This is a genomic window from Commensalibacter sp. M0268 (assembly GCF_016101925.1).
Classification (GTDB): Bacteria; Pseudomonadota; Alphaproteobacteria; order Acetobacterales; family Acetobacteraceae; genus Commensalibacter; species Commensalibacter melissae.
The window spans coordinates 115,344-173,014 of sequence record NZ_JACFPQ010000002.1 but is presented as its reverse complement, the minus strand read 5'-3'; the positions used below and the strand labels follow the sequence as shown (position 1 = coordinate 173,014).

General features: G+C 35.5%; 50 protein-coding genes, 1 tRNA gene, 2 other RNA genes and 2 pseudogenes (2 of these 55 cut by a window edge). 19 read left to right on the top strand and 36 right to left on the bottom strand.

Annotated features, from left to right (window positions below; translation table 11 throughout):
* The 4 genes from H3R28_RS04195 to aroA form a co-directional block, all read right to left on the bottom strand.
* Positions 1 to 1,227, bottom strand: the 5' portion of a protein-coding gene (locus H3R28_RS04195; RefSeq protein ID WP_198209712.1) for a glycosyltransferase. The gene continues 2,127 nt to the left of window position 1, outside the view; 1,227 of the gene's 3,354 nt are visible here — the first part of the coding sequence; the start codon lies at positions 1,225 to 1,227; its stop codon lies off the left edge, out of view.
* A 239-nt stretch (positions 1,228 to 1,466) separates the two neighbouring features.
* Entirely contained in the window at positions 1,467 to 3,194 is a 1,728-nt protein-coding gene (rpsA, locus tag H3R28_RS04190; RefSeq protein WP_110438746.1) for a 30S ribosomal protein S1, read from the bottom strand.
* Positions 3,195 to 3,438: 244 nt separating this feature from the next.
* Complete coding sequence (gene cmk / locus H3R28_RS04185) at positions 3,439 to 4,083, bottom strand: (d)CMP kinase (protein ID WP_198209710.1); 645 nt, start codon at positions 4,081 to 4,083, stop codon at positions 3,439 to 3,441.
* A gap of 42 nt (positions 4,084 to 4,125) precedes the next feature.
* A complete protein-coding gene (gene aroA / locus H3R28_RS04180; protein WP_198209708.1) occupies positions 4,126 to 5,469 on the bottom strand; it encodes a 3-phosphoshikimate 1-carboxyvinyltransferase in 1,344 nt (447 codons plus the stop codon).
* A 155-nt stretch (positions 5,470 to 5,624) separates the two neighbouring features.
* Between aroA and H3R28_RS04175 the strand changes: the two genes are divergently transcribed.
* On the top strand, positions 5,625 to 5,948 hold the full coding sequence (locus tag H3R28_RS04175; RefSeq protein WP_110438744.1) for a TIGR02300 family protein: 324 nt from the start codon (positions 5,625 to 5,627) through the stop codon (positions 5,946 to 5,948).
* 174 nt (positions 5,949 to 6,122) lie between these two features.
* Here H3R28_RS04175 and folB read toward each other — a convergent pair whose 3' ends face one another.
* The 7 genes from folB to ggt form a co-directional block, all read right to left on the bottom strand.
* Positions 6,123 to 6,518 (bottom strand): dihydroneopterin aldolase, encoded by a 396-nt coding sequence (gene folB, locus H3R28_RS04170; protein ID WP_198209706.1) that lies wholly within the window; start codon positions 6,516 to 6,518, stop codon positions 6,123 to 6,125.
* Positions 6,519 to 6,532: 14 nt separating this feature from the next.
* The gene (locus H3R28_RS04165; RefSeq protein ID WP_198209705.1) at positions 6,533 to 7,339 is read right to left on the bottom strand and encodes an SDR family oxidoreductase; all 807 of its coding nucleotides are present in this window, start codon (positions 7,337 to 7,339) and stop codon (positions 6,533 to 6,535) included.
* 84 nt (positions 7,340 to 7,423) lie between these two features.
* The gene (gene recR / locus H3R28_RS04160; protein ID WP_198209704.1) at positions 7,424 to 8,017 is read right to left on the bottom strand and encodes a recombination mediator RecR; all 594 of its coding nucleotides are present in this window, start codon (positions 8,015 to 8,017) and stop codon (positions 7,424 to 7,426) included.
* A gap of 80 nt (positions 8,018 to 8,097) precedes the next feature.
* Positions 8,098 to 8,421: a YbaB/EbfC family nucleoid-associated protein gene (locus H3R28_RS04155; protein ID WP_110438740.1), complete on the bottom strand. Its 324-nt coding sequence runs from the start codon at positions 8,419 to 8,421 to the stop codon at positions 8,098 to 8,100.
* Positions 8,422 to 8,451: 30 nt separating this feature from the next.
* Positions 8,452 to 10,443, bottom strand: a complete 1,992-nt coding sequence (locus tag H3R28_RS04150; RefSeq protein ID WP_198209703.1) for a DNA polymerase III subunit gamma/tau — start codon at positions 10,441 to 10,443, stop codon at positions 8,452 to 8,454.
* Between the two features lie 95 nt (positions 10,444 to 10,538).
* Positions 10,539 to 10,633, bottom strand: an RNA gene (gene ffs, locus H3R28_RS04145) — signal recognition particle sRNA small type.
* A gap of 88 nt (positions 10,634 to 10,721) precedes the next feature.
* Positions 10,722 to 12,557, bottom strand: coding sequence for a gamma-glutamyltransferase (gene ggt / locus H3R28_RS04140; protein WP_198209701.1), 1,836 nt, complete (start codon positions 12,555 to 12,557; stop codon positions 10,722 to 10,724).
* 179 nt (positions 12,558 to 12,736) lie between these two features.
* Between ggt and H3R28_RS04135 the strand changes: the two genes are divergently transcribed.
* On the top strand, positions 12,737 to 14,086 hold the full coding sequence (locus H3R28_RS04135) for a discoidin domain-containing protein (protein ID WP_155567880.1): 1,350 nt from the start codon (positions 12,737 to 12,739) through the stop codon (positions 14,084 to 14,086).
* A 79-nt stretch (positions 14,087 to 14,165) separates the two neighbouring features.
* On the opposite strand, the gene H3R28_RS04130 is transcribed toward H3R28_RS04135, so the two are convergent.
* The 3 genes from H3R28_RS04130 to H3R28_RS04120 form a co-directional block, all read right to left on the bottom strand.
* Positions 14,166 to 15,827: a dihydroxyacetone kinase subunit DhaK gene (locus H3R28_RS04130; RefSeq protein ID WP_198209699.1), complete on the bottom strand. Its 1,662-nt coding sequence runs from the start codon at positions 15,825 to 15,827 to the stop codon at positions 14,166 to 14,168.
* Positions 15,828 to 16,346: 519 nt separating this feature from the next.
* Entirely contained in the window at positions 16,347 to 17,135 is a 789-nt protein-coding gene (map, locus tag H3R28_RS04125) for a type I methionyl aminopeptidase (protein ID WP_162988552.1), read from the bottom strand.
* Between the two features lie 107 nt (positions 17,136 to 17,242).
* Positions 17,243 to 18,199, bottom strand: a complete 957-nt coding sequence (locus H3R28_RS04120; protein WP_231504074.1) for a D-alanyl-D-alanine carboxypeptidase family protein — start codon at positions 18,197 to 18,199, stop codon at positions 17,243 to 17,245.
* Positions 18,200 to 18,731: 532 nt separating this feature from the next.
* Here H3R28_RS04120 and clpS point away from each other — a divergent pair.
* Together clpS and clpA are read left to right on the top strand one after the other, a co-directional pair.
* Entirely contained in the window at positions 18,732 to 19,052 is a 321-nt protein-coding gene (gene clpS / locus H3R28_RS04115) for an ATP-dependent Clp protease adapter ClpS (protein WP_196424101.1), read from the top strand.
* Between the two features lie 123 nt (positions 19,053 to 19,175).
* A complete protein-coding gene (gene clpA / locus H3R28_RS04110; protein ID WP_198210043.1) occupies positions 19,176 to 21,503 on the top strand; it encodes an ATP-dependent Clp protease ATP-binding subunit ClpA in 2,328 nt (775 codons plus the stop codon).
* A 78-nt stretch (positions 21,504 to 21,581) separates the two neighbouring features.
* Here clpA and H3R28_RS04105 read toward each other — a convergent pair whose 3' ends face one another.
* The 3 genes from H3R28_RS04105 to H3R28_RS04095 are packed head-to-tail and all read right to left on the bottom strand — an operon-like array spanning position 21,582 to position 23,839.
* On the bottom strand, positions 21,582 to 22,052 hold the full coding sequence (locus H3R28_RS04105; protein ID WP_198209697.1) for a DUF3465 domain-containing protein: 471 nt from the start codon (positions 22,050 to 22,052) through the stop codon (positions 21,582 to 21,584).
* Positions 22,053 to 22,058: 6 nt separating this feature from the next.
* Positions 22,059 to 23,042 (bottom strand): PPK2 family polyphosphate kinase, encoded by a 984-nt coding sequence (locus H3R28_RS04100; RefSeq protein WP_155567875.1) that lies wholly within the window; start codon positions 23,040 to 23,042, stop codon positions 22,059 to 22,061.
* A gap of 41 nt (positions 23,043 to 23,083) precedes the next feature.
* Positions 23,084 to 23,839, bottom strand: a complete 756-nt coding sequence (locus H3R28_RS04095; RefSeq protein WP_122124253.1) for an SDR family NAD(P)-dependent oxidoreductase — start codon at positions 23,837 to 23,839, stop codon at positions 23,084 to 23,086.
* Between the two features lie 187 nt (positions 23,840 to 24,026).
* Here H3R28_RS04095 and H3R28_RS04090 point away from each other — a divergent pair, with 187 nt between their 5' ends.
* Positions 24,027 to 24,608 (top strand): YqgE/AlgH family protein, encoded by a 582-nt coding sequence (locus H3R28_RS04090; RefSeq protein WP_198209695.1) that lies wholly within the window; start codon positions 24,027 to 24,029, stop codon positions 24,606 to 24,608.
* Between the two features lie 336 nt (positions 24,609 to 24,944).
* Here H3R28_RS04090 and H3R28_RS04085 read toward each other — a convergent pair whose 3' ends face one another.
* The gene (locus H3R28_RS04085) at positions 24,945 to 26,519 is read right to left on the bottom strand and encodes an inorganic phosphate transporter (protein ID WP_370552824.1); all 1,575 of its coding nucleotides are present in this window, start codon (positions 26,517 to 26,519) and stop codon (positions 24,945 to 24,947) included.
* Positions 26,520 to 26,963: 444 nt separating this feature from the next.
* Between H3R28_RS04085 and cysG the strand changes: the two genes are divergently transcribed.
* Positions 26,964 to 28,355, top strand: a complete 1,392-nt coding sequence (gene cysG / locus H3R28_RS04080; protein WP_232351217.1) for a siroheme synthase CysG — start codon at positions 26,964 to 26,966, stop codon at positions 28,353 to 28,355.
* A gap of 7 nt (positions 28,356 to 28,362) precedes the next feature.
* Here the strand turns inward: cysG and grxB are convergent, their stop codons facing one another.
* Complete coding sequence (grxB, locus tag H3R28_RS04075) at positions 28,363 to 29,013, bottom strand: glutaredoxin 2 (RefSeq protein ID WP_122123307.1); 651 nt, start codon at positions 29,011 to 29,013, stop codon at positions 28,363 to 28,365.
* A gap of 184 nt (positions 29,014 to 29,197) precedes the next feature.
* On the opposite strand from grxB, the gene H3R28_RS04070 reads away from it, so the two are divergent.
* Positions 29,198 to 29,683, top strand: a complete 486-nt coding sequence (locus tag H3R28_RS04070; protein ID WP_198209691.1) for an ecotin — start codon at positions 29,198 to 29,200, stop codon at positions 29,681 to 29,683.
* A 244-nt stretch (positions 29,684 to 29,927) separates the two neighbouring features.
* Here the strand turns inward: H3R28_RS04070 and H3R28_RS04065 are convergent, their stop codons facing one another.
* Entirely contained in the window at positions 29,928 to 31,640 is a 1,713-nt protein-coding gene (locus H3R28_RS04065) for a hypothetical protein (protein WP_198209689.1), read from the bottom strand.
* Positions 31,641 to 31,782: 142 nt separating this feature from the next.
* Between H3R28_RS04065 and H3R28_RS04060 the strand changes: the two genes are divergently transcribed.
* The 3 genes from H3R28_RS04060 to H3R28_RS04050 all read left to right on the top strand — a co-directional run bounded on the left by H3R28_RS04060 (position 31,783) and on the right by H3R28_RS04050 (position 34,045).
* Positions 31,783 to 32,904, top strand: coding sequence for an asparaginase (locus H3R28_RS04060; protein ID WP_230873404.1), 1,122 nt, complete (start codon positions 31,783 to 31,785; stop codon positions 32,902 to 32,904).
* Positions 32,905 to 33,068: 164 nt separating this feature from the next.
* Positions 33,069 to 33,587 carry a hypothetical protein gene (locus H3R28_RS04055; RefSeq protein WP_155565163.1) on the top strand — a complete coding sequence of 173 codons (519 nt, stop codon included), beginning with the start codon at positions 33,069 to 33,071 and terminating at the stop codon, positions 33,585 to 33,587.
* On the top strand, positions 33,584 to 34,045 hold the full coding sequence (locus H3R28_RS04050) for a hypothetical protein (RefSeq protein WP_198209687.1): 462 nt from the start codon (positions 33,584 to 33,586) through the stop codon (positions 34,043 to 34,045). Before H3R28_RS04055 ends, H3R28_RS04050 begins: the two co-directional genes overlap by 4 nt.
* Before the next feature lie 51 nt (positions 34,046 to 34,096).
* Here the strand turns inward: H3R28_RS04050 and H3R28_RS04045 are convergent, their stop codons facing one another.
* The 4 genes and pseudogenes from H3R28_RS04045 to H3R28_RS04030 all read right to left on the bottom strand — a co-directional run bounded on the left by H3R28_RS04045 (position 34,097) and on the right by H3R28_RS04030 (position 37,391).
* A complete protein-coding gene (locus H3R28_RS04045; protein ID WP_198209686.1) occupies positions 34,097 to 35,215 on the bottom strand; it encodes a glycerol dehydrogenase in 1,119 nt (372 codons plus the stop codon).
* 187 nt (positions 35,216 to 35,402) lie between these two features.
* A pseudogene (locus tag H3R28_RS04040) lies at positions 35,403 to 35,711 on the bottom strand (LysE family transporter); the annotation flags it as partial.
* Positions 35,712 to 36,004: 293 nt separating this feature from the next.
* Positions 36,005 to 36,742 carry a DNA/RNA non-specific endonuclease gene (locus H3R28_RS04035; protein WP_198209685.1) on the bottom strand — a complete coding sequence of 246 codons (738 nt, stop codon included), beginning with the start codon at positions 36,740 to 36,742 and terminating at the stop codon, positions 36,005 to 36,007.
* 574 nt (positions 36,743 to 37,316) lie between these two features.
* A tRNA-Gly gene (locus H3R28_RS04030) sits at positions 37,317 to 37,391 on the bottom strand.
* 189 nt (positions 37,392 to 37,580) lie between these two features.
* Here H3R28_RS04030 and H3R28_RS04025 point away from each other — a divergent pair.
* Positions 37,581 to 38,558, top strand: a complete 978-nt coding sequence (locus tag H3R28_RS04025) for a co-chaperone YbbN (protein WP_198209684.1) — start codon at positions 37,581 to 37,583, stop codon at positions 38,556 to 38,558.
* 46 nt (positions 38,559 to 38,604) lie between these two features.
* Complete coding sequence (locus tag H3R28_RS04020) at positions 38,605 to 38,823, top strand: Trm112 family protein (protein WP_155565157.1); 219 nt, start codon at positions 38,605 to 38,607, stop codon at positions 38,821 to 38,823.
* A 16-nt stretch (positions 38,824 to 38,839) separates the two neighbouring features.
* Here H3R28_RS04020 and H3R28_RS04015 read toward each other — a convergent pair whose 3' ends face one another.
* From H3R28_RS04015 to H3R28_RS04005, 3 genes are all read right to left on the bottom strand, one after another.
* Positions 38,840 to 39,859 (bottom strand): aromatic acid exporter family protein, encoded by a 1,020-nt coding sequence (locus H3R28_RS04015; RefSeq protein ID WP_155569001.1) that lies wholly within the window; start codon positions 39,857 to 39,859, stop codon positions 38,840 to 38,842.
* A gap of 47 nt (positions 39,860 to 39,906) precedes the next feature.
* Positions 39,907 to 41,475 carry a Do family serine endopeptidase gene (locus H3R28_RS04010; protein ID WP_230873403.1) on the bottom strand — a complete coding sequence of 523 codons (1,569 nt, stop codon included), beginning with the start codon at positions 41,473 to 41,475 and terminating at the stop codon, positions 39,907 to 39,909.
* Between the two features lie 263 nt (positions 41,476 to 41,738).
* Complete coding sequence (locus H3R28_RS04005; RefSeq protein WP_198210039.1) at positions 41,739 to 42,818, bottom strand: OpgC domain-containing protein; 1,080 nt, start codon at positions 42,816 to 42,818, stop codon at positions 41,739 to 41,741.
* A gap of 205 nt (positions 42,819 to 43,023) precedes the next feature.
* On the opposite strand from H3R28_RS04005, the gene H3R28_RS04000 reads away from it, so the two are divergent.
* Complete coding sequence (locus H3R28_RS04000) at positions 43,024 to 44,193, top strand: Mrp/NBP35 family ATP-binding protein (protein ID WP_198209683.1); 1,170 nt, start codon at positions 43,024 to 43,026, stop codon at positions 44,191 to 44,193.
* Positions 44,194 to 44,212: 19 nt separating this feature from the next.
* Here the strand turns inward: H3R28_RS04000 and H3R28_RS03995 are convergent, their stop codons facing one another.
* From H3R28_RS03995 to H3R28_RS03975, 5 genes are all read right to left on the bottom strand, one after another.
* Positions 44,213 to 44,575, bottom strand: a complete 363-nt coding sequence (locus tag H3R28_RS03995; protein ID WP_198210977.1) for a hypothetical protein — start codon at positions 44,573 to 44,575, stop codon at positions 44,213 to 44,215.
* 26 nt (positions 44,576 to 44,601) lie between these two features.
* The gene (locus H3R28_RS03990) at positions 44,602 to 44,742 is read right to left on the bottom strand and encodes a hypothetical protein (protein ID WP_155565153.1); all 141 of its coding nucleotides are present in this window, start codon (positions 44,740 to 44,742) and stop codon (positions 44,602 to 44,604) included.
* Between the two features lie 38 nt (positions 44,743 to 44,780).
* Positions 44,781 to 45,704 carry an FAD-dependent thymidylate synthase gene (gene thyX, locus H3R28_RS03985; RefSeq protein ID WP_198184773.1) on the bottom strand — a complete coding sequence of 308 codons (924 nt, stop codon included), beginning with the start codon at positions 45,702 to 45,704 and terminating at the stop codon, positions 44,781 to 44,783.
* Positions 45,705 to 46,192: 488 nt separating this feature from the next.
* On the bottom strand, positions 46,193 to 46,501 hold the full coding sequence (locus H3R28_RS03980) for a hypothetical protein (RefSeq protein WP_198209681.1): 309 nt from the start codon (positions 46,499 to 46,501) through the stop codon (positions 46,193 to 46,195).
* A 405-nt stretch (positions 46,502 to 46,906) separates the two neighbouring features.
* Positions 46,907 to 48,310, bottom strand: a complete 1,404-nt coding sequence (locus tag H3R28_RS03975; protein ID WP_198209680.1) for a hypothetical protein — start codon at positions 48,308 to 48,310, stop codon at positions 46,907 to 46,909.
* 115 nt (positions 48,311 to 48,425) lie between these two features.
* On the opposite strand from H3R28_RS03975, the gene ssrA reads away from it, so the two are divergent.
* The 6 genes from ssrA to tgt all read left to right on the top strand — a co-directional run bounded on the left by ssrA (position 48,426) and on the right by tgt (position 55,401).
* Positions 48,426 to 48,736: a transfer-messenger RNA gene (gene ssrA, locus H3R28_RS03970) on the top strand.
* Between the two features lie 34 nt (positions 48,737 to 48,770).
* Positions 48,771 to 49,337 (top strand): SspB family protein, encoded by a 567-nt coding sequence (locus H3R28_RS03965; RefSeq protein ID WP_198209679.1) that lies wholly within the window; start codon positions 48,771 to 48,773, stop codon positions 49,335 to 49,337.
* Between the two features lie 455 nt (positions 49,338 to 49,792).
* Positions 49,793 to 51,154, top strand: coding sequence for a glycosyltransferase family 39 protein (locus tag H3R28_RS03960; protein ID WP_198209678.1), 1,362 nt, complete (start codon positions 49,793 to 49,795; stop codon positions 51,152 to 51,154).
* Between the two features lie 95 nt (positions 51,155 to 51,249).
* A complete protein-coding gene (locus tag H3R28_RS03955) occupies positions 51,250 to 52,665 on the top strand; it encodes a glycosyltransferase family 39 protein (protein WP_198209677.1) in 1,416 nt (471 codons plus the stop codon).
* A gap of 87 nt (positions 52,666 to 52,752) precedes the next feature.
* The gene (queA, locus tag H3R28_RS03950) at positions 52,753 to 53,805 is read left to right on the top strand and encodes a tRNA preQ1(34) S-adenosylmethionine ribosyltransferase-isomerase QueA (RefSeq protein ID WP_198209675.1); all 1,053 of its coding nucleotides are present in this window, start codon (positions 52,753 to 52,755) and stop codon (positions 53,803 to 53,805) included.
* Positions 53,806 to 54,258: 453 nt separating this feature from the next.
* Positions 54,259 to 55,401 (top strand): tRNA guanosine(34) transglycosylase Tgt, encoded by a 1,143-nt coding sequence (gene tgt, locus H3R28_RS03945; protein WP_198209673.1) that lies wholly within the window; start codon positions 54,259 to 54,261, stop codon positions 55,399 to 55,401.
* Between the two features lie 69 nt (positions 55,402 to 55,470).
* On the opposite strand, the gene H3R28_RS03940 is transcribed toward tgt, so the two are convergent.
* The 4 genes and pseudogenes from H3R28_RS03940 to H3R28_RS03925 form a co-directional block, all read right to left on the bottom strand.
* Positions 55,471 to 56,418, bottom strand: coding sequence for an AAA family ATPase (locus tag H3R28_RS03940; RefSeq protein ID WP_198209671.1), 948 nt, complete (start codon positions 56,416 to 56,418; stop codon positions 55,471 to 55,473).
* 124 nt (positions 56,419 to 56,542) lie between these two features.
* Positions 56,543 to 56,935, bottom strand: a complete 393-nt coding sequence (locus tag H3R28_RS03935; RefSeq protein ID WP_198209669.1) for a hypothetical protein — start codon at positions 56,933 to 56,935, stop codon at positions 56,543 to 56,545.
* Positions 56,935 to 57,102, bottom strand: a pseudogene (locus tag H3R28_RS09045) (AAA family ATPase); the annotation flags it as partial. The pseudogene H3R28_RS09045 and the gene H3R28_RS03935, both read right to left, overlap by 1 nt.
* Before the next feature lie 306 nt (positions 57,103 to 57,408).
* Positions 57,409 to 57,671 carry the final stretch of an acyltransferase gene (locus H3R28_RS03925; protein WP_198209667.1) on the bottom strand. Its footprint extends 772 nt past the window's final position, so the window shows 263 of its 1,035 coding nt (coding positions 773-1,035); the start codon falls outside the window, past its right edge; its stop codon occupies positions 57,409 to 57,411.

Below are 57,671 nucleotides of genomic sequence, written 5' to 3'. Positions count from 1 at the left end.
TTCCCCGGCATCATTCATGGAATCCAACCAGCCCACATCTGGCATGTCAAACCGTTCCAATTCTTGACCATTGGAATCTGTTAGCGTACATGCACCTCTTCGACGAAGCCAATAATAAAATTCCACATCTTTTACTAGTCCAAAAGAAATAATCTGCTGATATACTTCAATGCCACCCCATACTTGTTCACGAATAGTGGAATGCGTGACAAATAAGACCTTCAATTTTTTTTTAAACTGAGATTCAACAATAATTTTTTTCTCTTTTTTCTTTAGAGAAAAATCCGCCTGAGTCACATCTTCAATAACTTTCAGACGATTTTGATACAAATGTGATTTCATTACAGATTGCTGAGAGGAAATCGCCATTTTCTTTCTGATATTCTTTTTTTCAATCACCTCTGCGATCTGTTTAATAATTTCTTCAGTATTATGAGCAATAGCAACTCCATTAATTTCTTTTAAATATTTCTCATCCATACCTGCTGGCAATTCCACAATCTGTGCTGTACCAGCCAAACCCAATTCATATAGACGTGGGCCAGGTGCAGTTGCCTGCCCTATATCTCCATGACTGGCATAATTGCGAAACATTGTTAAGGTAACTTTACTTGCATTGGCAAAATCAGTAAACGCTTCAATACTTACAGGTCTATGTATAACCCTTTCACTCAAATCAGCTGGCAAAGGTGACAAATATTCATTTCCAGGACAAATCAATTTATACCGTGCCTGGGGAAAGGCAATTATAACACGACGCAAAATATCAACACGGTTTGGCCACATTGTCCCCGCAAAACATATATCATAATCCAGCGCATCAGTTTCTTTCACTTTACGATAATGAATTTGATCACTTGCAGCCAAAGGTAAATAAAATGCTTCTGTTTGATAGGCCTTCACGCAAATAGGGTCGTTTGTAAACACATAATCAAAAATAGTCGTTACCTGAACATTGAAATCCAACATGAAGGGATCTTCAAAAGCCCAGAAAATCATGGTTTTAAAACACGGTCTAAGCCTTTTCATCAATTCATAATCAGTTCGCTGTCCATCAATACAAATAATAACTTCATGTTCTCCACTTGCTGCAACTGACAAGATATCCATATTATCAACTACAACAACATTATCTTCCCCCCATAGTTTTTTTGCTGCCCAAAAAACAGCAAGAGTTAAGTAAGAATTAGAGTTATGCGTATAATTTGTATTGTAAATGACTGCCATGATAAATACTTAATAATTCTTAATTAATTAGAAAAAGTAACAAAATCTATGATTTTAGTAAAAATATAATTTATATACGATATACTACAAAAGATTGCGTAATCACAACCAATTTGAATTATATTTTAAAATTATAAAAATTATCTTTTAACAGTTTTCATTAAAAGAATAAATTGTATCAATAAAAAAAACAGACTTTTTACAAAGCCTGTTTTTTAAAAGTTAAAAATATAAAAATCCTATTCTACATCCGGCTCGTTTTCGTTCCGTCGTCGGAAAGCTGCTCCAAGAATGTCTCCCAAGGAAGCGCCACTATCTGAAGACCCATAATCAGAAATAGCCTGTTTATCCTCTTCAACTTCACGTCCTTTAATCGTTAAGGTTAAACGACGTGCATTTTTATCAATTGAAACAACCTTAGCATCTACACGGTCACCGACATTAAAACGTTCCGGACGTTGTTCCGCCTTGTCACGAGAAAGTTCGGTACGTCGTATGAATCCACTTAAAATGTCATTAACACTTACATCAATACCATTTTGTTGAATACCAGTAATGGTACATGTAACAATACTGCCCTTGTTGACTTTTGCAAGTGCATCTGCAACAGAATCTTCACTTAACTGTTTGATACCCAATGAAATACGTTCTTTTTCAACATCCACATCAAGTACTTTTGCTTTAACAACGTCACCTTTTTTAAAGTGAGTAATAGCAACTTCACCAGGTTCATCCCACGAAAGATCAGACATATGAACCATACCATCAATATCGGCTGATAGACCGATAAACAGACCGAATTCGGTGATATTGCGGATTTCACCTTCAATTTCAGAACCAACCTGATGTGTATCAGCAAACTGTTGCCAAGGATTTGGTTGAACCTGTTTCAGACCTAATGAAATACGACGTTTTGAACTGTCAACATCCAATACAACAATATCAACTTCCTGAGATGTTGATACAATTTTGCCAGGATGAACATTTTTCTTTGTCCAAGACATTTCGGAAATATGAACAAGCCCCTCGACTCCAGGTTCCAATTCAACAAAAGCACCATAATCCGTGATGTTTGTAACGCGACCAGTAAATCGTGAGCCAACAGGATATTTTGTTGTGACATTTTCCCATGGATCAGCTTCAAGCTGTTTCATACCCAATGAAATACGATGAGTTTCAGGATTGAAACGAATAACCTGAACACGTACCGGCTGACCAATCTGTAAGGCTTCAGCTGGATGATTGACACGTTTCCAGGCTATATCCGTGACATGCAATAATCCGTCAACACCACCCAAGTCAACAAAGGCGCCATAATCCGTGATGTTCTTTACAACACCATCCAGAATCATGCCCTCTTTTAATCCTTGTATCAACTCGCTGCGTTGTTCAGCACGTGTTTCCTCCAATACCGCACGACGAGAAACAACAATATTCCCACGGGCACGATCCATTTTCAAAATTTGGAAAGGCTGTGCTACACCAATCATGGGGTTGATGTCACGGATAGGGCGAATATCAACTTGTGATCCAGGTAAGAAAGCCATTGCCCCACCTAAATCAACAGTAAATCCACCTTTGACACGGCCGAAAATGGTTCCGTTTATGCGTTGATTATTTTCAAAAGCTTTTTCAAGAGCAGACCATGCCTCTTCACGACGTGCCTTTTCACGTGAAAGCAGGATTGAACCGTCACGATCCTCATAACGTTCCACATAAAGTTCAACCATATCGCCTGGTTTAACTTCTGCCTTTACACCCGCAGGCGCGAATTCTTTTAAAGGAACACGTCCTTCACTTTTTAAACCGACATCAACGATCGCATAATCATCCGTTAAACGAACAATTTTACCTACAACAACGGAGCCTTCGAACCCAATATCTTGTCCAAGGGTTTCATCTAAAAGCGTAGCAAAATCTTCCCCACCAAAATGATCATTAGGGGTTTGTGTGGTGGCTGCAGCCATGAGTTTCTGTAATCCCAGTCACATTTAAAGACAAATATTGCCTTTTATATACAGACTTTAATTTGCGCGTTTCCAAAATAGAATGAATCTATTTATAAAAATACGACTTTTTCACGATTGAATTCATGAAACAATTTCAACGAAAAAATATTTTATTCTATTCTTTAAGAATAGAGGGGAGCATATAAGGAAGTTACTTTTTTTTCAATAATTTATTAAAGATAAATTTAAATTTCTTATCTTTTTAACAATTATTATGTCTTTTTACTTTATTAACCACTTTTTCTAGAACCTCCAGAGCTGTCAAATGATCTGTATCAATTACAATAGCATCCTCTGCAGGTTTTAACGGAGCTACTTCTCGAGACGAATCCATTTCATCCCTGGTTTTCAAATCCATCTCTATTTTGTTAATCTGCTGTTCTTTATTTTCGGCTTTTGAAAAATTAGCAAATTGCAACCAGCGTCTTTCTGCCCGTATCCTTGGTGAAGCCGTAAGATAAAATTTAAAATCAGCGGAAGGAAAAATAACCGTTCCAATATCCCGACCATCCATAACCCCGCCTCTTAACATGGCGAAATTGCGTTGAACATTTAATAAAGCAGCTCTGATTTTTGGATTGGCAGCAACCTGGCTGGCCGCTTTATCCACTTCAGGCATACGCAGATCATTTCTTAACCAATCTTTTTCTCGAAGATTTTCAGCAAAAGTCAGGACAGATTTGGAATCTGGTTTTTCACCTGCATCCAGCATTTTTCTACCAACTGCCCGATAAAGCAATCCCGTATCAAGATAAGGTAAATGAAAATAATCAGCTACTGACTTGGCCAATGTTCCCTTTCCCACACCTGAAGGTCCATCGATTGCTATAATTATATTTTTATCCATAATGAATATTCATTAGCCTTTATATTAAGTTATAATTATATTTTATATTTGAAATCCACACCCCAGTGAATTCATCAATTCAAAATATCCAGGAAAACTGGTGCGTATAAAACGAATATCATCGATAGTTATCGTTTTTTTTGCAACTAATCCCAAGATTGAAGCGCTCATTGCCAATCGATGATCCATATGGGTTTCAACTTCGCCTCCCCCTGGAATATTACCAAAGGTACCCTCAATAATCATATCATCTCCATGAGATTCAACAGAAACACCATTTTTCCGCAACATGTTTATGATGCTATTAAACCGATCACTTTCCTTAACCCGTAATTCTGCCAATCCTCTAAAACGGCTCTCGCCTTTGGCATACGCAGCAGCAACCGATAGAATTGGAAATTCATCTATCATGGATGGGACAATTGAAGCCGGAAGATCAACACCCTTTAATGTCGTGTTTTTAACAATAATATCACCCGTTATTTCACCACATTCCTGACGCTTATTAGATATCTGCAAATTGGCTCCCATCATTTTCAACGCTTCAATTATCCCGGTTCTCAAAGGATTAAGTCCGACATTCTCTATCAGTATTTCTGATCCGGAAATAATCAAGCCAGCTACCATTACAAATGCAGCAGAGGATGGATCACCTGGAACATTAACATCTTTAGCTACTAGTTGTGTTGGGCCTTGCAAACAGATTTTGCGACCTTTTTCAGCTAAGGTGCTAATATCAACCTTTACCCCAAAATGATTCAACATATTTTCTGTATGATCTCTTGTTGCAATCGGTTCTTCTACAATTGTCATGCCATTGGCATTTAGACCCGCCAACAAAATGGCGGATTTTACCTGTGCAGACGCAACAGGTAACCGGTATGTAACGGGATTAGCCTTTTCCACTCCCTTGATCGCCATAGGCAAACGTCCCTCATCGCGTGTACTAAACTGGGCACCAGTCTGGCTCAATGGTTCTATAACTCTTCTCATGGGGCGTTTTCTCAAACTGCCATCACCTGTCATAACACTGAAAATATTATGTGTTGATAAAATCCCACTTAACAACCGCGCCGACGTTCCGGAATTTCCCATATTCAAAACATCATCAGGCTCATTCAGATATCCAACCCCCTTGCCTATAACGTGCCATTCACCGGGTGCCTTTTGATGAATAATTGCTCCCAAAGCACGCATGACCTGAGCGGTTTGCATAACATCCTCACCCTCAAGCAATCCCGTGATTTTTGTTTCTCCATTTGCCAGAGCCGATAACATTAGAGCACGATGGCTGATTGATTTGTCACCTGGAACATTCACTTTACCTTTCAAAGGCTGTTGTAGAAAAGAAACAACAAGTGGTTGTTTTGAGTGAGTAACTGTCATAATTTTATTTTCCAATTTAACAAATAGAGTATAAAAACAAAAAAAACTTTGATTTAAATCAACAAATCGTATTTTATCATTTGACAATAAGACAATAAACTGGCATTTCGCCATATTTATGTTTTATTTTTTCGATCAGAGAACAGGATACATAAATGGTCAAGCTAGAATTGGGTATTAAAAGAACATGTTGTGCTTGTGGGACTCGTTTTTATGATTTAAACAAAATGTTACCTGTATGCCCAAAATGTGGCACTGAACAACCCATTGAACTACCTCGTCATCGTCAAATTGAAGGAAGCGGCAATCTGGACGAAGAAAAAGAAATCGATACCATTATTGATACTGATGATCTGGAAAATTCAGATGCTGATGTCGATGATGTAATTGAGGATGCTTCAGATCTTGAGGACGATGTTGATGCTATCGGCTCTGAAATAGAAGCAATTAAAAATAACGACGACGATAACGATTCTTAAAAATGATACAGGAATTCATTATGAATTCCTCTTTTCTGATTATAAATACATTAACCAGTCTTACCATTTAAATCGCATTTGATATCATAATAAACTTGAATTTTAATAAATTTGTATTTAATCAATTGAAGATAAAAAAGTATTTTGCAAATTTTCTGCTATTAATAGCAGACTTTATCTATTCCATCGTTCAATTTCAACGCCGACCCCAGCTGTCTCCGGAATAATATCCAGTTTTTCAATCATGACGCGAACAACCTGAATCCTCTTATCCTTCAAGATACGGTCAGCCAAGGTCTCAGCCAACGTTTCGACCAAATGAAAATGGGTCTGAAGAACAGTGTCTTTTACATCGTCAACAATATCCGCATAGGATACCGTCCGGGATAAAATATCTGGACCAACGCCTTTTTCTTCCTGAATTCCAATGGAAATATTCAATTGAATACGCTGAGTTTTTTTCTGTTCAAAATCATAAACACCTATACGTGCCATCAAAATTAAGTCACGAATAAAAATTCGACGTAAGGGTACGTCATAGTGCCCTGACCATACTAGGGAAAAATTCATAAATAAATCCTGTTTTACTCGTTTTTATCTGGCATTAATGTCGGTGACCACTGTAAATGTTGCCCTCCATCCAAAGCGATCATCTGTCCCGTCACAGAGGGTAAACATATCAAGCTTAGTACCGCTCGCGCCACTTCCTGTGCAGACGTGCCACGCTGCAACGGAACAGATTTGCATTGATTGGCAAATTGTTCGGCGGTTTGACGTTTATGGGCCATTGCTGGACCGGGCCCAACAGCATTGACTCGAATTGATTTATGAGCCAATGCTAGGGCCATTGTTTGTGTTAATGTCCATAATGCGGATTTGGAAACTGTATAACTGACAAAATGTGGTGTTAGAGACCATACACGTTGATCAAGCAAATTAATAACACATCCACTAGATTGCTTCGGTAATAATTTTGCAAAATCCTGAATTAACTGAAAAGGAGCCCATAAATTGGGCATTAAATGTTCTTGCCAGGATTGCAAGGTTACACTATCCCATTCATCGCGCTCAAATACACTTGCATTATTAATCAGAATACCTATTGATCCCAATTGATCTACTGCCAGTCCAAACAAGTGTTTAACCTGATCAGCATCGGAAAGATCGGCTGTCAGTAGAATTACATTTCTCCCAAGCCGCCGAATTTCCTCTATCAATGTTTCAGCTTCTTGAGTGCGCTTACGGGCATGTAAAACAATATCAAATCCAAATCTTGCCAAGGTTAAAGCAATTTCACGCCCTAACCTTACGGTCGCCCCCGTAATAAAAGCAACTTTAGGGAGTGAATCAGAAACTGGGAAATAATTAGTTGATCTCCCTTGATTGGACACAGAACTTTCCTTTATTTTGTAAAGATGCAACTTATTATCATAAACAACATGATTTTTGCAGTAAAAAATTACGAATTTGCACAACTAAGCTGGACGTCTGGCGGTCAAAGCCGCTGTCAGGGTTCCTTCATCAAGAATTTCCAGTGAGCCACCCATTGGAATGCCTTGACCAACACGGGTTATTTTTACATGCCAGGGTAACAATTGATCATATAGCCAATGCATAGTTGTTACACCCTCAACCGTAGCACCAAGTGCAAGGATAATTTCCTTGACTTCATTGCGCTTCAACCGTTTTAAAAGAGGCCCTAGATTTAAATCCTCTGGCCCTACCCCAGCCAAGGGGGATAAGGTGCCGCCCAACACCTGATAATAGCCCCTGAACGCTCCGGTTTTTTCCAGTGCCCATAAATCCCCAACTGTCTCAACGATACAAATCAATTCACGATTACGATTTAAATCATTACAGATCTGGCATGGATCACTGCTATCCAAATTACCACAGGAAGAACAGGTTTTCACCTTCTTGGCTGCCTGTTCTAACGCGTTTGCCAAGGGAATCATACGGGAATGTGGCTGTTTTAGTAATGTCAAAACAGCACGACGCGCCGAACGTGGCCCAAAACCAGGTAATTTACCAAATAAAGTAATTAGCCGTTCAATTTCCGGACCACCCACTATACCCTCTTCTTACCAAGATAATTAACTAACAACAAATTACCTTTATTACCAATATTCACAAGATAACTTCTGGTCAATCAGAAAGGAAATTTTAAACCTTCAGGAAGATTTATTCCCCCGGTAACTTTCTGCATTTCTTCCTGTGTTGTTTCATCAAGTCGCCTACGTGCATCACTATAAGCTGCAACAATAAGATCCTGCAACATTTCCATTTCAGCCGGATCAGCCAATTTCGGGTCAATTTTTATAGATTTCATGTCACCTTTTCCACCCAATGTTACAGTTACCATACCGGCCCCTGAAACACCCTCAATTGTAATGGCGGCAAGTTTTTCTTGCATCTCGGTCATCTTGCTTTGCATTTGAGAAGCTTGTTTCATAAGATTGGCAAAATTTTTCATTCAATTCTCTTTCAAAATTTAATTTTAGGATTAATTATATGTCAATTCGTCAAAATCATCTATCATTGCTAAATTTTTTTCAGTTTCAAGATCTGACATATTTTGCTCATTCCTGTCTGAAAATGAATTGTGTTCTGGAAATAGACCATATTCATCAAGATGTGGATTGATAACCTTATTAACAACAGCCCCAGGAAATATACGCATAATTTCTTTTACGATTGGTTCAGATGCAACTTTGTCAAAATCGGCCTGAGCCTGTAAAGATTCCTGTTCCATCAAGGTTGGTTCACCCTGTTTCTGGGAAAGAACAATTGTCCATCGCAACCCCGAATGTTCATTCAACAATCTTGATAATTGTTGGGGCAGATTTGCGGGAGCCCTATCTTCAATTCTTATTTCAATGATTGGCGGTGCAAATTTAACCAGATGAACCGCGTTACGTAAATGGGCATGCAAAATTGCAGCCTGTTGCTGCTTTACAAAAGATATGATTTCCCGCCAACTGTTCCATAAAATTTTGGGGTTTTCGATCTCGGGATTTTGTTTAGGTAATGACAGGACTTCAGATTTTGGTTGTATCAATGAATTTGAGGCATAAGCTTTACCATATCCATGAAAATTGCCACTCTCTTTTGATACAGATACCAATGACGTTGGCTTTGATGATTGCATATCTGCAGATGATAATGAGGAATAATGAGAATATTGGTCTGACTTCTGTTCCGGGGAATTGGATAAATGATTGATTATTTCACTAGGAGTGGGTAAATCGGCTATAAAACATAAACGAATCAAAATCATTTCAGCTGCTGCCTTACGATTGGGAGCCATATCAACCTCCTTGATCCCTTTAAGCAGCATTTGCCATGCGCGACCCAATACGGGTATGGAAAGCTTGGAAGCCATATGACCACCACGATTCCGTTCAAGTTCTGATAGTTCAGAACCATTTCGCAGATTTGGCAATGATTTCATTCTTGAAAGAAGATGAATTAGTTCCAGAAGATCGGATAATAACACGCCCAGATCAACGCCACCTGCATAAGCCTGTTCAGTCAAGCTTAGAACCTGATCAGCTTTTCCTGACATAACCGCTTCAAGTAAATCGAATATTAGGGTTTTATCCGCAAAACCCAACATGCCTGAAACAGCTTCAGCCGTTATTTCATGATCCCGCTTATCATTTTCTGGCTGATCAGGGATAGTGGCACGGCCAAGTGCAATAGCCTGATCTAACAAGGATAAACCATCCCGGACCGATCCATCAGCTGCACGTGCAATCAAATGAATAGCCTCTTCAGATATGTTTACTTTTTCCCGATTTGAAATTTTTTGAAAAAATTGACTTAGCTGATCCTGCGGGACACGTCGCAGATCAAACCTTTGACAACGTGATAATACCGTTACGGGAACCTTGCGAATTTCAGTTGTCGCAAAAATGAATGTAACCTGGTCAGGTGGCTCCTCGAGTGTTTTCAACAATGCATTAAACGCATTACGCGATAACATATGAACTTCATCAATGATATAAACCTTCATCCTGGCCTGAATGGGACGGAAACGTGAACCGTCTATAATTTCCCTTACATCATCAACACCCGTATGAGAAGCTGCATCAATCTCCAATACATCAGGATGCCGATCTGCCAAAATTGCCTTGCAATTTGGACAAACACCACAGGGATCTGCCGTAGGTCCACCCTGACCATCAACCCCTATACAATTTAATGCACGCGCGATAATACGGGCGGTTGTTGTTTTGCCAACTCCCCTAACTCCCGTAAGCATAAAAGCATGAGCAACTCTACCCATTGCAAAAGCATTGCGCAGAGTGCGTACCATTGTTTCTTGACCGATCAAATCCTTGAAATCCTGGGGTCTATATTTTCGTGCCAAGACACGATAGGACTTTTCATCAGATGAGGATTTGGTCTCAGAATCATCGCTTGATAAGGATTCAAATAATCCAGCAGACTCTATATCTGGGGCGGGTAATTGTTCGTCCGGAATATCTTTCATTAACAACCATTCCAGAAAATATGATAAAACCAGTTTTTGCGAATTTTGATTATACCACTAAATTACCTGAGATTCTAATTTATTTGTCTTAAATCCAGGGAAAGCTTGAATGACCCAAACGATACTCGTGATGGCTGCTTCCTTCCGGACCTGACCGAGTTCACAAGGTGTTCGTCCACCCAAGCTTTCCAGTTTCTTTCTATTACAAATTAAAAAAAATTGGCAAGTGTTTTTTTTGATTTTTCAAAAAAATTATTTTTCATATGAATAATCAAAAATTAATATCCTATAGCTCCCCCGCCAGCATGACGATAATCCACCCCGCCATAATAAACAGTCTTACCGTTTTTATCCTGTTCAACAAGAATCCCTTCGGCAATTCCCCAAGTAGAGTAAAGATCCAAGGGATAGTTTTTTCTTTTTAAAATTTTACGAACTTGACCGCTTAACGCATTATGTTCAAGCTGAATTCCCTGAGGCTGCCATTGTTCATGTATACGGGGGAGATTAATCGCCTGCTGAATATTCATCTTGTAATCAATGACACCTGTTATTACAGAAAGAATAATAGTGGGAATTCTTGACCCCCCAGGGCTGCCTATAACCATAAAGACCTTATTGTCTTTGGAAACTATTGTTGGTGTCATTGAAGATAAGGGCGTTTTCCCCGGGGCAATTTCATTAGCCTTACCCCCAATTATTCCATACATATTTGCTTCACCTGGCACCGTGGTAAAATCATCCATTTCGTCATTCATAATTATACCGGTATTGCCAGCAACAACCCTCGCTCCATACCAGCCATTAAGCGTATAGGTTAATGAAACCGCCATGCCATCCTTGTCAATCACAGAAAAATGCGTCGTTTCATTCCTTTCATGTGATAATAATGCTTTTCTTTCCTTCTTATTCAACGATGTTGCCTCGGTAACCTTTCCTGGAACCAAATCGGAGGAATTAACCGCTTTTTTAAAGGTCAAGCTTTTGCGTATTTTTTCTGCATAATCGGGATCATTCAGGTGTTTTACAGGATTATCAACAAATTCTGGATCCCCCAAATCTCTCCGATCTGAATAGGCCCGACGCATTGCTTCAACCTGTCTTTCCACCGCAGGAACTGTCTGAAGACCCATTTTATGTAAATCATAACCGGATAAAATATTTAACATTTCGCACAAAGCTATTCCCCCACCACTTGGAGGCGGGGCTGTATCAATATGATAACCTCGATAAGAACAGGTTAATGGCAGCATCATTCGTGGATGATAATTTTCAAAATCTTTCAAGGACAATATTCCACCATACTTTTTACTGGCATCAACTATTTTTTTTGCAATTGAACCATGATAAAAAACATCTTCCCCATGCTTTGAAATAGTTTGCAAGGTATCTGCCAAATCTTTCTGACGAAAGATATCCCCTTTTTTCCATGGATTTCCGTCTGATTTAAGAAAAATTTTAGCTGCATTGCGATCTTTGGCAAAATCAGACAGAGAAGTCGCCATCAGATCGATATCTTCCTGCGTCAGGATATATCCATTTTGCGCAAGTTTAATAGCTGGAGCCATTAATTCCGCACGAGACTTGCTTCCCCATCGTTTACGCAACATTTCCATACCTGCCACCGTTCCCGGAATAGCAACAGCTTTCCATCCCAATATAGAAGCATTAAGAATTTTCTTTCCATTACTGTCAACAAACATTTTGGAAGTTGCTGCTTTTGGCGCCTTCTCTCGAAAATCTATAAAATAAGCCTGTCCATTTGGTAAACGAAGCGTGAGGAACCCCCCGCCCCCTAAATTTCCAGCGGCAGGATAGGTGACCGCCATTGCATAGGCAACTGCCACAGCTGCATCAGCTGCATTTCCGCCATTTTTTAAAACCTCAGATCCAATTTTTGCAGCAAGATTACTTGCCGAAACAACCATTCCTTTTGACGCCACAACAGGTTCTGAAGACATGGTTTCTTGAGCAACCTCACCAAATGCTAAGGCATCAACCCCATTACCAACCTGCGCATAAACTGCCCCAGAAAAACAACCACTTGAAAGGAGTAATATACCTAATGAATATTTATATTTTTTTTGTCTTATTTCTTTGAGTACGCTTTTCATATCACTTCCTGAACGTGTATTATTTAATTAAAATATTTCTGAAAAAATCTATTAAAGAAATATTTTTTATATCTTGCATAAACAAACATAACACAATTTTATTTTTAATATAAAAATAGACAAAATAACACTTACAAAATATATATTAACTTTCAATATTTTATTTTAAGGTTTTTTCAATGAGTGTTATTATTGCATTTAGAACTCATATTTGGAATGATGATATCGAATATATGGCAAGACGCCTTAAAGGTTCTTTTAGCAAAGCTGATTTTGTTATTCTTGCTGATGAAAGCAGGGAAATCTTGGATGTAGGTGATTTTCCTAAAATAGGTCATACCTCTGATTTTTCTGAATTCAATATCCCGAATATTCCCGGTCAAAAAACTTTATGGTATAACGCTGATTATCCTTTATATGCCTTACGCAAAGCCTTGCCTAACTATAATCATTATATAATGATTGAAAATGATGTCTTAATAAATATTAATCTAGACCCCTTAATAACATCCCTTGAAAAAAAACAGACAGATTTAATTGCCCACAACATTTTAAGCATACCGGATCATTGGGTTTTCAAAGATACGATAACACCCTATTTTAAAAATTCTAAATATTGTTTTTTACCGGTATTGGCACTATCCGCCCGGGCAATTGACCATCTTCTTATGAAAAAACAGGAGATTTCACACCTATACAATAATGATAATTCCATCATATGGCCATACTGTGAGGGATTTATTCCATCAGCCGTTTTTGAAATGGAAAACCCTATTGTGGAAGAATTGCGCAACTTCTGCAAATTACAACCATATGATTTTTGTAGTGGTTATTACTATCTTGATCCATATGTTAACATTCATGGCACGATATGCCATCCTGTCAAAGGCAAAGATTTTGTGGAACGTTGCATTACACATGATGGTATCAATCCTATTTTCAATCCACGTTCTTCATTAAGAAGAGGTCTAAAGAATCTTAAGCCCAATGACTTTTACCAATATATTCATGATACAATAAAAAAAACAGGAAATGTAGGTTTTTATCAACAATTCAATGAAATTGCACTTCAGGAAAGGTGGATAAAAAAACCTGAGGCTGTGAACTGGGCGCTTGGCGGTAAAGCTTCACAATCATCCGTTTGTGCATTTTCAAAATTCAATGACATATACAAAGATGCTGCGGGCGCAGTTAATGGACGTATTGGTCCAGATTACAATTTTCATACTGCAACAGAATATAACCCTTGGTGGAAACTGGAATTACCCCGCACAATCAACATTAAACACATAATCATTTATAATCGTCTAAACTTTGAAGATCGTGCCTCAAAAATAAAAGTTGAAGTATCTGATGATAACGAAAACTGGATAATTGTCGCTGATTATCCTGACGGAATTATTTTTGGTGGAGCCGATGGCAACCCATTAATTATAAGAGTGAATAATATTAACGCCCAGTATGTTAAAATAAGTCTTTATGATGAAAATGTATTACATTTAAATCAAGTAGAAGTATATGACCAATAAAATTTAATTTCTCATTATCAAAAAATTAAAGCTAGCTTGTTATCATAACATAGCCAGCTTTTCAAGAATAATTTATAATTTATTTATTTGGACATTGTTTTGACAAGGCTGCAAAAACATCTGCGACAGCTACAGCACCCGGATCAGGATTTCCCGCCAAACTACCACTGTTCAAATAGGATGAACGTCCTGCATTTGCTTTCGTTGCTTTTGCCGTATTTTCAACGCCTTTTTCAGCCGCTTGAACGGCACCTTTTAAATCGTTCTGATCTTTAAGCAATATTTCCAAAGCAGGTTGTAATGCATCAATCATCGTACGATCCCCAAGATCAGCCCCACCATAATGTTTCATCTGTTTTAAGCCAAATACAAGACCTTCAACAAATGATGAACCTTCAGCAATTTTTTGACCTGTTGCAGTAAAGAAAATCGACATTAAAACACCACTGGAGCCCCCCATAACAACAGCCAGTCTTTCACCAATGACTAGACAGAGTTTTGTTAGATCGGTTAAGGGTAATTGATTGGTATTTAACAATTCGGCAATACCTCTTGCCCCTGCAGCAAATGTTGAACCTGTATCTCCATCCCCAACCTTGGCATCCAGATCATTCAATTTTCCTTCAAGATCAATTAATGTCTTTGTAACAACGGCGATAATATGTGCCACAACTGGATTATCAGAAGGTGTGAATTGCACTTTAGTTTCAACAGGATTAACAGGCATATGTACAATTTTAGTAGGTTGAACAGCCTTAAAAGATCCTGTAATTTCAACAGGTGCTGTCAAAGCGCTGACGATCTTGTCATCCAAAACCATGGCTGATAATGAAAAACCCTTCATGTCAAGCGCTGTCGTAAACCAGTCTGGTCCTACAATCCAGTCAATATTTGAAGCAAGTGCAGAATATGAAAGTTCTTTAGCCAAAATGGCCATTTCTGTAACCGAAACACCGCCCAGATTATTCAACATGACGGCAAGACGATCCGAATCATTTATACAAGCCTTGATTTTTGCTGTCATGATATCCATGATTTCACGACTATTTTGAGTATTAATTGTCGTGGCGCCTGGTTCACCATGAATACCAAGACCCAGTTCAATAGACCCTTCCGGAATTCGTTTATCATCACTTTGGGACTGGGGTAAATCACACCCAGTCATGGCAACTCCCAGGCTAAAAATCTGCCTATTTGCATAATCAACAAATTTTTTAACTTCCTCAAGAGAATACCCGGTCTCGGCAGCATAACCGGCCATTTTATGGACAAAAATAGTGCCAGCAATACCACGTGGCTGTTTATTGTCAGGTAAAGAAATATCATCCTTAACCATAACAACTTCTACCTTGTAGCCTAACTGTTTTGCCTTTTCAGCCGCAAGTCCAAAATTTAGACGATCTCCTGTATAATTTTTGATTACCAATAAACAGCCAGCTTCACCTGTTACTGTTGTAATGGCGGTCAATACGGCATCAACTGAAGGAGAGGCAAACAAATCGCCACATACAGCGGCTGTCAACATCCCTTTACCGACAAATCCCAAATGAGTAGGCTCATGTCCAGATCCCCCCCCCGAAATAACGGCAACTTTTTTCTTATCCCAGTCTTTACGAACCACAATTCGCATAGAAGGGTCAGTATCAAGTTTCACAAGATTATTATAGGGAGCTGTGACTAATGTACCTTCAATAGCATCATTCACTAATGAAGCACGATCATTAAAAAAGAAATTGGACATTTTATATCTTTCATTTTTGAAAGTTCAAATCACTATAAATTGACTTATAATATCTATATATAATAATTAAATAAAGACTTAATAAGACAACCGTTTGTTTTATTATTTATAATTTTAATTGAACTAAACAAATTAACATCATTTATAATGCTCGATAGTCAATTTTATAATAATGCCAGTTTAATGAACGTTTTTAAAACACTAATTAAAACTTTTGGTCTTGATATATTGTTTAAATACAAGACCAAAGCATTCTTATCCTATGGTAAATACTTTAATTTATAATAATTTATAAATAAATAATTATTTGGAGTTTCCAAAAATAAAAAACTTGATTGAAATTAAGTTTCAACTCTGTTTAAAAATTCTAAATAACTCAATATTACAACGTTTTTGAAATTCTCATCTATATTGTTTTGATGAATTTATTAGTCTTAAATTAGAATTTCAAACAAATATTCATTTTATATAACTCTTTATCAAATTTTGATTTATTAATTTCCATTTTGATAAAAATCATCAAATATAAGGAGGACAATTCCAACCTTTGGGTGAATAGGTGAATACTTCACATCCATCTTCAGTTACTCCCATCATATGTTCAAATTGCGCACTGAGAGATCGATCACGCGTTACGGCTGTCCAGTCATCATCAAGAATTTTAACGTCTGCCTTACCAGCGTTTAACATAGGTTCAATAGTGAAAACCATTCCTGGTTTTAACACAAGTCCCTGCCCCTTTTTTCCATAATGCAATACATTGGGTTCTTGATGAAAAACGCGTCCAATTCCATGACCACAAAAATCGCGTACAACAGAAAAACGCTGTGATTCTGCATATTGCTGAATGACGTAACCTATATCTCCCAAAGTGTTCCCGGGTTTAACAATATCTATTGCCCTTTTCAGACTTTCATAGGTTACATCTATCAATCGTTGTGCCAAGCGTGAGGCCTTGCCAACGACATACATACGGCTACTGTCACCAAACCATCCATCAAGAATAGATGTAACATCGATATTAACAATATCTCCATTTTTTAATTTACGATCTCCAGGAATACCGTGACAAACTACATGATTGATAGATATACAACAAGATTTTGGAAAACCACGATAGTTAAGTGGTGCTGGAATGGCACCTTTATCAATTGTATAATCATGAATAATCTGGTTAAGTTCGTCTGTTGTAACACCTTCCTGAACATGAGGAGTAATCATGTCAAGTGTTTCTGCTGCCAAACGTCCCACAGCTCTTAACCCAACAAAATCCTCTTGAGTGTAAAACATCATGCGACGATCTGTCATTCCTAACTCTCCAATAAGACTTTATCAAATTACCAATAATAAATAACTTGGTATAATTTACGAACTTTTCTTATATACCTAGCTAGGATTATAATCCCTGTCCAGTCTTACTTTTTCCGATTATGTCTGGATATGGTATGATGTCTCACAGCCGCCTTTTTGATATTACGCTTAAAAATCGAATCCCGTTTTTTTGCAATTGAAGTACGTGACGAGGCCTGTGCCACTTCAACCGACTTTTTACCTCTTGTAGTACGGGTTGCACGAACAAGAATTACTTTTGGATGTTTATTATAACGTGGGTGTTTTTTCAAGGAATTTGTTCTTGCCAGATAAACCGGTCTAGCAACAGGAGCCACACCACTTTTTGCAAATCCGTCATCTAGTGCACTCATCATGTATTGATTTCGTGAACCATTACTTGGTGCACCCATAACAACACCAATCAAACGAACATTATCATGAACGGCTGATCCTACAAGATTATGCCCTGCCGCAGCTGTATAACCTGTTTTTAACCCATCCGCGCCAGCATAACCTTTTAACAGGGGATCGTGATTGGGAATTGTCCGTCCACGAAAATAAAAGTAAGGTGTTCTGAACAAAGGATAATATTGAGGAAAATCCGAAATCAAATGTTGTGCCAAAATTGCCAAATCACGCGCAGTTGTTAGTTGCCCAGGATTTGGAAGGCCAGAAGCATTATAAAAACGTGTCCGATTCATTCCCAAAACTTTGGCCTGTTGTGTCATCATTTTGGCAAAGCGTTCTTCGTCTCCACCTCCAATAAATTCACCAAGAGCGCTAGCCGCATCATTCGCGGATTTAGTAATCAAGCCTAAAACAGCTTCCCTGACAGTAATATATGAACCTGGACGGACTCCTAATTTGGAAGGTTCCATTGAAGCTGCATGAATGGTTATAGGAATTCTCTGATCAAATCGTATGGCATTGGCATTTAAGGCACGAAATGCCATATATAAGGTCATCATTTTTGTCAAACTGGCTGGAAACCGTTTCAAATCAGCATCTTGTTCTGACAAGACTCGGCCATTAACGTCCATTACAATTGAACTGATTCGTCCTACATACTGGGCATGCGCACAATGCGCATAAAATAGTGTATAGGAATATACAGCCGTAAAAAAAACTAAGAAAAAATTCCTGGACGTTTTTCTCATAATTTTCTTAAGACTTACGGTAAAGTTTAACTGTTTCAATTTTTTTATATGATTGCAATAAGTGGACACTTTAATTTTCCAGCTTCTTTTTCATTAAACGTTTACTTGACCTTTAAAAATGATTAACTTCTTAAATTGTTTTGTTTATTTTTGGAATCAAATCCCCATGTTAAACAAAACGTTACAAGAAATTGCACTACTATCTTTACGAATATATATTTGGGACTTTATATTCATATAAAAAATATACATCTGAATTTACGCCATATTTTGCAACCATACAAGTCCAAATCAAAATCATTCAATTAGATTCTTCCTTAATTTGAACCTTAACAAAATATTTTATGAAATTTATAAAATGCACTCCAAATACATCATAATGAATCCCTTTAGTAAATCATTTTCTCTTTATTGTATGACTTCCAACCAGAACCAGCATGATTCTAGAAAAAACACAAAAACGCTGACAAAAACAAATTTGAAGAAACCCACCCTATATAAAGTTCTTATGCTCAATGATGATTTCACTCCCATGAATTTTGTCATTTACACATTGGAAACAATATTCAGAAAAACAACTGAAAATGCTGTTTCAATCATGTTAAAAATCCATCACAATGGAATAGGAATATGTGGTATATTCACATACGAAGTTGCTGAAACAAAAGTTATGCAGGTTATGAATCTTGCCAAACAACATCAATATCCACTGCAATGCCTATTAGAAAAAGAATAAATTTAATTAAATATGATTTGATCAAAATATTAACTGTATAAACCCTTTTCAATAACTATATAATAAATAAAAGGAATATGTAGGATTTCTCTTTCGATATTTCACAGTTTGAAAGTTTAAATGATGTTATCTGATAACTTAGAACATTCCTTACGACAAGCTTTTGAGTTTGCTTTAAATTTTCAACATGAATACATGACGCTTGAACATTTGCTCTATGCATTGACAGGCGATCCCGATGCTATTGTAATTTTTGAAGCCTGTCAGATAAATCTTGAAAAATTACGTCAAGATATCTTCACATTTATTAAAAATGACCTGAATATTCTAGTAACTGAAAAAAAACCATCCCCCAAACCCACGCATGCATTTCAAAGGGTCATTCAAAACGCGTCTGTCCATCTTTCTTCAGACCCAAGTGAAAAAATTAGTGCCGTGCATGTTTTAATTGCTCTTTTTTCTGAGCAGGAAAGTCATGCGGTTTACTTTTTACAAATGCATAATTTGTCAAAATTGGACATTCTGAATTTTATCGCACATGGTATAACAAAAAATACAGAATCCACCCATTTTTTTGGATCAAATTTTTTACCTCAGAATGATATCGATAACCAGTTGAATGATCTGTTTACCTATACTGAAAAAGAAAATTCAAACTCTAAGAATACCAATCCCTTACAACTTTATTGCGTTAATCTAAACGATAAAGCCCATCAAAACCGTATTGATCCCTTGATTGGAAGGCAATATGAAATTCAGCGTGCAATCCAAATATTGGCACGTCGAACAAAAAACAATCCGTTATTGGTTGGAAATCCTGGTGTAGGAAAAACCGCTATCATAGAAGGTCTGGCCTTACAGATTGTAAACAAGACAGCACCTGAGTTATTGCATAATTCTATAATTTATGCATTAGACATGGGAGTTTTATTGGCTGGTACACGATATAGAGGTGATTTTGAAGAACGTTTAAAATCCCTCATTCAATTCATTAAACAAGAAAAAAATGCCATTCTTTTTATTGATGAAATTCATACAATAGTCGGAGCTGGTTCCACTACAAACGGATCCATGGATGCATCAAACCTTTTAAAACCAGCACTCGCCGAAGGCAGTTTAAGATGTATCGGATCAACTACCTATAAGGAATATCGGCAATATATTGAAAAAGATCATGCCTTAGTCAGAAGATTTCAAAAAATCGATATTCCCGAACCTTCGATAGATGAAACAATCAACATCTTAAAAGGTCTTAAAAAAAATTATGAAAAATATCACAATGTAAAATACACTCATGATGCTCTTGAAACAGCGGTTACCTTATCTGCCAGATATATACATGACCGTAAATTTCCGGATAAAGCATTAGACATAATTGATGAGGTTGGTGCTATACAGGCCATTTCCCCTGCCAAAAAACGCAAAAAAACGATTACAGTCAATGACATTGAAAAAACAATTGCTAATATCGCCCGCATTCCTGAAAATACTGTTTCAACCAATGATAAAAAGGTTCTCTCTCAAATTGATAATAAACTGAAAAAAGTTATTTTTGGGCAGGATCAAGCAATTGAGACATTAGCTTCAGCCATAAGAATTTCCCGTGCCGGGTTGCGTTCCGAAAGAAAACCAATAGGTAACTACCTCTTTGCAGGACCAACAGGCGTTGGAAAAACAGAAATCGCTCGACAACTTTCAATTCATCTTGGCATCAAGCTCATCCGATACGACATGTCTGAATATATGGAAAAACACTCTGTTTCAAGAATGATTGGTGCACCACCCGGTTATATCGGTTTTGATCAGGGCGGATTGTTGACAGATATAATTGACCAGAATCCCTATGCCATTCTTCTTCTTGATGAAATTGAAAAAGCTCATCCTGATTTACATAATATTCTTTTACAGGTAATGGATCATGGTATTTTAACAGATCATAATGGTAAGGAAATTAATTTTCGAAATATTATCCTTATTATGACCACCAATACAGGGGCAACAGAATTTACTCGTTCAGCAATTGGTTTTGTAAAAAATCATCAAGCTGGATATGCAAACGAGGCCATAAACGAAAAATTCTCACCAGAATTCAGAAATCGTCTCGATGCGATTATTAATTTTAGACCTTTATCAAAACCAATCGTTGCTCAAATTGTTGATAAATTCATTAATGAACTAAACACTAGATTATCAAATAAAAACATTATTATAGAAATTTCCAAATCGGCAAAGGATTGGCTGGTTGAAAATGGATATGATCCATTGTATGGAGCACGTCCTATGCATCGTATTATTCAGGACTTTATTAACAAACCCCTCTCTAATGAAATATTGTTTGGTACATTAACAAAAGGTGGCAAAGTTCATGTAGTAGTAAAAAATAATAAAATATCCCTTAATTGCTTAAAAAAAATAAATTCAATTCTATCAAGAAAAAATGAGCTGGTTTAAATAAATTTTACTTTATCATCAAAAAAATGATGTTTCAAAACGCATAATCTTATTATTATATTTAAAATTCTAATTGAATTAATAATATTTTATACCATTTATAATTACATAACCTGGATAGGGCCATTTTCTGCTTGCTCCCTTATGCGTCCAATCAACTCCCTGATGTCTTGGACTATCATAATAATATCGCCCGACAACTTCAGCATAGTCCCCTCTTTTTACCCAAGGCCAGGTTGGAGCTTTCATTTCATCGAGATTATTCACAATTCGAATGGATACACCTTTCCCGACATAAAGATAAAAATAGCCATGTAAGCCAATTCTGGTATAACGTACATCACTTACTGTGATCACCTTACCACAAAGATGAACAGGAACATCCTTGAAAGTTAAATGTTCAATATTATTTTCATACTCTTGTTGAATATGTAAAAAATTTTCATTATCACATTTATCAGAAGCAGGTTGTGCCAGACTTTGAAAAGAGTAAAAAAAGAGGCTGGACAATATGAACAGCCAAGAAAAAAAACGAGTTTCAATAATCATTGAAGATTATTCCTTAGACTTATTTAGATTTTTTATTTTTTTATCTTTACCGATTTTATTATTCTTTTTGATTTTTTTTCCTACTTTATTATCAGAAAATTTACCTCCTAATTCAGCTTTCAGTGAATTTAAAGATTCCAGAACTTCTTGACTTGGCTTGGGTTCTGGAATATGAAGTTTTTCCAATTCATCAATCATGATTTCCGCAACAACCAAACGTGCAAACCATTTGTTGTTGGCAGGAATCACAAACCAGGGGGCGTTTGGTGCCGCTGTCTGCACAATAACCTCTTGATATGCACCTTGATATTCTTCCCAAAATTGACGCTCTTTTGGATCATTGGGGGAAAATTTCCATTGTTTTTCTTTATTTTCCAAACGTGCCAATAAACGCTTGCGCTGTTCCTCTTTGGATATATTTAAAAAACATTTAACTATTCCAATACCTTGTCGATAAATATATTTTTCGAAATTACGAATATCTTCATAACGGTCAGACCAGAAATTTTTATTGTTAAGTACCCGCAACGGTAGTTTTTGATTGGCCAAAATAGAAGGATGAACCTTGGTAACAAGCACTTCCTCATAATGACTTCGATTAAAAATCGTAATCTTTCCTCTGGAAGGAACGGCCATATGAATACGCCATAAATAATCATGCATCAATTCTACAGGACCAGGCTGCTTAAATGAAGTTATCGTAATGCCCTGCGGATTTATTCCAGAAGTGACATGTTTAATCGTGCCGTCCTTACCAGAAGTATCCATACCCTGCAAAGCAACCAATAAAGCTGAATGTCCATTCGCAAATAACAGCTCTTGTAAATAGCTTAACCGTTTAATACGTTTCTTCAGCACTTTTTTTGCTTCTTTGGGAGATAGGGATAATCCGGCAGTATCATCCGCATTATAATCCGTTATAAGAAATTTTTTTCCATCCTCTACACGATATTTTGTTCTTAACAACTCACGTATTGATTGATCCGACATTTAAAGCTCCTTTAATGTTAACGATAAATTATTACGATATATCAATTTCCTGTTTTTACTACTGCAACCCCACCCGGCGCTTGGCAAACAGGCATAAGTTCAATTCGATTAACATTGACATGAGAGGGAAGACTTAAAATCCAACGTACCGTTTCAGCAATATCCATAGCTGTTAAGGGAATTGTACCTTTGTAAACTTCTTTACCTTTAGCAGAATCTTTTAGTCTTACCTCGCTAAATTCGGTTCCACCACAAAGACCCGGTTCAATATTTGTTACCTTCAATGCAGTGCCAACCAGATCAGTTTTAAGATTTAACATAAACTGTTTAACAAATGCCTTTGTCGCACCATAAACATTCCCACCACGATATGGATACGTACCTGCAATACTGCCCAAGGAAATAATATGTCCCCTCTTTCTTTCAAGCATTCCACTAATAACCAACTGAGTCAAATGAATTAATCCAATAATATTTGTTTGAACCATCCGATCCCAATCCTTTAAATCAATATTGGGAATTGGCTCCACGCCAAGTGCCAATCCTGCATTATTGACCAAAACATCAATATTCTGAAATTTGGCTGGTAAACTACCTAATTGACGCAAAAACAATTCTGATTTGGTCATATCCATTTCAAGTGGAAAAATTTTTCCAGGATGTTTGCTTGATAGGGATTCCAGTTTATTCATCCTACGTGCTGCTGCAACAACCTGATAACCTTCCTGCACCAATACTTCGGCTATTGCCATTCCAAATCCAGCCGATGCACCTGTGACCAGTACCGTTCCCCTCATGATTTTCGTTCCCCTAACTATTAAAAAAACTAAGTAAATTATAATAATTACATCACCGCAATTATAAATTATTTTTTTGAAACGGACCATTAAAAGCTGTTCATTTACATTTCATTAAATCTGATAGTATAGTTTAATTTGAATCATCTCATTTTAAATAAATTATTATATTTGGTTTCTTTGAAAAATGACACATTCTTTCCTTGATCTTACCAAAGGATTGGCAGGCTGTTTTCTAATGTCAAGTCCTTTTACAACCTCACCCGCATTTGCACAGACGGTTGTTTTTATTTGTGCATATTCTCCGAAGGAAGGTACAATGGGCATTGTCATTAACCGTCATATTGCCAAACCAACTCCAAAAGAATTGCTAAATCAGCTTGGAATTAAAACGATGCCAACATCAAATAATTTTTCCATTACAGCGGGTGGTCCAATTGAAAATGCCCATGGTCTGGTTCTGCACACAAATGACTGGAAAGGTAAGGAATCAGTCTATGTAACAAAACAAATCAAATTGAGTACAAGCCTGGATATCTTACATGATTTATCAGAAGGGCATGGTCCTTCAAAAGCGTTACTAGCCCTTGGTCATGCCAATTGGTCACCAGGACAGCTGGAAGAGGAACTTAATAATAATCTTTGGTATGTTGCTCCCTGTCAGGAAAGCATTTTATACAACAAAAATTTCAAGAATAAATGGTCAGACTGCTATAAATCCATTCTAACAAATCCAAGAAAAATATCTTTATATTCCGGAGAAGCGTGATTTAGTTTGATACATAAAAAAATAACTCAAATATTTAATCGTTTCCGTTTCCTGAATAGCCAGCTCAACTTTAACAAAGCATGTTCTGATTTTTTTTCTAATATGACAAAACAAATTTGATTATTTAATGATACATTTGTTAGCTCTTACAGTTTGTTATTGAATGAAATAAAAACATACAATAAACAGATTTTTATCTTTACGTTTTTCTATATACAAATATAGAAAAACGATATGTAATTTTACCAAATTATTTACAGATTTTTTATTTATTTCAAGTAGTGGATAGACATTTTACACAAAAATTTTATTCGTTTATTGAACATAAATTCCAAACTAAAATAATTTTAAAAATATCCAAAATAGAACTGCAGATAACATAATTGAAACAGGCAAGGTTAAAATCCACGCCATTGCCATATTACGTATTGTTCTCCATTGAATACCATCACCATTGGCCAGTGCAGTTCCTGCCACCGCAGAAGTCACGACATGAGTGGTGCTAATAGGCATATGAAACTGATTTCCCATTTGTATCATTGTCATTGCGACAGTTTCAGCAACCGCACCTTGACCATAGCTCATTTCATTTTTACCAATTTTTCTGCCTACTGTAACAACCACTCTTTTCCATCCAACCATTGTTCCCAAACCTAGGGCAATTGCAATTACAGCCTTGACCCACGGAGGAATGAATTGTATTGCCGTGACAATCTCTTTCTCGAATTTTTCAAATAAATCCTTTTGAGAAGATGTCAAGGGAGATACCTTGGTAAAATGCACCAGATTCTGTTCAACCAAATACAAATCGTTTCTTAAATTGGCCTGATATTCAACAGGGACTTGCTTAAAAGTTTCCTTGTTATTTACATCATGCTGAATGGATTGTAACATCATACGAATAGCAGGAATAGTTTCGGGAAAAATTTTACTGGACTGAATTGTTTTTGTCAGAATTTGACGACTTTGACCAATTGTAGGTAAATCAGGATTATTATTATATTTCATGAGAACTTGATCAATAACTACCGCTTTATTCATGAAATTCTCGACTTGTTTTGATGAAACCGCATTATTCAACGCATATGCGGTTGGTACGGTTCCTATCAAAATAAGCATGATTAATCCCATACCCTTTTGCCCATCATTTGAACCATGACTAAAGCTTACACCGGTACATGTAAGAATCAATAATAAACGGATCGGCCAAGGAGGTGTCTTTCCTGCTTCAGGTACTTTGTAAAAAGAGGTGATGGGCAAAAAATTCTTCAACAGAAACATTCCCAGTAATGCAATTGTAAATCCTGCCAAAGGACTGAATACAAGGGCCTTGAAAACCTGTAAAGCCTGTCCCCAGTCAACACCACTTGCCCTGTTATTTCCCATAAGCAACTGATTCATTAGACCAACGCCCAAAATCGAACCAATTAAAGTATGAGATGAAGAATTCGGAATCCCGAAAAACCAGGTTACCAGATTCCAGATCACTGCAGCCAGAAGTAATGCAAAAACCATTGAAAATCCAGCTTCACTTCCAACCTTGAGAACTAATTCAACAGGTAAAAGAGAAACTATTGTAAAAGCAACAGCGCCGCTTGAACACAAAACACCCAGGAAATTCCATAAACCTGACCAGACAACAGCTACAATTGGCGGCAAGGAATTGCTGTAAATTACAGTTGCAACAGCATTGGCCGTGTCATGAAAACCATTTATGAATTCAAAACCCAAAGCAATAACAAGAGCCAGAGCCAATAATACAAATGCCAGAAAAGATGGATTGGTAACGCCTATTATGTCTTCACGCAAATGAAGGATAATATAGATTATGCTACCCAATAAAACCAAGATAAAAGCGATCTTGTTGAAACGTGGATTATTAGGTAGGATCATATTCAAGGCTTTTTTCACTATAGACAAAATCCGTTTCTTGCATCATCAAATTGATCATAAAATTAACTTTATTTCAGAAACGCTACAATTTAGTTGGATAGAATTGTTTACGGATAGATTAATTGTTTACAATGGCCTGACCCCTTTATCATAGGTCTTCATATAGTCATCCAAACCTTAATTTATAATGTTTTCATATTTATCATCATCAATCTTTTTTTACAAAAGAAAAATATGCTTCTCAAGATATGAGATTTATATCTTTCACATTTATGAATAAAAAAAATCATATCCGTCATCGCAAAGATACACCCCGAACAATTAAGAACTATTTTCTTACGTGTTTTTTCTGTTTTCTCTTTATTTTTACAAATTATTTGTTTAAATAAATATGAGGCTTTTTGTCAGATAAATTTCTTCAGTTGAAACTCTATTTACTCTCTATTATCCATGAATGACAATTTGATAAATTCGGAAGTTCCCTCTTATTTTCCAATAACTTTGCGTATAGATGGAACGCGAATAGTGATAATTGGCGGGGGTAAAATTGCGGCACGTAAAATCAGGCTTTTATTAAGGAAAAATGTACAAATTGAAGTTTATGCGCAAACCTTTAATAAAGAATTGCAAACCTATGAAAAAGAAAAACTGATTAAATTTTGTTCCCCTTTACTAAACGAAAATGATTTTATTCAAAATGCGAAAGACGCTACCTTAATTTTTATCACGACTGATGATCATGATTATAATACTCATATTTCCCTATGGGCAAAAAAATTAAATATTCCTGTCTGCACTGTTGATAATGCGGAATTATCTACCTTTATCACCCCTTCGATTATTGATCGTGATCCCGTGCAGATCGCCATCTCCACAGGAGGTTCCGCTCCTGTATTGGGACGGCGAATACGTCAAAAAATTGAACCTCTACTCGGACAAGTCATCGGTCCATTAGCTTCATTCATCGGAAAACACAGGAATTGGGCCAAGGAAATATTATCAACCCATCAAGAACGACAACGGTTATGGGAAAGATTCATTGATGGCTATGGCACTTCCCTTATTAGCCAACAAAAAGAAAAACAAGCATTTGATTTTCTCAAGAATATTGCAAAAAAACCTTTTTTAAATAAAGGTGAGGTATGGCTGGTTGGGGCAGGACCGGGTGATCCGGATTTACTAACCATAAAAGCACTTCATCACCTGCAAAATGCTGATGTCATTTTATATGATAATTTATTATCACCCAAAATCCTAGATTACATACGTCGTGATGCATTATTATTTTTTGTAGGAAAACAAAAAAATCACCATACTTTAAAACAAGAAGAAATAAATGATTCACTAATCAAATATGCACGACAAGGCAAACGTGTTTTACGATTGAAAGGTGGTGATCCTTTTATATTTGGCCGCGGTGGGGAAGAGGCCGAGGCATTAATGCATGCTGGAATTCCATTTAAAATTATACCCGGCATCTCCGCTTCTAATGGTTGTGCGGCATATGCCGGAATTCCCCTAACACATCGTGAATGTGCACAAGCCTGCTTATTTTTAACAGGTCATACCAAGAAAACAGATCAACTTAACTTACCGTGGGAGAACATGATATTTAAAGACCAAACCTTGGTCATTTATATGGGACTTTCTTCTTTACCTCTTTTATGTAAAACACTAATTGATAAGGGATTGGAACAAACATGGCCTGCTGCTGCGATTGAAAAAGGTACCTTTCACGATCAGCAGGTAATTATCGGAAATTTAAAAACCTTACCTGATTTGGTTATGCAAAAAAAAATAGGTAGTCCCGTTTTAATAATAATCGGTCAAGTCATTCATCACAGAGTTACATAAAACACATTCAGTTTGCAAAAGCGTCGTTCAAGGGAATGGAACATGTTTCAGAAACTTTCTTGCGCCATCGATCAACATTGACGCCATAGGTAATCCCCTTGATAATCGATAGCGAGTGAAGCATACTGTAAAGTGAAAAGTCGTTCCAAGATAGCTGCCGTTTCAAATCCAACAAAGGATAATTTTTCATTAAGGGTTCCAGACAGTCAATCGCCTTTTGAGTTCTCTGGATCAAGCTCGGATCGGCCAGATCAGAAACAAATCCCCCGCCAGAGGGATCCTTTTTTTTACGGTAATATTTCTTTGCCTCTTCTGTGGAAAATTCAGGAAACGGTGCATTTACCCAACGAGGATAGGTCAAGCGATAAATAAAACGTTGAACATGACTGATCCATTCCATAATTTCTTCATTATCAGGCAACGTAATCTTTGGCTTATCTATAGTTGTATCAATATAGTTAATAATATCACGACTTTCCGGCATAAAGCGATTTTGCTGATATTCCAATATAGGCAACTGTTTACGCCCTACCATTTGCATGGGACCATGAATGTCATCATATAGTAAATATGATATTTCGACGGGATAATTTTTCAAAACAAAAATCATTTTTGTCATGACACAAAAAGGACAATGTTCGTAAATATAAAGTTTCATAGCAATTAAACAACACCCCTCAAATGATCAACCCTGCAAATTGTCAAAATTTAAATTAATATATTTAAATCCCTTTTACTTTCATTAAAAATTATATTTGAAAATAAAATTACAAGGTCTTGTTGAATAATTTTACTATCATAACTTATAATTAAAAACTAAAATTATCATTTAGGAAATAAAAATGTTAATTCGAAAACAATTTCTTCTTCTTTTATCCATGTGTTATTTAATACCAATATATCATGCTTCTGCTAGTCTTGGTAAAAATCAACTATCCATATGGCCTAAAGCAGAAAAAGGATATCAAAGAATCGTAATTCAACTACCACCCCTTTCCAATGAATACAATGCACGTGTTGAATTGATTCCCCAGAAAAAAATTAAATCAGACTGTAACACGGTCATAATCCACGGTCATATGACAACACAAACAATTCAAGGATGGGGATATGATTTTTACAGATTAGACAAAATCAGCAAACCGGCTTCCACCCTGATGGCCTGTCCACAGATCATTAAACAAGAGAAGCAGGTTTCAATTACGACCAATTTAACCTTTATAAACTACAATAGTAAACTACCCCTCGTTGTTTATGTGCCGGACGATATAACTCTTGCTTATCGGATTTGGACATCTTCTCCAATGCATCAAGCTAGAAATAAATAAATTTGCGGCATAACTTCATAGAAACAACAAAGATAAGATTGAAACAAAATTTTTTGGTTCATCTACCTCAGCAAAACTGAATATTTATTTAAATAACTTCCCATTGATTTATAAGATTTATATGCTTTGGTCATAATGTCATATATTTTACAAACAAATTTGGATTTATCGATGAGTATATGTTTCAGGCTATAGAATCATATGGTTATTCAACTATTTTTCACTTTGAACCTGATAAAATTACTTATAAAATATATATCTCGAAAACAGCTTTACTAATTTTCAGGTCCAGATTGTTTTTCAAGGTATCAGGCTGATGCAAATAAACCGTTTCAAAACTTATTTGATCTCCTTTTGTTACAGGAATCGCATTAGAAAAAGTTAATTTTGGACTGGCACAAATTGTATTCATCACATCATTGATATAAGGAATCAGGGGAAATTCAATTTGATTAACAGGTTGAAACCGAATTGTTTTATCGGTTTTAACAATTTTTAAAACCAATTGATCGCCACCATGAAAAGAGATTGGTCCTGACAAATCCATATTTTCTTCCTTGAATATGAATGAGCCATTTATTTGTAACAAGCCCGTTGCGGGAATCCGCCATAATTCATTTTTATTTTGCCATTCATCTGAAATGTTTTGAACAGGGGATATTTTATCCAGTTTAAGTTTAGTCCATGAATTTTCTATTTTCTTTGAATGCGGTATGATTGAATCTTTGGATGACAACCTTATATAATGGTGATCATTTGCAGAAAAAGATTTTTCTGATGGAACAGGCTTAACAGTCCGATTTGAAATATTTGTGACCGAGGGTCTTATCTCTACAATATTATCATCATCCAATAATGATAAATTGGAAGAAACTACAGTTAAATCCGGTTTTCCCGATATGTTATTTTTTACCAAGACTTTATCATTAACAATATTCCATTCCCCAGAATTTTTCGGTTTATCCTTGATGGAGCAAAGTAAAACTGGTGAAGAATAACCTGGATAATCATGGCATAATATTAATGTGCCTATTGGAACATAATTTGGTAGTTCTTTAATGGAAAAGAATGCGAGTTGCAAAAAATCTGCTGAAAGATGTTTAGTCGAAACAACCCCATTACAACCAAGATAAATATTTTTAGGTTTTATTCTTGCTGTTCCAATATAAAGACTTTGTCCGGCAATCATTCCTTCTGTAACGACAGAAATCCCTTTTCCTATAGGATTCCCAGATATAAATGCATCTGTATGAATAGACTTGACATCAATATTCTCATTACACAATGAATTCCTTTTTATATCAGGTCTTGATGATTTTTCAATTTGCGATAGATAAGATTTATCTAAAAGGTTATATTCAATTGGAACCGGCTTAACGACCCCCTGCATTGTAAAAATCTTGAACCATTTTGAATTAATTTTAGGATCATATTGCCAGAGATTGTATGTTTTAAGATTTAATAATAAATCACCTTCAATCCAGGACAATCCAAATTCCTGCTTATAATATTGATCTGGATTGCTGTTAATAACCCATAATTCAGGTTTTCTTAAACCATGCCTTTGATTATAAACTGTTTTATTTTGACCAATAACATCCAGTAAAACCGTAAAAATTTGCTCTAATCCTGTATCAGTAATGATTTTAAATGCAATCGTCGATTTCGTATTTATTTTTCCTCCGGAAATATTGACTGAAAATTTACGTTTTGAAATCAAGAATTCATTCAGAATTATCGTAGGATCTCCACATTCAAATTCTATCGTATTAATGAATGATTGTGGATGCAGGGCGTAAGATAGATCAATTAAACAGGTCATGTCACAATTTTCAGTTACCTGTATAAAATCTATTTTATATCCCTTTTGCAAAACAGGTAAAATTGTCATCTTCCACTGTGAAAAATAAGGCATCATGAACCGTTTACAGCCTTTTTTGAACACACTCAAAACCATTTTAACCTGTACCTTGTCGCTTTATTAGAGCATATTAACAATAATATTTTTAATTAATAGAAAAATAGTATATTGAATATGGGTAGGGTAGTAACCTGGATCAATCAATATAATTAAATTATATAAAATTAATTCTGATATAATGAATATTTTACCTAGACCCCTCTTTCAGTTTTTAATTATCCCCGTGGGATTAAGTCTGATTTTACTTTCCCCTTCTTATGCAAAAACTGAGAAAGATAAACCGATGAATGATATAGATCGTGTTATCAGGCCTGAAAAAAAACAGGTTCTTGTACTAACTACCGGAGGAACCATCGCAGGATCAGCAACAACAGACAAGCTCGAATATAAAGCAGGTAACACCAAAGGAGAAGATCTTGTCGCTTCCATACCTGATTTACAAAACATGGCAAAAATTCATGTTGATCCCGTGGCGCAAATCGGTTCTCAGGATATGTCTGATACAATTTTATTAAAATTGGCCAAAAAAGTTCAGGCTGCTGAAAATAATCCTTCAATATCAGGAATTGTCATTACCCACGGCACTGATACCATGGAAGAAACCGCGTTTTTTCTTGATAAACTTATAAATTCGAAAAAACCAATTATTTTGACGGGTGCAATGCGCCCGACCAATTTTATCAGTTCAGATGGTGCATCCAATCTTGTCAATGCTGTTAAATTGGCTACACGCCCCGAGGCTTATCACCAACCTGTCATGATTGTAATGAATGACATGATTTATGATGCACATTCTGTTCAAAAAAACCATACAACCAGCCTCCAAACTTTTCAATCCCCCAATACAGGGCCAATCGGCATTATCAATAATGATCATGTATATTTTTACCGTACGTCCAGTAATGCAAGAAAACATATTTACGCCATTCCTAAAAAAGCTCCTTTTCCGCGTGTTGAAATTATTTATTCTCATATCCAGATGGATGGAGATCTTATTCATGATGCGGTCAAAAGAGGTGCAAAAGGCATAATCCTTGCTGGCGTTGGTGATGGAAATACATCAACCCAAGCAATACAAGCATTGCAAAAGGTCGCCAGCAAGGGTGTTATTGTTGTTCGATCCAGCAGAACGGGAAGCGGATTTGTCAATCGCAATGTTGAAGTTAATGATGATGCCAACAAATTTATAGCCGCAGCTGATTTAAACCCGCAAAAAGCCAGAATTTTGTTACAACTTATCTTGGCAAACAAGATTAATGAATTAGATACTATTCAACAACTTTTTTATGAAATGAACTGATTTAAAATAAATGCCATTATTATTATAAATATGGCATCCTAATTTTCACAATTTGATTCGTAAGCTTTAATTTTTTTACAAGCTTGAAATCAGAACAAGATTACGCTTATCCTAAACCTTCATTTAGAATAATTTTTATTAAAACCCAAATGTGGAGTTTTAGATTGATAAAATTTTTATCGTATACAATCCTGTCTCTAATAATCTCTTTGACTGTTCTATCGAATTTGACATATGCAAGATCTGTAAATACAAAATCCAGTGTTAAAATCGGTCCATTAAATAAATCGTCTAGAATCTTACCACAAATAGAAATTTTCGAAAGCCATGTCGGCATAAGCAAAAATTATGTTATAGCCTTAGATCCCATCCATCCTGGAGCAACTTTAATAGCCTACAATTCTCCTACCTGTCAGGCCAATACCCATGGAAATACGGTACTCAACCATCATGATCCATCAAAACTAGAATTCACTGCCAAAGAAGATCCCTATTGCAAAATATCTATGCAAATTACAAAAAACCATCAATTGAAAATACTTAGTGAGACAATTCCTTGTAGTACATGGCATGGGGATTTTTGCTCTTTTGAAACATTGCCAATAGTAAACCGTATTTATCCGATAACGATTAAAGAGAATATTTCTTCAAGCAAATCCGAAGAAAAGGGTCAACCCAAATGAAATCCTTATCCTTGATATCAAAAATAAAATATGCATATACATTTATCTGCATTATTTTATCTTTACCCACAATGGCAATGAATCCATCTCATTTCTCACAATCCATTACAGAACAAACTGTCGAAAAGGATCCCGTTAATCTGATCCTCTATGAAAACAGAACTCAGGGTAATTATGCGGCTGTAGGTTATATGCCATACTATCCGGCTTATGGCATGATTCATTATAACACTCCAAGCTGCAAAATTGAGATTACGGGTTTTGTTGATCCTTTTGCACTCAAGAAAAATAAATTAATTATCAGCTATAAGAAATGCAGGATATCCTTTGATCAGAATGGACAATCCCTAAAAAATCCACATGAAACTGAAGAATGTATGATTTATCATGTCAAGGAATGTAATTTTAGGGCGCTTTCTAATTTAAGAAAAATTGATTTTCAATCTAATACAGAATAATTAACAAAATATCATACACAATCTCACGAAATTGCGTATGATTGTATGCAGCTACAAAACAATATTATAGTTTTTTAACCATTTATGACCAATTCTATCAGCAGCCATAATAGCGGCATAAACCTGATCTTCAGTAACTTCGAAAGGCATATTGTGTATAGTGTCATCTTTTGCACAACTTGCCTTTGCCACTTTCATTATTTTTCCCTTAAGATCATCATTATCCTGTATACCAATTTGGTCAAGCGTAACCGGTAAACCTATTTGTACACAAAAATCAAGAACGGTTTCCAATTCTTCCTGTTTCGCATTTTCAAGTACAAGCTGAGCTAAAGTGCCGAATGCAACTTTTTCACCGTGTAACATGGTGTGACATTCTTCAAGAACGGTTAATCCATTATGGATTGCATGTGCACCTGCCAGGCCAGAACTTTCAAATCCGATACCACTTAAATACGTATTCGCCTCGATAATGTTGTCGACAGCTTTTATAGCAACTCCAGCCTCGACAGCCGCTTTCGCCTTCAACCCTTCCTCCAACAAGGTTTCATAACACAACCTGGCCAAATTCAAGGCTGCCAATGTTGATTGCCCCCCTGCCATGGAGACAGCTCTTGCCTCATAACAGGCTCTGGCTTCAAAATAGGTAGATAATGCATCTCCCATTCCTGAAATCAATAAACGAAGAGGTGCATTGGCAACAATTGTGCTATCCATAATTACCATATCAGGATTGGAAGGATACATCAAATATTCCTCAAAAGCGCCATCTTCGGTATAAATTACAGATAAAGCGCTGGTTGGCGCATCATTCGATGCAGCTGTCGGCACAATTATAACCGGAACCTTATTATAAAACGCAATGGCTTTCGCTGTATCAAGGGCTTTCCCGCCACCAACACCAACAACCCCTTTGCAACCGTGTCTCTTTAGAATTTGCCCTAAACGATTAATCTCTTTTTTACAACACTCTCCCCTAAAAATTTCAAAATATGCCTGCACCGAGGAAATCTGGAAACTTTTTTCCAATGTGGCTTGTGTCAAATTCATTACAAAACTATCAGCGACAACCAAATAATTATTGGCCAGCATCAAGGCATATTTACCAACTTTTTCAAGTGCACCAGCACCTTGGATATATTTTGACGGAGATTGAATAATCGTTAACATCACAAATCCTCTGATTATGTGTTCCTATTTTCAAATATTCACAACCATGGAATATACTAAATAGTTTAATACCAACTTAATTATACATAATAAGGATAATTTATTTTACAAATAATTTAAATATAATTGAGCATGCAAACATTATAAAAACACATGCTGATAATCTATCTATCCTAGACTTATAGATTTAATAAAAGGCCTGTATCCCGGAATGTGAAAAAGCCAATCCTACAAAAAGAAACCGGATCAGGGTTTCAAGCGTTATCATAATAAAAATAAAAAAAACATTGGAAGGATTTGACCCAAAATGAATAATTGAAAAAATACTTGAAAAATAAAGTAAAGCTTTCGGGTTGATTAAATTGGTAAACAATCCGGTAAAAAAATATGAATGACCAATGCCGTGCTCTGCCGGCAATGGTAAATCAGCCGATCTGTAAATCTGACATGCCATATAAAATAAATAAACTGACCCGCCAAATAAAACTAATTCACGTAAAAAAGGATAATATTAAAAAATAAGGTGTAATCCCAACAACGAGAACAAAGCCCAGATAATTGTCCCCAATGTTGTACCCGTTACAACTTGAATGACAGTTTTTTTATTGCCTATAACCTTGTTCTTGAATTTAATAGAAAATCAGAGCCCGGTACTACCAATACACATAAGTGTATGAAAAATATGCTGATAAAAAGCATAATACAATAAAATTCTCATTAACTATTCAAAAAGGTCAGAAACAGTATTCCATATTAAATTCAATTCTTGTCTTCAAAATATAAAAAATATTACTTAACCCTTGGACGAACAGGTTTAGGCAAGGGAAATTTATTTTCCTTGATATCATTGGATAACGCTGGAAAAGGATCAATCCCGGTTTTGTTAATGAAAAAAGCTATACTCATGCGATAACATACAGGCCTATGTGAATTTTTACAAAAATAAACCCCACCCTTTTTTAAGGAAGGAATATAAACCGCTTTCCAGACCGCATACGGAACCCATACTCCGTCATAACCGATTCTTTTGACCGGTTCCTGAAAATAAGAACCTGTTATAACATATAACTGATCGTAGGATATTGCCATTTTCCTTACATTATGTTCAATCCAGTTCCATTTTCCACTATTCAGCTGCTTTGTCTGAGGTACAATATTACTGGAGATAAAAGTCTGTACCTGAGATTGATAATCAGGCATATCCCCACTAGGCGTCATATGACCACGATCAAAACCTGATCCTCTGTAATCCCTGATAACAGGATCACGATTATCAAATTTACCATATCTTTTCATATTCTTACTGGCCATTACCTGATTTTTTGTTAAAAATTCAGCTGAATAAATATTCCCCAAAGTTATATCTGAAAAAGAAGCGGCATAATCTTTGAAGCAGACTGTTTTTATCGGCCATTCAATAACTGGCGGTTTTCCATATAAAAACTTATTTTGACATGGATTTTGCGCTTGAACACAAATTCCAAATCCCAATAAAATAAAAAGTAAAACCAATAACTTTTTTTTCACAATTACTCTTCAATCTTTATCTAGTCCATTAAAAAAATAATGATTGATACATAATTACTGCGAACCTATTGCACAATATAAAGGCAATTTTTTCTGATTAAATTTAATCTCTTGAACCATATTTAAAAATTATAAAATTTGGTTTTTTTAAAATTATCAATTTTTTGTCATGTAAAGACCATAACAGCTTTAAAACACTAATTACGATAACTTTATTATATTAACTTAAAAATAACGATATACACTTGTTTGGAATAACAAATTTTTCTGATAGAAATTCAAATAATAAATTCCGAGAAAAATCAATAATGGAAATTTTCAGTTTCTATAAATTATTTTTGAAATAAAAAATCATATAATCTTTTGAATTTATTACGAACTATATTTAGTTGGAATATTTAAAATAAAAACCAAGTTATGACGATAATATCTTATTCTCAAGCATTTATACATTTAATAACAATATATGAATTAATTTCATATAATTTCTTTTGTACGCTACAGAAAATATAATGATTATTTGATTAAAAAATTAATCTATATTAAGTAAGATTTAACTTAATAAATTATTAATTGGAGCGGGCGATGGGATTCGAACCCACGACCCCAACCTTGGCAAGGTTGTGCTCTACCCCTGAGCTACGCCCGCTCTGAAGAACGTAAAAGCCTTTTATGATATTTCTATTAAAGATGCAAGCGGAAAAAACAAAAATTAAAAATTATTTTTATTTCCTGTCTCTCATCCACTATAATATATACAAAAATCAATTCTAATATCTAGAAATTGTTAAACATATGAGAATCAAATTTTTCATTTAAATGAAACAGGATATGATTTATGGCGCTTTTTAAATCCCCGTCCCAACCTGCAAAAGGTCAACTTTTGACTGAACATGGAACAGCCATTTCATCGGCTTCTTCTTCCAAAACGAGTATTATTGAAGGTAATCAAAATAGCTTTGTTCAGGAAGTCGTTGAAGCCAGCCAAAAAATTCCTGTTTTAGTTGATTTTTGGGCGAATTGGTGCAACCCTTGCAAACAACTTACACCATTATTGGAAAAAATTGCAAATGCCACTCAAGGACGCGTGAAACTTGTAAAAATCGATATAGACGCAAATCAAGCCCTTGTCCAACAATTGATGCAGATCGGCCTTCCCATTCAGTCTATCCCTCTGGTTGCTGCTTTTTGGAAGGGGCAAATAGTCGATTTATTTCAAGGGGTGCAAGCTGAAAGTGCAATTCAACAATTTGTCAGTCAATTATTAAAAACCGCTGGCAGTGCAATGCCCAGCACGGATTTAATTGAACAGGGACAAACATTGTTGCATGACAAAAAATTCGATGAGGCAATGGGTGTTTTTTCCCAAGCCCTTGAACTGGAACCTGAAAAACCGGAAGCATGGGGCGGGTTGATACGATCAATTCTTGCCAGTGCAGGACCAGAAGCGGCACAGGAAAGTCTTGATCAAATTCCGGAATCCATACAGGATCATGCCGAAATTATAGGTGCAAAATCTGCCATTGACCTTGCTTTGGAAGGTAAAAAAAACACTGGGGATACACAGGCATTAATGGATAAAATCAAATCGGATCCAGATAATTATCAGGCTCGCTATGAACTGGCTACCGCTTTAAATGGAGCCGGAAAAAGAAATGAAGCCGCACATGAATTGCTTGAAATTATGAAAAGAGACAAAAGCTGGAATGATGAAGCGGCAAAAAAACAATTGTTACGTTTTTTTGAATCTTGGGGATTTGACGATCCAGCCACGTTACAGGGCCGTCGTCAATTATCAACCTTATTATTTTCTTAAGCCCGATTGCCAATAGAATTTATCTGATTCATTAAAGGATAAACAAATGTCTCAAAATACCCCTCCCATTGATCCAAAACTGCTTTCAATCCTTGTCTGTCCTGTGACAAAAGGCCCTCTTATTTATGATCGTGATGCTGATGAACTGATCAGTTGCAATGCAGGTCTGGCTTATCCAATTAGGGATGGCATACCAATAATGCTTGCCAATGAAGCAAGAACATTAAGCGATGATGAAATCTCAAATTATAAGAAACCAAAATAATATCGTTAAAAGCATTTCATGAGGAAAAGATATCATGACCTCTGCAAAAATCATTACAAAGCGCCTTTAATGTAAATTGAATGATGGAAGGGCAAGATTTTTTAGCCTCTTCCAGCAGTGGATTTAACAAGGAATCAAAATCAACATGAATATCACAGGCATTCGGCAATTTTTTATGTTTGCCGTTGGCCTGTCTTACAGACTGAATCTTAAAAAAATAAAATATTTCTTTTAAGGCATGTTCCAAGGCTTTTTCGGTATTGGGATGTAATTTTTGACCATAAGCCTCCATTGCTCTTGCCACGAAAATACTATCACTTTGCAAACGTCGCAAAATTGGGAATAACTGCACAAGCACAGGATCCGTTTCTTCCAAAACACAGGTAGGCCGTTCTTTACGTGCTTCATCTATATCACTGGCCAATTCGCGAAGTTCTGTAATGATTTCATCATTTTTGGCTTCAACAGCATCCCATGAAATTCCTTCAATCAATACAGCGTGTAATAATTTATATAATTTACTAAAAGCTTCCTTGGCATGTAAAAAGGCATGATATCTAGCCTGAGGTCTCAATATACAATAACTAACCAATAAAGAGGCCAATACACCTACAACAATAGAAAAGATACGATCAAAAGGTCTTTCAAAAATCCCTCCGGGTGAAGGGAATAGAAAAACGACTGCAAGTGTCACAACTCCAAGCCTCATGGTGGGACGCCATGAAACGAACATAACCATCGGAATCATTACGATTGTAAATACTATAATCGGTGACCAGCCACAATAAATCTGCAAGGCAATGGCTATGATCCCTGCAATTCCACCAATCAGAGAACCAATAATTTGATCACGACTGGTCTGAAGAGTTTGAGCGATACGACTTTGCGTCACGATAACAGCTGTAATTAAAGCCCAATAAGGTTCGTTCAATTTACATAGATGTGCAAGTAGACTTGCTGTTGCTACAGATAATAATAACCGAACACTTTGAATAACAGCGGGATATAAATTCAGCCTTTTAATTCCAAACCTCATTTATACCTTGCTCGATTAACCGTAAATCTTGGAATTCATGATCAGAATTATCGTTTATGATCGCTTTTGTTTCTTTCGGAAACGAACGGGACTGCAACCCAATGCATAACGGAACCGCTTTGAACCAGTAAAAGCATTGAAGTGGGATTTCTGTTTTCTTTTTTTACACTTGTGATTGCCTGTTGAAGCATATCAACATCATTTACAGTTTTAGTATTTGTTCCCACAATTACATCTCCAGGCTTTAAACGCTGCATCAAATTTTTCTCTTTATGATGTACGGTGGTCACTACAACGCCCTGCTGTTTTTCTGCCAGATTATATTTCTGTCTTAGTAAATTCGTTATCGTACTGACCGTAATATTCAGATCTTTAATTACTAATACCCTTGCCTTTTCATCCTGAATATCACTCTCCTTACTTTCCTCATTTTCTTCAAGATTTTGTATCTCTATGGGTAAATCAACAACTTTTCCCCGTCTTATAACTGTTAAATTAATTTGTGAATGAATGGGAGCGGCAGCAACCATCCTTGGCATTGTGTGGGCTGTAACAACCTGGCTATTTATTTTTTCTATGATATCGCCAGATTTTAATCCAGCTTTATCAGCAGGGCTACCCTTCTCAATTTTTACAACCAAGGCTCCCTGAAACGGTTTTACATTCAGGCTACTCGCTATACTTTCATTAATTTCCTGAATACGAACACCAATCCATCCACGAGTCACCTTGCCGTTTACACGAAGCTGATTGATAATATCCCTTGCCTCATTGGCAGGTATGGCGAAAGCAATGCCTATTGACCCTCCAGAAGGTGAAAAAATAGCTGTATTAATGCCTATGACCTCTCCTTTGATGTTAAATAAGGGACCTCCGGAATTTCCCTTGTTGATTGGGGCATCTGTCTGAATAAAATCGTCATATGGCCCCTGCTCTATATCCCTTCCCCTTGACGAAATAATACCGAATGTTACGGTTCCAGATAAACCATATGGGTTACCAATTGCCAAAACCCAGTCACCTATCCTTGAATAATCACTATTGCCAAAATGCGCAATGGTTAATGGTTCTTTGACATTAATCTTAAGTAAGGCAATATCTGTTCTTTCGTCATATCCCTTCAATACCGCTTTAACCGTCCGATTATCCTGTAAAGTTATCAAAATCTGGTCGGCATCTTTAATAACATGATAATTTGTAACGATAAGGCCTGATGAATCAATAATGAAACCAGAACCCAAAGCCTGAAGATGATCCATACCGTCATCAGGACCACTCTTGCCATTCATATAGTTTTGAAAGAATTTTTCGAAAGGGGAATCTGGATCAGAAGCGGTATCCTCCGTATTGTCATCATCTTCATCATCATGCTGCCCCGGTTTAAGAACTCGACTGGTTGAGATATTAACCACCGTCGGCAATAATTTTTCGGCAACATTTGCAAAACTACCAGAAGAACATCGAGAACTAAATTTATCTGGCCAAGTTAAACGACCTATAAAAGGTAAATTAACAGCAGGTTGAGCTTGCAACCGATGAGTTGAAACCAAACCGAATATCCCCATGGTAAGGATCAAACAACGTGTCAAATCCCCTTGAAAAAGATTTTTTGACATACTTATTCTTTATTCATTAAAAATAATAACAGCATTATTACAGGTTACTTCATGCGCAAACTTATTTCTTTTCTAAAAATCATGTAGAGATCAAATAACTGAATTAATTTAACCATAAAATTCATTAAAATAAATATAAATCTATCTAAAATCATGATTTTATGGTTACACTGTTTTAAAATTCTAACATCTTAGACATGAATTCATGATAAGCTTATTTCTGAATAAATCCTGATTTTTGAAATTATTGAACTTTAATAATATTATTGGGATCTTAGATTGATATTTCTTAATCGTTGTCTTTTTTTATCAAGATATAAAGACAGGAGATAAAGAATATATATTGCGATACAATTTATACCTAACTGCAAAAATACTGATTGTCCCCAGCTAGCGAACATCAAACGCCCCCATAGATCAAAAACCGTACTCAAGGAAAAAACCTCCAGCGAGTGTCGACCATATAAGGCCAAAAGCTGCCCAATTTTATTTTCGGAAAATTGTTTGGTCCATTTTGAAGATTGAACAAGGTAAAATATTGCGATAACGTCCATCAATCGCAATGGTGAAAGATAAGCCTTTGCAGGAGTATGCAGTTCTATCAATCTCAAATCGGGTAATCCCCAATATCCCCATGGAAACGCTTCTAGGAAAGAAAAGATTAAATAAGCGATAGCAAGTCCCTGTAACCATACAAAATATGGAAAATTACCTTCATGCTTACCTGCAAGAATAGAACCATAAATCCCAAGCGTGAATAAAAACTGCCATGCTAAAGGATTAAAAAACCAACCATCAGGATCGAGCCAGTTAGGAAAATTGAACCATGGATCAAGATTAACCCAACCCCATAGCAAAAAACTTATTCCCAACGCCAACCACCAACGATATTTCATGATTAAATAAAGTATGGGAAAAAAGGCGAGTAAAATGATATAGAGTGGCAAAATATTCAGATTACTTGGCAATGCATCCAGAAGTAACAACCGCCAGAATACTCTTAAGATACTGTGACCATGCGCCAATTCAGGCTCTAAAAAATCAACTGGCAGTATCCATATCCGACGCCACTGATAGATGCTGAATAATGTAATTAATACCAAGCCTATCTGAAAAAGATAAATTTTCCAGCAACGTGCAAAAATCCTTTTGCAAATTTTCCAAAACCCGTCAAGCGGAATCCTTCTTCCATATGCAAGCCAGGAAGCATATCCAGCTAATAATACGAAAATTTCTGCTGCATCGGCAAACCCTACATTCCGCATGGTAAAACGATTTAGAAGATTTTCAGGAATATGGTCAATATACATCATGATCAGCGCCAATCCACGCAAAGCATCGATACGATGATCCCTTTTTGATTTTTTTTGCTGTTTGATCAGAACTTTATTCCTTAACGATTCTTTCCAATTTATTCTACATTTTCTTTCTAAATAAAATGAAGAAAATTGGTTCAGAGCTTCATTACAACTTTACAAATCTGTTATATACTTTTTAAAATAAACTTGATAATTACATTTTTTAATGATTGTTTCTTCAAGGTTTTACATGAATAACCCTATTTCAATTAACCGGCAAAAAGTCAAAGAGGCTTTGAAAGATTTTACGCTTCCATGGTCTCCCCATATTCGGCTGCTAGACACTGATTTGATTGAAACGCTTCATATTGAAAACCAAAAAATACATATAATGTTAAAAGTCCCCAATGTCGATCCCGCTCAAGTGGAACCATTACGGGCAAAAATCGAACACCATTTAAGTCAGCTTAAAGATGTGGAACAAGCCCGTGTTTTTATGAATGCCATTTCTTCCGGCTTACATGATCCAACCATATCAAAACGCTTGGTATTCCCACCCAAACAAACCGGTCATACCAAATCAGATACAACTTCAATAAAAGCAAATAATATAAAAAATGCCAAACCCATTGAAGCTCTCAATTCGGTTAAATGTGTCATTGCAATCGCTTCGGGAAAAGGAGGTGTTGGAAAATCCTCAACAACTGTCAATCTTGCGATTGCCTTGTCCCAAAAAGGATTAAAGGTTGGCATCATGGACGCTGATATCTATGGCCCTTCCATTCCACATATGCTTGATCTAAAAGGCAAGATAGAAGTAAGAGACCACAAACTGATCCCAATGACGGCATGGGGTATTTCAGCAATTTCCATTGGCATGCTGGTTCCCACGAATCAGGCGGTTATATGGCGGGGACCCATGGTAATGGGGGCGGTCAAACAACTGTTGTCAGACGTAAAATGGGGAGAGTTGGATATCATGTTGATTGATATGCCTCCTGGGACGGGTGATGTTCAAATTACCCTTGGCCAATCCATTAAATTAGATGGTGCGATAATGGTTTCCACACCTCAGGATATTGCTTTATTGGATGCCAAAAGAGGTATTTCTCTTTTTCAGAAAACGCGAACCCCCATATTGGGTATCATTGAAAATATGTCTTATTTTCTTTGTCCTCATTGTCAGGAAAAAACCTATATATTTGGACAGGATGGTGTTAAAAAAGAAGCCAAAGCTTTGAATATCCCTTTTTTGGGGGAAATACCTATTTTACCTGCGATCCGTACGGCATCAGATGAGGGAATTCCCATAACCGTTCAACAACCTGATGGCCCAGAAAGTCAAGCCTACCATGCTATTGCAGATTTAATTTATCCCGCCATTTGTAAAACAGGACTTGCAAATAGCAAAAATTCCTAAAAACCCTGTCACCCCGAATCTATTTCTCTAAAGAAGATCCAGGACCTGCCAAAACATAACAAACCTTATTTTTTGGCATATACCGACATAAAGGTCCCTGCTTTCCGTTTTTTCCTAAAATTCCAAATTCAAAAATCAACCCCAAAACCAAAACGAAAGTACAGGCAATATACCAAGGGCGTAAAGTGGCAAATTCGATTTTTTGATTTGGATCTAGAGGTTTAATGTCAGAATCAAGACTTGAAGGTTGGGTAAAAAAACTTTCTCCCATTGATTCAGATGATGAATGGACGGATTTACCAGGTAATTCATACTCATATTTATCGACAGGAAGATTCTTTTTATCTTTATAATCCATAATGAAATTTTCAACTACTTTCATATTTATAATCAAATATTTAGCATAGTTCATTTTTTCTTTGTATAAAAAGTCTCATGTAGATACTGATTATCCGCATCCAGATTACGTCCAAAAGGAAGAAACCACATCGCTGCAACAATGCCGATAAATAAAATGATAATACCAGCAACATATAAAAGTTTTTCCATTTTCAATCTTTCCAAGAGATTTTATATACACATTAACTCTAGGATTTGTAATGATCCAGAATCTGCATCATTTCTGTCCATTCACGTTTGCTTAATCCACTGTCAGCTTGATCAACAGATTGTCCATTTAACAACTTGCCAATAACACTCATCATGGTCGAGGAAAATGTTACAGCCCCTTTGCGATAATCTTCAAATGCCTCACAAGCCAGAGGAACCCATGCCCGAACCGTTTTCAGCATTACTTCGGCATAAACACGGATTTCATATTGTGCATGCGAGTCAATTCTTAGCTGCAAGAAATGAAATAAATTATGTAAGTTAACCTTCCAGTACCATTGACTATAACTGTTCAAGGTCAAGTTCATTCTGGCAAGCTCACGAGCCAGCCCAAAACCATTTTCTTCAGGAGTACGAAGCATTTTTTCATAATCATCATAGCATTTTTGCGCATCATTACGTAAAAGCGATAGAACTGCCTCTGATTGGTCAGCAGAAAGAACTTCTCCACGACCTTGATGATTAACCTTACTTTGCATTGCCAATACGCGAGGTTCGGGAATATAGAATTCTCTATCCATTATTGAATATCGGGCCGAATATTCATTCACGCTGGCCGTACGATGACGAATCCATTGTCGTGCTACAAAAATTGGTAATTTAACATGAAACTTAATTTCACACATTTCAAAAGGGGTTGTGTGATAATGACGCATTAAATATCGAATCAAACCACGGTCTTCCGATACTTTTTTTGTACCGGTTCCATATGAAACTCGGGCTGCCTGAACAATTGCAGAATCATTACCCATATAATCGACAACCCTGACAAATCCATGATCCAGTACAGGAAAAGCTTGATAAAGCATTTCTTCCAAACCTGGTGAAATTGGCCGTTTTGTATAAAGTTGCTGACTTGACTGCGCTTTAATATCTGCCTGTTGTTCTTCTGTAAGTGCCATAATAATCTATTTACTCATTTTAAGTACGACTAAGAAATTATTTATAAACCAGTATAAAACTATTTTCCTAAAATATATGATTTTAATGGTTTTTAACAGTCATGATTTGCATATTCCCCTCGTTAGCTATTTAAAAAAAATCAAGAAAACTGCTTTTAAACAAATCATTAACTTTCACACCCTGTCCAAAATCAGCTGATATTTTTCATTTCATTATGTGGATCCCTAAAGATTTTGGCAAACTCTGATAAAAATGATAATCAAGAGTAAAATCTTTTCCCTGTTGGGAAGATTCAAGATTAATAAATTTTATCGATCATATCCGTTCTGGAAAGATTAGATTTGTATTCTCTCTCTCCCTTAGGAATTGCTCTTTTAAACCGGGATCTATAATAAATAGTTCTCCGGATTTTAAAATTAATCGATTATATAAAATATCCATATCAAAATTTTGCGGCTTTAAATTCAAACCCGATAAACAGGACAGATCAATGTGGACAAAATTTTTTCCGAAATATATAGCGGGCTTCATTAGTAAAAAATGACTGATTATCATCATATGAAAAATCAACCGTAATTGAATGATAGCCTGTTTTATATAAAAAATTGGCTATACTTCCCAAAATAATTCTTGTACCGTTTCCCATACCCTCTGTTCTCAAATAGTTAATATGAATTTGATACCCTGACTTTTCCGATACTCTGGTCTTGTAAAAATAATCTATCCCGCTTAGCTGATGGGATAAAGATTTAATCCGCCAATTTTCAGCATTTATTCTGCCAATATCAAAGTTCACATGAACCCTGTTTAAAACGGTTTTCTATATTGAAGTTTCCCAGAAACCGTTATTTGAAATCCCTATTTTCTTAACATTTAAATGACTACCATCTTCAAGCATCACATTTATATTCTCGAAAATGACCGTTTGGAAAACTTTAAGGACAAACGCCCTGGAATATGGATAATGCCCTTTTTTCCTGCAATCCGTGTCAGGGCATTATGCGTGTATTCTAATATGAACGGAGCCTCCCCATAACGTATATTATATAAATTCAGTCCTATAATAAATAAAAAGCAAAACAAATAGAGAGAAAAATACTTTTTTCAATTTATTCATTTTGCACATCTTGAAAATGTAATTTATGTAAGTTTATTCAATCCAGCCGAATAAATTCATGAATTTATTTTATAAAATCCATTATTAATGCTTAGAATCACTATGAACCTTAATATTCAAATGATCAATTATCTGACTGGCATTATATGAAGTTAGATCTAAAAATGAATAAGGTTTATCCGGATTAACCTCAATTGTAAGCTCATGATCCGGATGATGAATAACATCAATGACAGCATTTCCAGCTTGTTTAGACAATTCCGGAAAATCTCTATCGGGTTTCTGTAAATCCTCAATCCATTCTTGCTTAATCTGATCAACGGATTCATTCTTTTCACGGCTTTTAAGATCAGCCAAATGTTGTATTAATCCATCATCACGAAAATGCATTGTAAAGGATACAATCTTATAATCATTTATCATTGCCATTTCATTATTTGCTGATGGTTTTTCCGGACCTTTTACACGAGCATTAATTTTTACATTCCCAATATTTTTTGCACCAATCTTGAACGGTTCAAGATTCCATTCTTGCAGATCATAATGATACTGCGCGGACAAATTCCCGAACAGATTTAGTTGATCATAACCATATTGCTTTAAAGCGTACAGTCTTGGATCACTATCGGTTTGTAATTGTAAGTTATCGAATTTGTTACCTCTAAACAAACGGTTTTTTCCATCTTTTTCTGTCGAAATTTGCATGTCACCAAGCTGGTATCGTGCAGCATCAATTTTTAATTCGACATTTTTAATATGAAAAAGTTTAGGTTCGTCACTTGCAAATTCAAATGTTTTTCCATTTTCAATATTTTGGAAAAATTTAGCGAAACTCAAATCCTTAATCTGAAGTGATTGAATATTGAAATAATTGTCCCGATTGTTAACTTTATCATAATAACGGAAATCATTCAAAGTTTGGTCGGATTTTCGATCTAATCCATAATTTTTGATTTGATATTGAGCTATTGCTATCTTTTCCGATCCAGAAGATAATTTCATTGTAATATTCTTCAGATTTAACAAATCAAATTTTGCCTTTGAAAAATAAACACTCTTGATTTTTCCAGATGCATCGATGTCAAGCAAATCCTTTCTGGGAACAAAATTGTTTAAATCAATATGATCAACGTGAATCTGCCCGTTATTCATCATCAAGTCACTATCAATTTTTGTCTCAAAATTATCAATTGTAGCGCTCATCAATCCATTACGTAAACCAGATTTGATATTCAATTTATCCATTGTATATAATTGCCCAGACTGGCCTTTGATCTTCACTTTTTCCAAAATGGCACTACGTGTGAATACATTGGTTACACTGCGATCATAAACAATAGAAGAACCCGGAAAGGATTGCTCCAACATTTTAATTCCCGCATCAAGACGATTATGTAGCTGATGCTGAAGATAGATATATCCACCTCCAAGACTTGAACCTAGTACAAGAATGGCTGCGGTTGTTCCAAAGATTACTGATTTTTTCATTGCTTATTTCCTGTTAAGATTATTACGGAAAATTATAAAGAAATAATAAGTAAAAACAATTGGAAATTAATTACGGTTACCCAGAAATTTAATTTGGATCAAAAAAAATTAATTTCCCCTTTTTTTATTAGTGAAATATTATTATATTAAAATTGTTGGTTTACCCAACTATGGCAATAAACGGTATATGAAATAGGCGTAGTGGACCCGGGGGCGGTACCCGGCGTCTCCACCATAAAGCTTATGGGGACGAAACAGGATCGACACGCGTAGTAAAGATATATTTTTTGCTCGGTATTGTACCACCGTTATCGGACTGTTTTTTACAAATGCCAACGATAATTTCGAGGCACACGCTATCGCGGCCTAATAAGCCAATGTGACAAGCGCGGCTTGAAGGGTGCCGGGCAACAGAAACCCTTCACTTTAGATTATTGATTTTATAGTTAAAGTTTAGACAATGACCAATTCAGATAATTCAGGTTCTAACGAAAACCCTCCTTCCCTTTTACCATATAATGAATGGATTGAAGCTGCCTATCGTGAGGTCATGTTAAAAGCTCTGGAATCAGTTGCAAAAGATGGACTGCCTGGGAGTCATAATTTCTATATCCAGTTTAAAACCGACTATCCTGATGTGATTATTCCACCCCAACTTAAAGAAAAATATCCAGAAGAAATGACGATTGTTTTACAACATCAGTTTTGGGACCTGAAAATCAACAGAATTAAACAGCAAATGTCTGTTGGTCTTTCATTTGGCGGAGTTGGGAGTATATTGGTTATTCCGTTCGGATCTGTTATTGGGTTTGCAGATCCGTTTGTTAATCTAGCATTTAATTTTCAGCCTATTCCCTCTAGTCTAACCGTGATTCAATCTGAAGAAAAGACACCTGTTCAAACACTCCGTACAGTTACAAATAATATGGAAGAATTAAAAGATGCTAAACCTTCTAAGGAAAGTAACGCATCGAAAGAGAAATCACAGGTTATAAGTTTAGATGCTTTTAGAAAAAAAACCGATTAAATTTTATAATATAATATCAAATGATAAATAGTTTAACAAAACCAAAAGTTTAATTGGTAATAAACCGTATTGTACTATAAAAAATATTAATCATTTTTTTAACAGTTAAAATATAACTTTTGTTAAAGATAGATTAATTACAACATAAAGCGATTTATGAAACTAGTAGATTATCCAGATTATAAAAAATATCATAGTTGATTAGACTATTAATCCTACTATCATGCTTCGTAGTTTCTAATATAATTTAAATATTTAAATTATATTCCTTCACAATAACAAATAAACTGCAAGTCTTTATATTCATTATAAATTTATTATTATATAGAATTTTATTGTATAATATTCATTGACTCCCAATCATTTTAATATAAAAAAATTATTTTTAATTTATAAATATTTTAAACATGTTAATAATCATAAAGAATTTTTGGAATATTTTATTAATAGCCTTAATGGGTTTATTTATTTTTATTCTATTCTTTCATATCAACCAAATCCCTTTTGCCAGTTCTGATGAGAGCCGACACGGCGTCAGTGCTTTGGAAATGATCTACAATCATAATTATATTATAAACAGTTGGGCTGGCCAACCCGACATGTGGAATTTAAAACCTATTTTAAGTTTTCTGCCAACTTGTCTAATGATTTTACTTTTTGGCAAATCAATTCTAGCAATCCGTCTTTTTTCTCTTTTATGTGCAATATTTTTATGTAATCTTGTCTGTTATTATACAATTAAAAAATATAATATTTACACAGCCATTCTTTTTATTTCACTTCTATTTACAACCTCACTTTTAATTCGTAACCATGCTTTCAGAAGCGGCGACATTGATTCATTTTTTATCCTTTGTCAAATTACCGCAACATTATCATTAGCAACAAAGTATGATCATTTTCATATTACTCTGGCCGCTTTTTTTTCATCGTTAGCTTTTCTAGCAAAAAGTTGGCATGCTCTTTTCCTGGGCTTACCCTTTTTAATTTCCTATGGTTATCTAATTAAAAGCCATCGGTTCAATATAAAAGCTATTTTATATCCTGTCATTTGTTTTAGTTTGCCCATATTAATATGGCTTGGCATACGTTATCAATATGATGGTTTTGCTTTTATCAAAGAAATGGTGCGTTATGATTTAATAAAACGCTCCTCCCATATGATTGAAAATCATATTCATGGCTGGAATTATTTTATAAAAATTTTATTCAATAATTTTGGCCTCATTTTTTTAACATTTATATTTTCCATATTTTATAGTTACAAATATAGGAAAAAACATTTTTTAACTTATGATATCATCATTTATTTATCAGCCATTTTGAGTAGTCTGCTGATTTACAGTATGGCTAAAACAAAACTTTACCATTATGGCTATACGCATATTATATTAATCTGTCTGGTCACAAGTATTTTGATTGGTCGAGACATTAATAAATATACCCGATATTTTATTATTATTCTAAGTTTTATAGCAGTTATTTTTGCATTTACCAATCTACATAAAATCTCTTCAATACATTTGCCAGACTATTATTATCAACTACAAAAAAATGCCTATCCAAAATATAATACCTTATATGTACCACAACATATAGAACAGAATGAACGTTTAGCCATCATGGTATTTGGCAATTTCAATTATGATAAAATCAAATATGGAAAACCCATATCAAAAGCACTGGTTTTTTATCGGGATCAAGGCAACGACAATTCCGATATCAATCGATGTCATCCCATAACTGAAAAAGTAACGGAATTAAAAAATAAACATAATCAGAACGAAATATCTTTATTTTCTTGTAAAAATTTATAAATTAACATTTTAACGCTCATTCAAACCCTATATTTTCTAACGAAATAATTGATTATGAATAAAACCCCGCTTTTTATAATGATGACTGAATAATTATGTTTTTATTAACAAGAAAAAATTTTTTTATTATTCTATTGTTTATACTTCTTGCAGTTTTCTATTGCACCCTTTTCTATCACATAAATCTTACCCATTTCGATAGCTGGGACGAAAGCCGTCATGCAGTCAGTTCAATTGAAATGAATATCAATAAAAACTGGATTATCAACACATGGATGAATAAAACTGATATGTGGAATTTAAAGCCCATACTCAGCTTTTTACCAACTTGTATTATCATTTCTTTATTTGGGAAATCCATTTTAACGGTACGATTATTTTCAATAGTCTCAACAATACTGCTTTGCAGTATTGTCTGTTATTACACATATAAAAAATATAATATAATCAGCTCCATTCTTTTTTTATCTCTAATATTTACTGCATCCCTGATAATCAAAACCCACGGTTTCCGTTCTGGAGACGCGGATGCTTTTTATATATTTTGCCAAGTTATGGTTGTAATTGCCCTAGCAAGTAAAAATGATACCCGACATATTACACTTTCGGCTTTTTTTTCTGCCTTGGCTTTTTTAACAAAAAGCTGGCATGCTCTTTTTATGGCTATTCCCTATTTTATTGCTTACGGTTATTTATTCAAAAACAAACAGCTTTCAATAAAATCATTTACCTTTCCCATAATCGTTTTTTTTTCACCTATTTTAATCTGGCTAGCATTACGTTATCCCTATGACAAGTTCGATTTTATCAAGGAAATGTACCGCTATGACCTTATAGCCAGAGCCTCTGACCGTATTACAGGTCATTACCATTCCATCTGGTATTTTTTTAATCAGCTTGTGGATCATTTTAGTCTGATCACCATAATTTTCATTTTCGCCTTGATTTATTCTTTTTCATTTAGAAAATGGAAAATGTTTTCATATGATATTTTAATTATTCTTTCTGCAATCCTGTCAAGTTTTCTGATCTTCAGTCTCGCCAAAACAAGACTGGCCCATTACAGTTATACCCATATAATTTTGATCTGTATCATCAGTGCCATTTTAATTGGGCGTGATGTTAATTATTATACAAAATTACTAACCTTATTATTAGCAATCATTGCATTAATCTATAATATGAGTACCTTGCATCAATTTTCGAAAAATAAGTTACCTGCCTATTACGATCAATTACAAAAAAACGCTTTCCCTCTAACCAGCGCCATTTTCACGCCACATGAGATAACACAGGCGGAAAGATTATCCTTTATGGTTATGGGTAATTTTAATAATGATACGATTAAACAAGGGAAACCAGTAAAGAATTCATTGGCTTATTATCGCGTTGGAGCAAAAGATAATCCTGATGTGACAGGATGCCGTATTTTAACTGAAGAAAAAATATTAAATGATATACGTTATGAAGACGATACAGTTCGTTTGTACACTTGCCAAGAGGACCAATAATTCTTATCTCTTGATCTTTCTAACCGATATATACATTTAATAAATGTATATTCTCAACATTTTTTAATGGCCCAATCATAATAATCCATGACTGATCTTACTGCAGATTTTGATTTCAAGCTTCCTGAACATTGCATTGCCCAGCATCCGGCCCGTCCCAGAGAGGCTGCCAAACTTCTTTACATTCCATCAAAATCGGGGAAATTTCAGGATAAAACAATACGGGATTTACCCTGTTATTTTCAAAAGGGTGATATCTTGATTGCCAATGATACAAAGGTCATTCCCGCCAAATTATTCGCACAAAGGGGTGTGGCTCACATTGGGATTACACTTGATCGACCGATGGGAGATGGTACTTGGCATGTATTGATCAAAAACAGTAAACGTTTAAAGGAACAAGACCGCCTTGATTTTCCAGATAAAAAATGTTTTGCCACAGTGGTAAAACTTGAAACAGGTGGTGGTGCGTTTATCCGTTTTAATCTTGAGGGTAATGAATTTGATAAATGGCTTAATACATCTGGTCAATTGGCGCTACCTCCCTATATTCGTCGTCCCTATGGACCAACTGAAAGGGATGAGCTGGATTATTACACAATATTTTCACAAAATCCTGGTGCAGTTGCCGCTCCTACAGCCGGATTGCATTTTACAGAAGAATTATTAACCCAGCTTGATCATAAAGGTGTTGAACGGTTGGCCCTTACTCTACATGTGGGTGCTGGAACATTTTTACCAGTGCGAAGTGAAAACATCAATGATCACCATATGCATGCAGAATATGGCGTGCTCAGTCCAGAAAATGCTGAACGATTGAATCAAGCTAAAGTTGAAAAAAGACGTATTATCGCGGTGGGAACAACAACCTTGCGATTATTGGAAAGTGCCATTGATCGACAAGGAATATTTCACCCTTTTCAACAGGAAACATCCATTTTTATACGTCCAGGTCATCAATTCAGATCCATCGATATTTTGATGACTAATTTTCATTTACCCAGATCCACATTATTTATGCTGGTTTGCGCTTTTGGTGGAACAGAAAAAATGCGTCAAGCCTATGAACATGCTATTCGAAACAATTATCGTTTTTATTCTTACGGAGATGCATGTATTATTGAAAAAGAATTTTTATAATAAACAAAGTATTTTAATTTCCAGGGTTATAACAACCCTATCATTTTAAATAAATGAAACATTTTCAGATTTCATGCAAGATAAATTATTACAGGGATTTTTCTGGGAGAAATTAAGAAACTGATTCTGTTTTTTCTGGATAGAACCAACAACAGCCATATCTTCTGCAATACTTTGATTTATTACTGAATGAATATTAACTATATTAAATACCTATCTCTAAATATAATATTTATCAATTATAATGTTAAAATATTCAGGTTTTTCAAAAATTTGTAAGAATTTCAAAGAATATAATCACTTTATTTATCACTTTATTAATGATCACTATCCCCCAGATTATGATAAATTTACAATATCCATGATAATTTGATAATTTTTTAATCTTCCTTTTCATAGAATAAATTTATATAACATCAATAAATTGACCTTTTTTAATTTGACACATCAATCATGACATCGTTAAAATTCCATTGGACACAACAAGCTCAAGATCATAAAGCCCGTGCGGGAATATTACATACCGCTCATGGCGACGTAATCACGCCAACCTTCATGCCTGTAGGAACAGTGGGAACAGTCAAAGCCATGACCATGGATGCTGTCCGTTCAACCGGAGCGAGAATAGTATTGGGAAACACCTATCATCTGATGCTTCGTCCAGGGGCGGAACTGATTCATGAACTGGGTGGATTACACAAATTTATGGATTGGTCTGGACCTATTTTGACAGATTCTGGCGGGTTTCAGGTTATGTCTCTGGGGGCCTTACGTAAACTGAACGAGGAAGGTGTTACCTTTCGTTCTCATATTGACGGATCCACATATAAATTGACACCAGAATCCTCGACGGATATTCAATATCTGCTTGATGCCACCATAACCATGTGTTTTGATGAATGTCCTGCACTTCCAGCCAGTCATGATACCATTGCCAGCTCAATGCGTATGTCGATGCGTTGGGCGGAACGATCAAGAAAACGCTTCAAGACAAGACCTGGTTATGCTCAATTCGGCATTGTTCAGGGAGGTATTGAACCCGATTTAAGGATTGAAAGCGCGGAGGCATTAAACAAAATAGGATTTGAAGGTTATGCAATTGGCGGACTTGCTGTTGGTGAACCCCAAGAACAAATGTTTGAAACCCTTGATGTGACTGTTCCCTATCTTCCATCAGACAAACCTCGTTATCTAATGGGTGTGGGAACGCCACAGGATATGTTGGGATCAGTTATGCGGGGGATTGACATGTTCGATTGTGTCATGCCAACAAGAGCGGGAAGAACCGGTCGTGCCTATACAAGCCGTGGAACACTTAATATGAAAAACGCCTGTCACATTCATGATCGGCGACCTATTGATCCAGAATGTGATTGCCTCGCCTGTTCAAAACACAGTCGTGCCTATATCCATCATCTTTTCCGCAGCAAGGAAATCCTTGGAGCAATGTTGCTAACCTGGCATAATCTTGCCTATTACCAAAGACTAATGCGAACTATACATCAGGCTATCTTGGATCAAAATTTAGAAGAAAAAGCGACAGAATTGCATAATGACTGGAATAAAGGCGATTGGAAACTGGATGAATGGAATTGATTATAACTTCAATAATATAAACTAAAAATATTGCTTAAAACTTTGTCTTGATACCCCTTGAAGACAAAATTATTGTTTAGATGAAGCACATTCCAAAATAGGTTCAATAATATCCCGCTTCATTTTTTTATAAAGTTTAGTACCAGGAGTAATAAGGGGACACATCGTATCTCTCATAAAGTCATTGTGATCATTTCCGCATCTGCTCAAATTTAATAATTTCTTCAACCCATTATAAATTTGATCCGAAGCATTTTTTAAATCATCCCCTGCATTCTTACGTGATACACTGCTTTCTATGGTTGTTTTTTTGATGGCAAAAGCATCAGACAATAATTTAATTTTATCATGATGCTTAACCAATTTTGTAATCAATTCATCATCCCAGAGATAATTTTCAATAGCACGACGAGAGGTCACGAAAATTTCTTGTTTTTGCAATTCTTCAACCTTTTGATCACTGTGATCATCACGGTCAATTAAACGTAGCACTTTACTTTGTTGCTCCAAAACCAAAGAAAGTATTTTAAATTGCAAGCTTTCTTGTTGCAGATCCTTGCTTGACCCTCCTGAGATAAAAGTTATATGAGGATACTGGTTTTGGAAAATCCTAGTATAAATTTCCGCATCAAAATTAAAGCGACTTTTACCCTCTAAACTCCCTTCACACATGACAATAATTTCGAGAGCCAATTTTGTTTCCAAACCATCCAAAGCAACCGACATGAATTTCTGCCACACCACCCGATCAATCAGCGAAGGTCTTAACATAACCGCTTGATCAAAGTCATGCTGGTCAAAATCAAGAAAAGCGACACTGCCTGGATCTTTAAGGGAAAGTTCTTTAGCCTTCATCATGACGCCAAGGGAATGTGTCGTAATCCACAATTGCCCTTCACCTTCAATAAGCTTATACATCTCTTCAATCACTTTACCCTGTAAATTGGTATGAATATGCACTTCAGGCTCGTCAATAAAAAATAAAGCATCCTGATAATCATCAAGATTAATAATCAAGTCTAAATCAAATCAAAGGCGGCTTTTTCCCCACTGGACAGGTTTTTATAATTATAATGATCTACAATTCCTTTTTTGAAGTAAAAGGTACCCTCTTCTAATGGTAATTTAATGTTGTTTAATATCAAATCATTAAATACATTTTCATTGATCGTTGAATTTTACCAATTAGTTCTTCTCTTAATTTTTTGATTGTTTTATTATCATTTTTTTCCGCATAAACACCACTCATTGTTAGATGAATTAACTTTGTATAATTTAATGCTACTTTTTCATCATTTGAAATAAAAGAGATAGGGCGTCTTGTAGTAATATCGTTCTTCGATATTAAATTAACCTCTATAGATGATTGATTACGATAAGCGGTTCTATAATATAAACTATTAGGTATTTCTTTAAAACATTGATTATAATATTCGTAATCAATATATACACTTACGTCATCATCTTTATTATAAGATTCACTGTCATCTGGGATAGGACAAGTCTTATAATTAACATTTCCTTTATGAAACATTAATTATTTTTTATATTAAACCAAAAGGTAAATAAATTAGCATTAAATGCCTCAAACACTGATATTTTTCCACAACCATTCGGTCCTACCCAGACAACCATTTTGGCAGTTTTTGGAACCTCCTCAATTTCCACGTCAGTAAAAGGCTTAAAATTTTTAATATAAAGAAATTCTAAACGTAATTAAACATGCGATGATAATCAATAATAACCAGAATGAATATGTATTTCAAAATAGCAACGGCAAACCTATTTACAACAAAGCTGTTAATCTGTAGTTACATATAAAATTTTTTGGTTACAGTTACATCTACTCTAAATTACTAAACTCTTAGATTTTACTAGACAAAATGAAACGAAACCTTGCATGCAGTATGATTTACACGAGATTTCATGGGGGTGTCAGTTTGAAATAAATCAAAAATCAAGTGTTTACATTAGTTATACCCTTAGAGATAAGCTGTATTGAAATATTTATTTTATCATATATTTTTCTTTAATCATTAATGGTTCTATATATTTAAAACTTAAGTATCCTACAATTATCACTATCGGGTAAATAAGTATGTAAAATATCGTATAATTATCTAGTTGTAACTTTTGAAAAATATTTGTGCAGATCATATATATCAATATATGAGATAAATATACTGAATAAGAAATCTTACCCAAGAAAATAAAAAAATAATTTATGTAATTGAAAATATAATTTTCCCTTGCAACCGCTATTAACATAC

Bases quoted from the DNA above. Each gene is read 5' to 3' on its own strand.
- rpsA (WP_110438746.1), bottom strand. From the start codon at position 3,194: ATGGCTGCAGCCACCACACAAACCCCTAATGATCATTTTGGTGGGGAA.
- cmk (WP_198209710.1), bottom strand. From the start codon at position 4,083: ATGGATAAAAATATAATTATAGCAATCGATGGACCTTCAGGTGTGGGA.
- aroA (WP_198209708.1), bottom strand. From the start codon at position 5,469: ATGACAGTTACTCACTCAAAACAACCACTTGTTGTTTCTTTTCTACAA.
- H3R28_RS04175 (WP_110438744.1), top strand. From the start codon at position 5,625: ATGGTCAAGCTAGAATTGGGTATTAAAAGAACATGTTGTGCTTGTGGG.
- folB (WP_198209706.1), bottom strand. From the start codon at position 6,518: ATGAATTTTTCCCTAGTATGGTCAGGGCACTATGACGTACCCTTACGT.
- H3R28_RS04155 (WP_110438740.1), bottom strand. From the start codon at position 8,421: ATGAAAAATTTTGCCAATCTTATGAAACAAGCTTCTCAAATGCAAAGC.
- H3R28_RS04150 (WP_198209703.1), bottom strand. From the start codon at position 10,443: ATGAAAGATATTCCGGACGAACAATTACCCGCCCCAGATATAGAGTCT.
- ggt (WP_198209701.1), bottom strand. From the start codon at position 12,557: ATGAAAAGCGTACTCAAAGAAATAAGACAAAAAAAATATAAATATTCA.
- H3R28_RS04135 (WP_155567880.1), top strand. From the start codon at position 12,737: ATGAGTGTTATTATTGCATTTAGAACTCATATTTGGAATGATGATATC.
- H3R28_RS04130 (WP_198209699.1), bottom strand. From the start codon at position 15,827: ATGTCCAATTTCTTTTTTAATGATCGTGCTTCATTAGTGAATGATGCT.
- map (WP_162988552.1), bottom strand. From the start codon at position 17,135: ATGACAGATCGTCGCATGATGTTTTACACTCAAGAGGATTTTGTTGGG.
- H3R28_RS04120 (WP_231504074.1), bottom strand. From the start codon at position 18,199: ATGGACGTTAATGGCCGAGTCTTGTCAGAACAAGATGCTGATTTGAAA.
- clpS (WP_196424101.1), top strand. From the start codon at position 18,732: ATGACTTCCAACCAGAACCAGCATGATTCTAGAAAAAACACAAAAACG.
- clpA (WP_198210043.1), top strand. From the start codon at position 19,176: ATGTTATCTGATAACTTAGAACATTCCTTACGACAAGCTTTTGAGTTT.
- H3R28_RS04105 (WP_198209697.1), bottom strand. From the start codon at position 22,052: ATGATTATTGAAACTCGTTTTTTTTCTTGGCTGTTCATATTGTCCAGC.
- H3R28_RS04100 (WP_155567875.1), bottom strand. From the start codon at position 23,042: ATGTCGGATCAATCAATACGTGAGTTGTTAAGAACAAAATATCGTGTA.
- H3R28_RS04095 (WP_122124253.1), bottom strand. From the start codon at position 23,839: ATGAGGGGAACGGTACTGGTCACAGGTGCATCGGCTGGATTTGGAATG.
- H3R28_RS04090 (WP_198209695.1), top strand. From the start codon at position 24,027: ATGACACATTCTTTCCTTGATCTTACCAAAGGATTGGCAGGCTGTTTT.
- grxB (WP_122123307.1), bottom strand. From the start codon at position 29,013: ATGAAACTTTATATTTACGAACATTGTCCTTTTTGTGTCATGACAAAA.
- H3R28_RS04070 (WP_198209691.1), top strand. From the start codon at position 29,198: ATGTTAATTCGAAAACAATTTCTTCTTCTTTTATCCATGTGTTATTTA.
- H3R28_RS04065 (WP_198209689.1), bottom strand. From the start codon at position 31,640: ATGGTTTTGAGTGTGTTCAAAAAAGGCTGTAAACGGTTCATGATGCCT.
- H3R28_RS04060 (WP_230873404.1), top strand. From the start codon at position 31,783: ATGAATATTTTACCTAGACCCCTCTTTCAGTTTTTAATTATCCCCGTG.
- H3R28_RS04050 (WP_198209687.1), top strand. From the start codon at position 33,584: ATGAAATCCTTATCCTTGATATCAAAAATAAAATATGCATATACATTT.
- H3R28_RS04045 (WP_198209686.1), bottom strand. From the start codon at position 35,215: ATGTTAACGATTATTCAATCTCCGTCAAAATATATCCAAGGTGCTGGT.
- H3R28_RS04025 (WP_198209684.1), top strand. From the start codon at position 37,581: ATGGCGCTTTTTAAATCCCCGTCCCAACCTGCAAAAGGTCAACTTTTG.
- H3R28_RS04020 (WP_155565157.1), top strand. From the start codon at position 38,605: ATGTCTCAAAATACCCCTCCCATTGATCCAAAACTGCTTTCAATCCTT.
- H3R28_RS04015 (WP_155569001.1), bottom strand. From the start codon at position 39,859: ATGAGGTTTGGAATTAAAAGGCTGAATTTATATCCCGCTGTTATTCAA.
- H3R28_RS04010 (WP_230873403.1), bottom strand. From the start codon at position 41,475: ATGTCAAAAAATCTTTTTCAAGGGGATTTGACACGTTGTTTGATCCTT.
- H3R28_RS04000 (WP_198209683.1), top strand. From the start codon at position 43,024: ATGAATAACCCTATTTCAATTAACCGGCAAAAAGTCAAAGAGGCTTTG.
- H3R28_RS03995 (WP_198210977.1), bottom strand. From the start codon at position 44,575: ATGAAAGTAGTTGAAAATTTCATTATGGATTATAAAGATAAAAAGAAT.
- H3R28_RS03990 (WP_155565153.1), bottom strand. From the start codon at position 44,742: ATGGAAAAACTTTTATATGTTGCTGGTATTATCATTTTATTTATCGGC.
- thyX (WP_198184773.1), bottom strand. From the start codon at position 45,704: ATGGCACTTACAGAAGAACAACAGGCAGATATTAAAGCGCAGTCAAGT.
- H3R28_RS03975 (WP_198209680.1), bottom strand. From the start codon at position 48,310: ATGAAAAAATCAGTAATCTTTGGAACAACCGCAGCCATTCTTGTACTA.
- H3R28_RS03965 (WP_198209679.1), top strand. From the start codon at position 48,771: ATGACCAATTCAGATAATTCAGGTTCTAACGAAAACCCTCCTTCCCTT.
- H3R28_RS03960 (WP_198209678.1), top strand. From the start codon at position 49,793: ATGGGTTTATTTATTTTTATTCTATTCTTTCATATCAACCAAATCCCT.
- H3R28_RS03955 (WP_198209677.1), top strand. From the start codon at position 51,250: ATGTTTTTATTAACAAGAAAAAATTTTTTTATTATTCTATTGTTTATA.
- queA (WP_198209675.1), top strand. From the start codon at position 52,753: ATGACTGATCTTACTGCAGATTTTGATTTCAAGCTTCCTGAACATTGC.
- tgt (WP_198209673.1), top strand. From the start codon at position 54,259: ATGACATCGTTAAAATTCCATTGGACACAACAAGCTCAAGATCATAAA.
- H3R28_RS03935 (WP_198209669.1), bottom strand. From the start codon at position 56,935: ATGTTTCATAAAGGAAATGTTAATTATAAGACTTGTCCTATCCCAGAT.